The organism is Paenibacillus oryzisoli (genome assembly GCF_050467285.1).
Taxonomy (GTDB): Bacteria; Bacillota; Bacilli; order Paenibacillales; family NBRC-103111; genus Paenibacillus_E; species Paenibacillus_E oryzisoli_A.
The window spans coordinates 230687-288357 of record NZ_JBCMUN010000019.1; the positions used below are offsets into that span (position 1 = coordinate 230687).

Sequence of the window (57671 nt, forward strand, 5' to 3'; positions counted from 1 at the left end):
CGCGGGCAGCCGCGAGATCGCCGCGAACATGGCGAAGCTGAACGCTGCGCTGGGCAGCGTCCGCGACGGTCAGCAGAAGCTGAGCGACGGCTTGTCGGGGCTGGGTGACGGGATGACCCAGCTCAAGGACGGCCTTGGCAAGAGCGGCGGCGGTCTGGGTGACGTGTCCGACGGCCTTGGCAAAACGAGCGCGTTCCTCACGCAGCTCAGCGGCACGAAGACGTTCTTCCTGCCGAAGGAAGCGCTGGAGAGCGCGGATTTTGCGAAGTCCATGGACAATTTCATGTCCAAGGATCGCAAGATGACGAAGATGATCGTCATTCTGAAGGATGATCCGTATTCTTCGGAGGCGATGGATACGATTGAGGCCATTAACACCGAGCTTGCGGCTAGCGTAAAAGGCACGGTGCTGGAAAAAGCGACGGTTGGCGCGGCAGGCCCAAGCTCGACAACGTATGATACGAATAAAGAGCAGCTGAAGTCGTTCAACTCGACGGCGGTCATCGTCATCATCGGCGTGTTCATCGTCCTGCTGTTCGTGATTCGCTCGTTCTGGCCGTCGATTTTCATTATCGGCTCACTGTTAATCTCGTACTATGTCGCAATGACATCGACGAACGTATTCACGAAGTATGTAATTGGAGCGGATGGTGTTTCCTCGTTCGTGCCGTTTTTCTCCTTCATTATTATCATCGCGGTCGGCGTGGACTACAGCATCTTCTTGATGATGCGGTACAAGGAACTCGGCCACCTGTCGCCGGGCGCGGCGATTGTCGAAGCCGCGAAGCATATCGGCGGCGTAGTCATCTCCGCGATGCTGATCCTGGGCGGCACGTTTGCAACGCTGATGCCGTCAGGGTTAGTCTTGCTCATCGAGCTGGCGATCGCTTGTATTGTCGGGCTCGTGGTCTTGTGCTTCATCCTGCTGCCGATGCTGCTGCCGGCGCTGCTGGCTTTGCCGGAGTCGCTGCGCGCACGCAAGCAGGCAGCGAAAGGGCATGTGAAGGCGGAAAGCCAAACGGTGTAAGAATAAATCAAAAGAACCCCCTCAACGATGAGGGGGTTTTATATATTTGTATGACTTAGCGCAGCGTTTTCAATGCTCCACTCCATGCGATCACTTGATCCAGCATGGCGTTGACATTCGTAAGATGAAGCTCAGCCGGCTTGAACGTGGAGTAGTTTTCAAAATCGGTAAACAACGACAAGGTTGGGTGCACGCGTACATCGGCAATCAGCAGCTCGCCCAGAATGCCGCGCAAGTGTTCTGCTGCCCGTGCGCCGCCCGTTGAGCCGTAGCTCACGATGCCTGCGGCTTTGTTGTTCCAAGCTTCGCGCGCGGAATCCAGCGCGTTTTTCAATGAGCCCGTAATGCTGTGATTGTATTCGGCTACGATGAAAACAAAGCCGTCCAAGGAGCCAATTTTTTCATTCCATGCAGCAAGTCCAGGCTCTTGTCCGGAGCCTTCTCCTAAAAAAGGCAGCTTGAATTCCACGATGTCAACGATTTCGTAGTCGGCATCTTGTCTTTGATCTGCGATTTGTTTTACCCATTCGCCTACCTGCGGACTTACGCGTCCTTGGCGAGAACTGCCTAGAATAATACCGATTTTTAGCGCGTTGTTTGCCATCTGAACCCTACCTCCATATAAAAAATAAGTAAATAGAAGAAAATTTGTTTCTTGTATAATTATAGTTTTTTCACTGCGGGATGGGAAGAGGGCACTTTTTATATACCTGACCTAAAAAAAACACAAGTCCCCAAAAAGACATTCCATTGTTGCAAGCGGTACCAACGGGTACCATAGAACTATAACATCGACGATTTCAAGTGAGGGGGGCCAGAGGATGGCGATGAACGCGGAAGCGGTTGAGAAGATGAATCAGCGCGCGCAGGCGAAGAAGGGTAACGAATTCCTGCGGGCGTTTTGGAAGTATAGGGCGCTCTATTTGATCTCGCTGCCGGGGATTTTATATTTTATCGTGTTTAAATACGTACCGTTGGTAGGATCTGTGATCGCGTTTCAGGATTACAACATTTTTGACGGGATTACGGGCAGCAAGTGGATCGGGTTCGACAACTTTACCCGGATGTTCGCGCATTACGATTTTCTTAAAATATTAAAAAACACGGTGCTCATCGGGCTCTACGATCTCGTGTTTGCGTTCCCGGCGCCGATCATCCTCGCGCTCTTGCTCAATGAGCTCCGCGTGGTGCTGTACAAGCGTGTGCTGCAGACGATCGTATACATGCCGCACTTCTTGTCCTGGGTTATCGTAGGCGGGATCGCGGTCGGCATTCTCTCCCCCTCCTCAGGCGCGGTGAATCAATTGCTGACATGGCTTGGTTTCGAGCCGATTTACTTCCTTGGCGAAGAATCGTGGATTCGCACGGTGCTGATTTCGTCAGGCATTTGGCGGGATTCCGGGTACGGTACGATCATTTACTTGGCGGCGCTGGCGGGCATTAACCCCGATCTATACGAGGCGGCCGAGGTGGATGGCGCGAACCGCTGGAGACAGACGATCTCCATTACGCTGCCTTCCTTGCTGCCGACGATTATGATTTTGTTCCTGCTGCATATCGGCAAGTTCCTGGATTTCGGCTTCGAGCGCGTGTTCGTTTTCCTGAATCCGCTTAATATAGAAAGCGGCGAAATTTTAGATACGTACATTTACACGGCCGGTTTGCTCGGTCAGCAGTTCAGCTATACGACGGCGATTGGCCTCTTTAAAGCGCTTGTCGGCGTAATCTTTATTGTCATTGGCAACGTGTTCAGTAAGAAAACGACGGGTGAAAGCTTGTACTAAACAGAAACGGAGGTGGATGCATTATGAATCGCAGGCCGACAGCCGGTTGGCAAGTGTTCAACGGCTTCAATGTCATTTTTCTCACGGTTTTATCGCTGGCGATGCTCCTGCCGTTCTTAAACGTGCTGGCCCAGTCGTTCAGCTCTTCGGAATCGATTGTGAACGGGAAGGTTCTGTTCCTTCCGGTCGAATTTACGTCAATTAACTATCAATATGTGTTCAGCGACGCTTCGATTTGGCGTTCCTTCGGGGTCACGGTGTATATTACGGTAGTCGGGACGCTGATTAACTTAATCGCGACGGCATCGCTGGCATACCCGATTTCGCGGCAGGAGTACAAAGGCAGCAAAATCATCGTTGTGATGGTTCTGATTACAATGGTCTTTACGGCGCCGCTGATTCCGAACTTTATTTTGATGAAAACCCTGCATCTGACGAACTCCCTCTGGGCGCTTATGCTGCCAGGCGCAATCAGTGCCTTCAATTTTTTCGTGATGCGTTCGTTCTTCCTGCAAATTCCGAGCGAGCTTATTGACTCCGGCCGCATCGACGGCTGTTCGGAGCTGCGCATGATCTGGAGCATCATTCTCCCGCTGTCCAAGCCGGTAATGGCGTCTCTGGGGATTTTCTACGCGGTGAGTCACTGGAATACGTACCAAAGCGCCTTGTACTATATCTCCAAGCCGACGCTTTGGCCGCTGCAAGTGAAGCTGCGCCAACTCATCCAGACGGACGACATTTCCATTGATCCGAACGCTGCGCAATTCAGCGGTCTGGCTCATATGGATCCGGAAGGTATCAAAATGGCAACAATTATTATTGCAACGGTGCCGATTATTCTCATTTACCCGTTCTTGCAGCGTCATTTCGTCAAAGGGATGATGGTCGGATCGGTGAAATCCTAAAAAAATGACAATTCGAACTAAAGACTATCCATAGTACGTAGATGTAAACGCTTTTACAATGAAGTCATGAAAGCGCACGACACTCTAGCGACAAGAAAAGAGGGGTAGCAATGAAAAAGTGGATTCCGACAACGATGGCTGTTGTGATGATGGCCGGCATGCTGGCTGCTTGCGGTGAGAAAACCGAACAACCGGCTGCCAGCAGCGCGGCAGGTACGGCGGGCGCGGCAAGCGCAAAGCCGGCAGAGAAAACGAAGTTCTCCATTTCCTTGCGTACATTGGCATTTAACTACGTAGAGAAATCGCCTGACATCAACCAGGATAAATGGGTGAAAAAGCTCGAAGACATGACCAACACCGATATGAATATCGTGCTGGTTCCGCACAAAGAATATGAGCAGAAAATGATCCAAATGTTCGCAACGAACGACATTCCTGACGTGGTTCAGGGCAGCGGCGGCGTGAATGGGAAAGAAATGGCCGGTTCCGTGAAAGCAGGCGTTTTCCAACCGCTGGATGAGCTGCTGCAAAAATACGGTCAAAACCTGCTGAAGAAAGTGCCGAAGGAAGCTTGGGACAACGTTACGTACAACGGCAAAATCTATGCAATTCCGGAGTACTTGTCGAACCCGTCCCGCCGCGCGGTGTTTATCCGTAAAGATTTGCTGGACAAAGCGGGCTTAGGCGTACCGAAAACGATAGATGAGTACCTTGCGGTGCTCCGCAAGTTCAAAGAAATGGGCGTCGAGAACCCTTACATGGGCCGTGAGAACTTCAAGTATTCCGATACCTTCTTTGGTGCCTATGACGTGTTCCCTTATCTCTCCATGTTCGAGAAGCAAGGCGATCAAATCGTGCCTAAATTCTTCGATACCGAGAATATGACAAAAGCGCTGCAAACGTACAAAACGATGTTTGACGAAGGCTTGATCAACAAAGAGTTTGCAACGATCAACCCGACGGTGTTCAAGAACACGATCCTCGCGGGTAAAGCGGGCATGTGGTCGATGAATGCGAACGAAGTGCTGCAATGGGAAGCTCAGCTGAAAGCGACTGTACCTACTGGCGACATCGAGATTATCCCTGCTCCGACAGGTCCGGACGGCAAAGGCGGTCACTACTTGTATGGACCGGTTACCCGGGCGTACTTCATTAACAAAAGCGTGAAAGATCCTGCCGGCATCATTAAATTCTTCGACTGGATGATGTCCGATGAAGCCGAGAAATTCTTCACTTTCGGTATCGAAGGTGACACGTATAAGACTGTAGACGGCAAAATCGACTACAAAGCGCCGACAGAAGTGGCGGCGGTCGATGAAGAGCGCTACCGTCAAGCTTTCTTGTGGCTTGTTCAAGACACGACGTATAATAAAGGTTCACTCAGCTTGACCGAAGACGGCAAGAAACTGATGAATATTTATGATACAACGCTCAAAAACGAAGGCCGTGACGGTATCCAATTTGAGCCTCGCCTTGATGCACTCGTGAAAAACCCGGATATTGCTCCGCTTTCCGACCAAGCGCCTCCTGTGATTTTGCAGCATATGGTGAAAATGGTCTATGGCAAAGAGCCGATCTCCGATTGGCCGAAAGTTCTGGAAGAGTGGAAATCCAAGGGCGGCAATGACGTGATCAAGGAAGCCACTGAGAAATTCAATAGCAAAGACGGCGGCACAACCGTGTCGATGCCTCGTAAATAAGCTCAGGAACTGAGCAATGCACACTCCTCACGTACTGGTGTACGTGGGGAGCATGCTTTTCATCACCTGTCAGAAAGTCTACTCGCGAAGGAGAGAGCTCCTCATGTACCGCATACTCATTGTTGACGATGAACCGATGATACGCCGAGGCTTGCAGAAATTAGTGGAACAATCGGAACTGCCCATTGAAAGCCTTCGAACGGCTGATAATGGCGCTCAGGCAATGGAGCGGATTCAAGAGGAGCGTCCGGACTTTCTGTTTACCGACATTCGCATGCCCAAAATGGACGGTCTCGCGCTCTGCGAGCGGATCGCGGAGATGGATGCCGACATTCAGGTGGTCGTCATTTCCGGGTACGGCGATTTTGAATATGCGCAGAAGTGCCTGTCCTACGGGGTCAAGGAGTATCTCCTTAAACCTGTTAACATCAAAGCGTTTCAGCAAGTGCTTACGAAGCTGATTCAGAATAAAAGCAAGATCAGCTCTGAGTCGTTCGTGGCAGTCACGATGCTGGAATCTTGGGCGACCCAGCTGGAGCAAGCTGTCTGGCTGCTTCAGGAAGAGGGGCTGGATGAACTGGTCAGGAGCATGAGTGCGGAGCTGAGCGGATACAAGCTCAAGCTTAACCGTTTCAGCGAGGTGTTGCAGGAGTTGCACATGCTCGTGCAGCAGCGCCTCAAGGCGCGCGACGTGTTCGGGGTGCAGGATGAGCTTGACCTGCAGGGCGCGGTGAGCGAGGAGGAGCTGCTCGCGCGCTTCGAAGCGGCGGTGAGCGGCATTTTGCAAGAACTGCGCGCGAAGCGTAAAGGCAAGCAGAAGGACCCCATCGAAGAAGCGAAGCAGTATATGGAGAAGCGGCTGGCTGAGGACGTTTCCCTGGAAGAGGTGGCCGAGTATGTCGGGCTGAACCCTTCTTATTTTAGTCAGCTGTTCAAGCAAAGCACTAACGAGACGTTCGTTCAGTACCGGACGCGGCGGCGGATGGAGAAGGCGAAGAAGCTGCTGGAGCAGCCGCAGTGGCGGATTACCGACATTTCCGGCGAGGTCGGGTACGCGGATCATCCGCATTTTACGAAGACGTTCAAGAAATATGAGGGCTGCCTGCCCTCGGAATACCGGCACAAGATGGGGATTCGCTAGATGAAACGCAGAACGCTTTCGCGGCAAATTTATGCGTATTTTCTCATTGTGATCGTGCTGTCGCTCGTATCGGTGGGCGCGTTCTCTTACTTCCAGTCGTCCCGCAAGCTGGATGATCAGGCGAAGTTGTATATGGAGCAGATGGTGGACAGCGCGAATTATCAGACGGACAGCTATCTGCAGTCGTATGAGCTGCTGAGCAATGCGTTTTCGTCCAATTCGGACGTCAGGGCGTTCATGGAACTGAATCCGGATGATCCGTATGCGTATTATGATTTTTCGCGGCGGATCAAGGATTTTGCGCAAACATCGGTGACTTCGATTGTGACGTTGTATAAGCAGCTGAATATGATCTATGTCACGGGCGAGCACGGTCGTTCTATCATTTATGAAAATCAGAATGTGCTCAATCTCGATCCGGTGCTGGTGAAGGAGAAATTCGATAAACTGATGACTTCTACACCCTCGGACGGCAAGATTGCCCTGCTCAACATGAGCATCCGTCCCGTCGATGAGGGCTCCGTCGTCACGATGTCTGTCAAGGTGCGCGGGCCATCCTACGGGCCGAACCGGGGCGTCGTTGCTATTGAAATTAAGCTCGACGAGCTTGCAAAGACATGGGATCGTGTAAGCTTGGGCAATGACGGATTCTTTTTTATCATTGATGATACCGGCAAGTATATTTACCCTCCTGCGATGGGGGAACGGGCGCCCATGGATGAGCTGGCTTCTGAAGTGCTGAGGAGCGGCAGCCAAACGTTCATTACCAAATACAACGGTGAAGATCGGATGTTTGTCTCTCGTAAATCAGCTTACTCCGACTGGAATCTCGTCGCCTCTATGCCGGTGGCGGAACTACGCAAGCCGGCGGAGACGATTCGCACGACGACACTCATTGTAGGCTTGGTGACGCTGGTTGTGGCGCTCGGGCTGGCGATCCGCTTCGGGCGTTCCATTATCGCGCCGATTCGTTGGCTCAAAGACAGTATGCGCGAGACGGAGAAGGGGAACTGGCAGTACATCGAGGAGAGCGGTCGCGCCGATGAGATCGGCGGACTCATCCACAGTTACAATCTCATGGTCACCCGTTTGCAGGGCATGATTGAGCGGGTGTATGAGGCTGAGCTGGAGCAGCGGAAAAATCTGCTCGAGCTCGGCGAGACGAAGCTGGAGCGGCAGCGGGCGGAGTTTCAGGCTCTGCAGCTGCAGATTAACCCGCATTTTCTGTACAACACGCTGGAGACGATCAATATGTATGCCATCGTGCAAAATTCCGGCGAGATTACGGAGATGGTCGAGGCGATGGCCTTTATGCTGCGCTACTCGGTGCAGACGAATCTCGAAGAGATCACGGTGGCGAATGAGCTGAATCATGTGCGGAATTACATGATTATTTTGCAGCATCGCACGGACCGGGAATTTGAAATTGATGTGGCCGTTCCGCCGGGGCTGCTGCTGGAGAAGATGGTTCGGCTTACGCTGCAGCCGCTGATCGAGAATATTTTCCAACATGCGTTCCCTGACGGTATTGAAGACCATCATACGATTCGGATCGATGCCAGGAAAGAGGATGGCTTGTTCCAGGTATTCGTTGAGGATAATGGCGTTGGCATGACGCCGGAGCGGCTGGCGGAGCTGCGGAAGAAGCTCAAGGAGAACCGGCTCGCAGAGCCTGAGGAGAGCGGCGCGAAGCGGGGCGGCGGCATCGGCCTCATGAACGTGCACCGCCGCATTCAGATGGTGTTCGGCGAGGCCTACGGCTTGTCCGTAGACAGCGAGCAAGGGCGCGGCACCCGCATGACGATGACGATGCCGGAAACGGATCGGCCGCGGATGCGAGGGTAGATGGAAACAATAACAGCACAACAAACACATGGGAGGAACTACAATGAACATCAACTTAACGGGGAAAATTGCACTTGTCACAGGATCGAATGCAGGGATTGGCCGCGGTATTGCCTTGGCGCTCGCTGAGCAGGGGGCGAAGGTTGGCGTGAACTGCCTGAGCAATGTGGCGCAGGGCCAAGAAGTGGTGGAGACGATTCGTGCAGCAGGCGGGGAAGCGGTGCTCGTTCAGGCGGATGTGACCAATGTGGAACAAATCGATCGCTTGGTTCGCGAAGTGGAAGAAGCACTTGGCGGGACGATTGATATTCTGGTCAACAATGCAGGCCACCTGATTCAGCGTGTGCCGAACGTCGACATGACGGAAGAGCTGTATGACCGCATTATGAATGTGAATTTTAAAAGCACGGTGTTCGTCTCCAAGCGTGTTTTGCCGGGGATGAAGGAAAAAGGCTTTGGCCGCATCATTAATCTGACGTCCGTGGCGGCGCATAACGGCGGCGGTCCTGGCGCGAGCATCTACGCGGCGAGCAAAGGTGCGGTGCTGACGTTCACGAAAGGTCTGGCGAAGGAAGTAGCGGGAAGCGGCATTACCGTCAACAACGTATCGCCGGGCTTCATTGGCAGCACGATGTTCCACGCGACGTTCACCTCGGACGCAGCGCGTCAAGCGACGATTCAAGGCATTCCGCTCGGCCGCGAGGGCAATCCGGACGATGTGGCGGGTGCGGTTCTGTATTTTGCCTCTGAGCTGGGTGCTTATATTACAGGTGAAACGATTGAAGTTAACGGCGGGATGATGATGCGATGAGTACGCTCAGAGAGAACGCCGCACATGTTGCAGGGGGAGCAGGAGCGTCGGAGACGGCGGCCCTGCTCCGTCAAGATCTCGACAGGCTGCTGGCAGCCGGCAGTCTGGTCATTCCGCAGGAACCCGGGGGCTGGTGGCACCAGTACGTCTGTCCGCACCATCATACCGAACTGGTGTTCCATGATGACGTCATTTTGGAGACAGTCTTTGCCTGTCCGCACGGCTGCCGCATAGAAGGTGAAGCCTACCGCGGCGCGTGGCTGGTGTTCAAGCATCAGAGCTTGGCGCGGGCGGCTTTGCAGGCGGCTGCGGTGTATGCCGCGGGTGCGGATGCGCGGTATGCTGCGGTGGCGAAGGAGTTGATCGTTGGCTACGCGCGCCAATTCCCGCTGTATCCGGTGCATCCGGACGCGCAGGGTTGGATGCTGAAAGGGCGGGCTTTTCACCAGGCGCTGACTGAGGCGATCTGGTCGACGACGTTGATTCGCGCCTATTTGCTGCTGCGCGACCAGGGGGTGGGGTTCGACGCCGAGGAGCAGGCGGCGCTGGACGTATTCTTCGAGCTGCTCGCGACGAGTATGGCGGAATACCGCCATATCCTGATTCACGAGCGGAACAATGCGGAGAGCAACTACACGGCGTGGCTCAATGCTTCGCTGTCCTGCGTGCATGCGGCACGCGGGGAGCGGGAGGCGTTGCAGTCCCTGATCGACGGGCAGGGCGGCTTCCGTCATCACTTGTCCATCGGCGTGAAGCCGGACCAGCTGGAATTTGAGGGCAGCACGTATTACCACGTGTTTGTGCTGCGAGCGTATTTGATCGCGGCGGAGATGGCGCAGCGCTTCGGCCTTGATCTCTACGCGGCTGCTGGCGCGGAGGGGCAGTCCTTGCGCGGCATGCTGGAGGCGGTCGCGGATCTCGCGGACGACCAGGGCGCGCTGCCCGCCCTGCATGACGGGCCGCTGGCGCGGGGGCCGTACGCCCGCGAAATCGCCGAGATCGCCGAACAGGGGCTGACGATCTACGGCATCGCCGGGCTCGCGCCCGTGCGGCGCGAGGCGTACCGGCAGCTGGCCGCTGCCGGTGAGGGCGAGGCGCAGCTCGAAGCGCTGCTCTACGGCAAAGGCACGGCCGGCGCGGAGGCCTCGTCGCAGCCGCGCAGCGCAAGGCTGTGGCCGCAGTCCGGGTTCGTCCTCGGCCGGGTGGCCGGCAGCCCGCTGTCGTTCCTCGCCGATTTCGGCGAGCACGGCGGGTCGCACGGCCATTACGACAAGCTGCATCTGACGCTGATGCATCCTGCCGGGACGCTCACACCAGACTTCGGCATGGTGCCTTACGGCTCCACGATGCGCCGGACGTGGTTCGCGGAAACCGCCAGCCACAACACGGTGTCGCTGGGCGGGTACTCGCAGGCGCAGCACGAAGGCCGCTGCCTGCGCTATGAAGCGACGGATGCCACCGTGTCGGTCTGGCTGCAGTCGACGGACGCTTATGCCGGCTGCACGCTGAACCGGCATCTGCTGCTCACCGGCGATTGGCTGCTGGACTGGTTCCAGGTGGAACTGACCGGGGAAGCGCAGTCCATTGAATGGTGGCTGCATCCGGTCGTACCGCCTGTCGCCGCCAGCGAGCCGGCGGAGGGCCAGGTGTTCCCGCTGCAGATTGCGGGAGCGAAGCATGCGGACGGTGAGGCGACGAGCTTCACCGTCGTGGAACTGCCTGTGACGGCACGCTATGTGCCGGCTACTGAAGTAGATGCGCTGGGCGCAGCGCAGTTGAAGCTGGCGTACCCGGCAGGCGCGGGTGCGATTGCGCACACGGCGCTTGTGCAGCCGGGCGACGAGGTCGTCGCCGTGCAAACGCCGGGCGACAGCGTCAATCCGAGCCGCGCCTTGACGGCGGTGCTGCATCGCCGAATGGGGACGCGCGCGGATTTCATCCATGTCTACCGCGCTGGGGACCCGGTAGCGGTGAAGCGGGTTTCCGCCGACACAGTCAGCTTGACGGTACCGGGCGCGGAGGAAAAATTTGTGCAACTGACGCAGGAAAACGGACTTCTTTTCAAGTAATTAAGAGGTAGTTCAAAAAGTCGTCTTTTGATCACCAAGCAAGTCAGGAAGCGGATTCGACATCGAATCTAGCGTTCAGCTTTGAAGTGCGGTGCTCATGTAGTTTTGCCTACACTCCGCTCCTCCTTCTTCAGCTGATAAGACTTGATAAGGTGTGTAACTTATCGCTTCGCATCAACCTTGGTAAACGGGTACCGTCTTTTATAAGACGGCAAGGCCGTTTATCCTGGGCTTCTCGCAACCTTCTCGGTGCTGAAAACCCGACTTTTTGAACTCTCACTAATATGTAAGAGAGTTGTTTGATTACAACCAGGGGGGAAATGGAAAATGACGTTGTCGCCTTTATATGAGCCGCAGAGCGGTGTGTTAACTGTGCAATACGAACCGAATGAACAAACGGTTTTGCTGGAGAATCCGCCGAGGTTCACCTGGATTCCGGCCAAGCTGGAGCATGATCGCTACGTATTGCAAATCGCGCGCTCCGCTGCCTTCGAAGAAGCGGACACACGGACGATCCAGCCGATCCTGTATAACCTATACACCCCGGACGAGGCATTGGAACCGGGCACGTATCACTGGCGGTATGCCCTGCTGGAGGAAGACGGCGGGCACACGGCTTGGAGCAAGGTCCGCCGCTTCGACGTAGCGGCCGGCTTGCCCGAGACGCCGCTGCCAAGCCGGGCTCGGCGCTATGCGGAGACGTCTGTGCAGCATCCGCGGCTCTGGCTGCAAGACGCAGAGGTTGAAACGTTCCGCGCACAGCTCGAAGCCGATCCTTCCTATTGCGGTTTCGACGTTTTCTACGAGAAATCCGTGAAGCCATGGACTGAGCGCGATGTGGTCGCTGAACCGCTGCCATATCCGGGCAATAAGCGCGTTGCGAATCTCTGGCGCCAGATGTACATGGACACGCAGGAGGCGCTCTACGGTGTGCGCCATCTCGCCGTTGCGGGCAGGTTGCTCGGCGACGAGGCCCTGCTGGACCGTGCGAAGGCGTGGCTGCTGCACGTGAGCTCCTGGAACCCGGACGGCACAACAAGCCGGGATTACAATGATGAGGCGTCCTTCCGGACGGCGGGCGCCATCGCTTGGGGCTATGATTGGCTCTACGACCGCCTGAGCGAGGAGGAGCGCCGTGAGGTGCGCCGCGTCCTGCTGGCCCGGACGCGCCAAATCGCACAGCATTGTATCGATCATTCGAAGATTCATCATGTGCCTTTTGACAGTCATGCTGTGCGCTCGTTGTCCAGCGTCCTGGTGCCATGCTGCATCGTGCTGCTCCATGAGGAGCCGGAGGTGCAGGAATGGCTGGATTACACATTGGAGTACTATGCGTGCCTGTATTCCCCTTGGGGCGGAGCTGACGGCGGCTGGGCCGAGGGGCCGATGTACTGGACGACGGGCATGGCGTTTGTGACTGAAGCGATGAATCTGCTGAAGAAGTACACGGGCATCAACTTCTATCAGCGGCCGTTTTTTACGAAAACCGGCGATTTCCCGCTCTATACCTTTAGCCCGGACACGTTGCGCTGCTCCTTTGGCGATCAATCGACGCTCGGCGATCCGGTCAGCTTGAAGACCGGCTTCAATATTCGCCAGTTTGCCGGATTAACGGGCAACGGCTTGTATCAATGGTATTTTGAGCGTGTGCGCGAAATCGATACCGATTCGGAAATGAAATTTTACAATTACGGCTGGTGGGATTTCCGTTTCGATGAGATGGTGTACCGCCATGACTATCCGCAGGTTGAAGCGGTCGCGCCGACGGATGCGAATATCGAGGGAGTCAAATGGTTCCGCGATATCGGCTGGGTCGCGTTCCATTCCAATATGGCCGATCCGGAGCGCCACATTATGCTGCTGACGAAGAGTTCATCTTACGGCTCGGTGAGCCACAGTCACGGGGATCAGAACGGGTTCCTGCTGCATGCCTACGGCGAACCGCTGGCGATTGAGAGCGGGTATTACGTGGCGTTCAACTCCACGATGCATATGAAATGGCGAAGACAGACGCGGTCGACGAACAACATTTTGATTGATGGCTTGGGGCAGTACGCCGAGAAAGATAAAGTGCTGAATATGGCGGCGAGCGGTACGGTGGAGGTTGCAGAGCAGCGCAAAGGCTACGCTTACTCGCGCAGCAACGCGACGGCGGCGTATCAGGAGCATGTGCCTTATTTGGAGCGCTATGTGCGTGAGCTGTACTTCTTCGGTACCTACGTCGTTGTCGTGGATCACATCGACTTGGCGCAGGCGGGAACGGTGGACTGGCTGTTCCAGACGCTATACGAGATGAAGGTGAACGGACAAACGTTCACGGTGCAAGGGCGCAAGGCCGACATGGACGGCCGGTTCGTGTACTGCTCGTCCGGCGAGCTGTCGCTGTCGCAGCATCAGAGTTTTACGGACGTCGATCCGTCCGAGATTGAAGGATTGCCGCCGCATTGGCATCTCAAGGCGACAACGAAATCTGCGCGGAATCACCGCATCGCCACATTGCTCGTTCCGATCAAGCATGGCGAACCGAAGTATGTGTCTTATTTTATGGACGATCAGGGCTTTGATGTGCATATCTACTTTACGGAAGATGGCGTCACGCATCGCGTGGAAGTGCCGAAGGCGTATTAATAGAGACCTCTCTGCGTGCAAGCGTGGGGAGGTTTTTTTGGTAGTTCGGAAAGTGTGTGCCAGCAGTAAACACGTCCGTCTATGAAAGGACGGCAGAGCTGGAGAAAATATGTAGCGGTTGCCACAGTGCTTATTTAGCTTCCAATCCGTCATTTCAAATTGTAACGGTTACTGCGAGACTGTCGATTAATTGTTTATACTTTGGGATTCTGCGAGAGAACACAAAGTGTATACGAATAATCATATATAATGCGCTGCATTCACATAAAATCAATCAATTCTATTCGAAATATCATACACATTTCGTGATTTGAGGCCTGATTTTGAATATGTATTCGAAAAATCATATACATTCTCTGCGTGTGTCCGTTCACGGATAAAGTCTCACTGTAACTGTTAGCCTTGGAAAAGTGGCGTTTGGCACCAAATAGGCACCAGGGCAACCGTTAGCGATGAACTGTATCCCAAAGCCCCTTCACATGAATCGTTGTGGGGCAAGTTTTGACATGCACGTCTGTAAGGCAACTGCGACACTCTGGGATGAGCCCTGGTGCGCCACTTGTTCCCTCATCCCTCCCCACATTCCTTCATAAAACCCTCCTCCATCGGGCAACTTATCCCTGTCTGCCAATCTTAAAAAATCAAACATGATACCTAAAGTTCCTGCATTGTAAGAGGTATCCATCTGCAGGCATAATAAGAGCATAAAGAACATCACTCATTTGAGGGGGATATGACTTGTGAAAAAGTTCAAAGTACTTCCAGTCGTAGCGGCAGGCGTTCTTGCCGTCAGTTTGACAGCTTGCGGTTCCAGCAAAACCGACACTTCCAGCTCGGCTGCGCCTAGCGCATCGGCTAGCACAAGCGGCAGCACCACAGAGAAAAAAGAAAACATTACGATTACATTCCAGAACATATATCCGGATCCAACAGACCCGAAAAACGGGATGTTGAAAAAAATCGTGAATGACTACCAATCCAAAAATCCGAACATCAAGATTGAGCTTGACTCCTTGAACACGGACCAACAAAAGCTGAAGTTGAAAACGCAAGCTGCGTCCAAAGAAGTTCCGGACATTACGGTGGTGAACCCGGCCGCACAAATGAAGCCTTTCGTTGACGCAGGTCTGTTTGCACCGCTGAACGACATGCTCGACCAAAATGGTTTGAAAGCAACGTTCCAAGAAGGCCTTCTGGACTGGTACACGTTCAACAACAACGTCTACGCGCTGCCTGACGGCAACAACATCGGCGTTGTGTACTACAACAAAGATCTGTTCAAGCAAGCGGGCATCGCCGATGTGCCAAAAACGTTTGAAGAAATGATCGAAGATGTGAAAACACTCAAAGCTAAAGGCATTCAGCCAATGGCGATCGGTGAAAAAGATACATGGACCGGTTCGTTCTTGTTCATGAACATCCTGCTTCGTACAAACGGCGGCCCAGGCTTCCTGCAAGCGGTTGTGGATGGCAAGAAAACATTCAATGACCCGGCATTTACAGACGCAGTAGGCTCCCTGGAGGATTTGATCCAAGCAGGCGCGTTCCAGGAAGGGGTAACATCTTTCGACTACAACGCAGGCGAGAACTTGTTCAAAACAGGCAAAGCCGCGATGTACTACATGGGAAGCTGGGCAACTGGCGGTATCGAAACTTCCTCTGTTAACGGCAAAGTGGGCGTATTCAAATTCCCTACCGTTAAAGGAAAAGGCAACCCTGACGAGTTCATGCTGGCGCCTGGATCTGCTTTCGCCGTATCCGCGAACAGCAAACACTTGAAAGAAACAAAAGATTTCTTGAACTACTTCATGACGAACTTCCCGAAAGAAGCTTTCGCGGTTAAAGGCGCGGTTGGTTTGGCTCAAAAAGTAGACGGCGACTTCAAAGCTGCCGGTTACTCCGACATGGCGATGGACGTTCTGAACCTGTTCAAAGTGGTGAAAGGCGGCGACATCTCCTTCGATAACACGATGAACCCTGGTACGTCGCAAGGTCACTTGACTTCCATTCAAAACCTCTTCGTTGCGAAGAAAGATCCAGCTGAAGTTGCGAAAGAACACCAAGCAGCTTACGACGCAAATAACAAAAAATAATTTCGCATGAACACCTGCAGGAGATTTACCTGGGACGCCCCCGCGGCGCCCCGGGTAAGTTCCCGTTAGGTAATGCCATGAAGGAGGCAACCCAAGTGAATGTATTAAGAGTCTCCAAGTGGACGATTGCCGCTTTTGTTCTGCCCTGTCTGATCATCTATGTCTGCCTTGTCTTCGTTCCGATTCTGGTTTCGATGTACAGCGGATTGCTGGACTGGAACGGAATTGGCGAATCGAAATTCATCGGACTGGAAAACTTCCGGACGATGCTGTTCCACGACCCTGTATTTTGGCCGTCTGTCAAACGGACGCTGATGTTCGCTGTATTTTCCATGGTGGAAATTCCGGTTGCGCTGGCTGTGGCTATGCTGCTGAACCGATTTGTTAAAAAACCGAACTTTCTTGTCTCGGCTTATTTCATGCCCGTTATTCTATCCGTAGTTATCATTGGTCAATTATGGAAGACGATTTACAACCCTGCCGCGATGGGCGGGATGCTCAATCAAGTGCTCGAATTGCTCCATCTTAACAGCTGGGCGCATTCCTGGCTGACAGAACCGAAGATTGCCATGTACTCGCTGTATTTTGTAGCCCTGTGGCAGTACCTGGGTTACCACACGCTGATCCAGTTTACCGGTATCCAGAACATTCCCGCCGAGGTCTATGAAGCTGCGAGAATTGACGGTGCCGAAGGTCTCAAGGCCGACTGGTATATCACATTCCCTATGAATATTCCGATTTTCAAAATATCGATTGTCCTGGCCTTTATTGGCTCCTTGCAAGCGTTCGACATGATCATGGTGATGACGGGCGGCGGACCTGCGCATGCCACGGACGTGATCTCGACGTTGATGTACAACAACTCGTTCCTGTCCATGAAATACGGGTACGGAAGTGCGATGGCGGCATTCCTGGTTATCCTGTGTCTAGTGGCTACGATCATTATTAATGCTATCTTTAACCGGCTTGAGAGAAGATTTTCGTGAGGGAAGGAAGTGTCACCATGTTAAACGCAAGGGAAGCGGCTTCGGCCAAACCTGCTATCATACGGAGACGCAAAAGCTTCTCGATCGTTAAGACGCTCGTCCTTCTGCTGCTATCCGTGCTCGTCGTTACGCAACTATATCCGCTGGTGTGGCTGGCGATTTACTCGCTCAAAACGAATGAAGAAATTTTGTCGGGCCGATTCTTCGCCCTGCCGCATGTGCTGCAGTGGAAGAACTTTACCGATGCCATCGATGCGGGACATTATTTTCAATACTTGAAAAACTCAGTGTTCGTCACCGTTGTCACGATGGTATGCGTGCTGTTCCTCAGCTCGCTGGCGGCCTACGCCATTACGCGGTTTAAATGGAAGTATGGCAACGTCGTCATGGTGATTTTCCTGATCGGGATGATGATTCCGATGCAAGCGACCCTGCTGCCGCTCATGATCATTTTCAAGCACATGCACATTCTCAACACGCATCTGGCGCTCATTCTGCCATACATCGCGTTCCAGACGCCGGTGGCCGTCTTCATTCTAAGTGGCTTCATGCGATCGATTCCGGCGGAAATTGAAGAATCTGCGGTTGTCGACGGGGCGGGCGTGTTCAAAATTTTCACAGGCATTATGCTGCCGATCTCGGTGCCGCCGATGATGACCGTCTGCATTCTGACCTTCATCAACATCTGGAACGAGTACATTCTCGCGGCGACGTTCATTTCGTCGGAGAGGCTCAAGACGCTGCCTTTCGGGGTCAATTCCTTCGTCAGCCAGTACTCGGTCAACTACGGCGCGATTGGCGCGTTCCTCGTCCTAGGGGCTCTGCCGGTCATCATCATTTACTTCTTATTAGCTGATAAAATTACCAAAGGCATGGTCGCGGGAGCGGTGAAGGGTTAACTTTCACCCCTCTCTTTTTTGCGTTTCTGCCTGTGTGATACAATTAACGTGTACGGCCTCTAGGAAAGGGGAGCACGATTCATCTTGAGACGCGGAATGAATTCCATCCATAACCGGCTGTTCATCCTTTTTATGTCCGGTATGTTAGTGCTGGTTGGTATTGTAAGCGTTCTTTATTACCAGCGGACGACTCAAATTATTCATAACAAGATCAGCGATCTGGCACAGAAAAATATTTCCCAAACCGTCGGCCTGTTCGATCTCCTTCTGCAAGGGTATGACAGCATTACCAAGTCGCTGAACTCCAACTATGAAATGCTCCGTTTAATTGAAGAGCGTGACGCAAGCACCGAAATGACGGTCAATATTTTCAATGAGCGGCAGATTACGAACATTTTAGGCGCAATCTACTATTCGCGGGATGACATCGTCGGCATTCATGTGATTTCGAGCGGCGGTAAAAACTACAACTATGCCCGCAACTTCGACAGCGTGATCGATGCCAACTTTTCCACAACGGAGTGGTATCAAAAGCTGCAGGATTCCTCAGGGGAGATGGTGTGGCTCGGCCTCTTGCAAGGCTCGGTCATCAATCAGTTCCAGAAGGAGTCGATGTTCGTCTTCGGGCGCAAGCTGTTTGATTTGTCCGATCATCGCGTCATCGGCGTCATGCTCATTGAGACGAATCCGCAGCCGATTCTGGCCGCGCTGTCCAACGTGACGATTTCCCCGAACTCCAAGGTCTATATTGTGGATCAAAATGATCGGCTCATCGCCACGACGGCGGAGGACAAACAGAACATCCCGTCCTTTTCGGGTGTGAAGCGGCCGGATGTCAATAATATCATCGTGGATGACCGCACCGATCAGCTGATCGTAGCAGCGAGAGCGAAAATGTCCGATTGGACGGTCGTAGGTTTGACCCCGAAAGGGGATATTAACGCGGAGGTTGTGAAGACCCGTGAGTATTTATACTACGTCCTGGTCATTCTCATCTTCCTGGCGACCGCGCTGGCCGGGTTGGTGTCGCGCACGATTGCGTCGCCGCTCAAGCTGCTGATCCGCGAGATGAAGCAGGTGGAGATGGGGAACTTCACGGGCTCCGTGAATGTGAATTCATTCGAAGAGATCAACTCGCTTGTATCCTCTTTTAATCGAATGGTATACAGGATGGAGGAGCTAATTGAGCGGATTACGCTCGCTTCCATGAGCGAGAAAAACGCCGAGCTGCAGGCGCTGCAGTCGCAGGTGAACCCGCATTTTTTGTATAACACATTGGATATGATCTACTGGATGCTCGATGAGCAAGAGAACGACCGGCTGGGGAAGGTTATTCTGTCGCTATCGCAAATGTTTCGCTATAGCAGCGACTGGCAGGAGGCTTCGCAAACGACGCTTCGCCAAGAGCTGGAGCAGATGCGGCACTATTTGACGATTATCGAGAACCGGTTGGAAGGCCGCGTGCAGACGGTTGTAGACATTGAACCTGAATGGCTGGAGGTCGTGATGCCGAAGATGACCTTGCAGCCGATTATTGAGAACGCGGTCAAATACGGCCTGGAGCCCCTGCAGAAGCAGGGCGTGCTGCGCGTGTGGACGGAAGTACACGATGGAGAACTGCATGTCGTCGTTGCGGATAACGGCGTCGGCATTGAGGAGAGTCTGCTGCAGCGGATGCAGTCCCAACTCATGGGGGATTTTGCTGTTGGCGACGGCTTGCGGAACGCCCGGGCCTCTCAGCAGTTGGAAGAAGGAAGCATGCGCCCTCGGCGGGGCATCGGCCTGACGAACGTGCATAGACGCATCGTGCTGATGTTTGGCGATAGCTACGGTCTGCGCATCACAAGTAAACTTGAGGAAGGCACAACGGTGACCATTGTGATGCCGCTTCCTCGTAAAGGGGATCAACTAGCATGAATATTTTGATCGTAGACGATGAAACGGTCATCCGGGAAGGGATTCAACGGACGCTGCATAACCGTTTTCCCGAGCATGCCATCCATTTGGCGGCAAACGCGGAGCAGGCAGTGGCTTTGCTGCGCAGCGAGGAGATCGATATTGTCATGACCGACATTCTGATGCCGGGGATGAACGGGCTTGAACTCATGAAAATGTCGCGAAGCCGTCATCCCCATGTCAAATGGGTGGTCATCTCGGCCTATTCGGAATTTTCTTATGCCCAGGAGGCGGTGCGGCTCGGCGCCAAGGATTATTTGCTTAAGCCGATCGGCAAGGACGTGCTCACGGATATGATCCGCAAGCTTGGCGAGGAGATTGCGAGAGAGAATGAGCTTATGGAAGAGGCGGAGCTGCTGAAAGTCAACCGCAAGTACTTGCAGGAGGCGGTGTTCCAGCGCTGGGTGCAGGGACTTGATACAGGGCGTATCGATATGGCGCCGTTTATGGAGCAGTATCCGTATTTTTACCTCATCATGGTGAAAATGGAGACCGATAAGCCCGTCAATCTCGAGAATTTCATTATCGAGAATGTGCTGCTGGAGCTTATCGAGCGCGACGGGAAGGGCTTTGTCACCGTGCACGACAGCAAGAGCCTGCTCGGCTTGGTGACGCCAAACGAAGGGACGCCTGTCGCGGGCCTTGTGGAGGAGCTGCGCAGCCATCTCGTCAACTATTTGAAGGTGCCGTTCCAGATCATGAGCACGGTGCGCATCGAGCACGTCCAGGACGTGCCGACCGAGGTGCAGCGCATGCGCCAAGCGTCCACGACGCAGGTGTATGAGCATCACGCGAGCGGCAGCGACCGTTCGGTGGAGGTAGCCCTCCAGTACATCCGCACGCATTACCACGACGATCTCTCCCTGGAGAAGGTCGCGTCGATTGTGTATTTGAACCCGGTCTATTTCAGCCAGCTCTTCAAGCAGAAGACGGGCCACGGGTTCAAGGAGTTCGTCATCAACCTGCGCCTCGAGCAGGCGAAGCAGCTGCTGCTGAATCCGAAGCTGAAGCTGGCGGACGTCGCGGAACGTATCGGCTACCAGGACATGCGCCATTTCTCGCAGGTGTTTCGCAAGAAGTTCGGTTTCACGCCATCGGAGTTCAGGCAGGAGCAAACTGGCAATAAAGCGGATACATTGCTGTCAAGGGAATAGCTCTCATGGAATTCTCAGACAATTCTAAGAATGCCCGGTAATCGTTGGTGGGGCGGGGACTGCACCCTCCTTTGCTAAATTTTAGGATAGGCAGATTATGCTATGGTAAATAGGCATAGGACGCAATCCTATTATTTCTGCTACTGGAGGAGGCCATGATCATGAAACTGATGAGCAGTAACCGCCTTGGTGCAACTTTTGTAGGCGTTAGTCTAAGTTTATCTCTGATGGTGGGTACCGCCTGGGTACAGCCGCATACGGCTTCGGCCGCGACGGCTGCATCTGTTACGGCGGATGCGACGACGCTTAGCGCCGCAGCGACAAGTACGACACGTGCAGACCGCATAGTCGCGACAGCGAAGTCCTACCTCGGCAAAGTCAAATACCGGTACGGCACGCGCGACACGAAGCGCCTGATTCTGGACTGTTCGGCGTTTACGCAGCTTGTTTTTAGCAAGAACGGCATTTCGATTCCATGGGGTTCCAAAGCCCAGACTTCTGTCGGGACGAAGGTATCGTCCAAGTCGAAGCTGGTGAAGGGGGATCTGGTTATGTTCAGCACATCTACCCCGGGCAAAATCAATCACGTCGGCATCTATATCGGAAGCGGTAAGTTTATCAGCAACACGACCAGCTCCGGTGTCGCGATCAATTCCATCTATACGGGCTATTGGGGCAGCCGGTTTATCCAAGGACGTCATCTGAAATAAGGTGGCTAGCGGCCGATTGCATTGACCAAGCTTCCTTGAACGTGGTATATAAAAGGAAACCATTTTTGGGGAGTTGAACGACCGTATGCCGTTAAATAAAGCCTATGAAGCCGTTAAACAATTTCATGAAACGTTCGAGCATCCGATCGGCCGCTCACCGCAGCGGCTGACGGACGAACGCAAAGCCGCCCGCCTGGCGTGGATGCAAGAGGAGCTCGACGAGTTCAAAGAAGCGGCGACGCTTGAGGATGAAGTCGACGCGATGATCGACGAGCTGTATTTTGTTCTGGGGACACTGGTGGAGATGGGCGTGGAGCCTGGGCCGATTTTTGACATCGTGCAGCATGCGAACATGTCCAAGGTGTGGCCGGACGGTCTCGTTCACAAGAACGAACTGGGCAAAACCATCAAGCCGCCGGATTGGGAAGACCCATTCGACAAAATTAGAGCGGAAATTCATAGACAACAAATGAAGAAAGATTGAGGTGAGGCCTCCGTGGCTTTTCATATCCGACTAAAAGAGCTGCGGGAGCAGCAAAATCTCACCATTCGCAAGCTCAGTGAGAAGGCCGGGGTTTCGTATTCCGTCTTGAACGCAATCGAAAACGGTCGAACGCTGCCGTCGAAAGATGTCGCTTTAGCGCTGGCGATTGCCCTTCGTTTGGAGGATCGCAATGCCTTGATAGACCTAGTAAAAAATCCCTCCGAGGGTTAATTGCATTATGCAATTTTGTGTGATACAGTAGGTATAGACTTGGAGGCTTAACCTGGAATTGCATATTGCAAAGGGTTATCTTTTTAAGCAGACGGTACCCTTTTCAATATGTAATTTTTTTTGTACGAAAACTACGAAAAAGAACATGTTAATTTAATTTTGGAGGTAATATCCCCATGGCAGTAGGAACAGTAAAATGGTTTAACGCAGAAAAAGGTTTTGGTTTCATCGAAGTTGAAGGCGGCAACGATGTATTCGTACACTTCTCCGCAATTCAAGGCGAAGGCTTCAAAACACTTGACGAAGGTCAACAAGTTGAATTCAACGTTGTTCAAGGCAACCGCGGACCACAAGCTGAGAACGTTGTAAAACTGTAAGCTTGTTCATAAGACAGCCCCTAACTTTGGTTAGGGGCTGTTTTTTTTGTGCACGCCGGAACGTATATCCTCGAAGTGACGCCAGCGTGTGACGGGACACCGTTTGGCCTACGCTGCATGCCGTACTGAGGGAAATAAGCGTAGCTAACCGCTCTTATTCTGAGGTTTTGACATAGGAGCGGACAAATAGAAGCGGTAAACCACGCTTATCGTAACCGTTCCCCGCAGAAAATGATGCCTTGCCGCGAAATAGGAGTGGTTTACCACGCTTATTGCCTAGTCAAACGGGGCAATTCCCAAAATAAGAGAGGTCTACCTCTCTTATGTCAGCGTTGGGCAGTGGCATAGCTGGCGCCGTTGGCACCTCGGAAGCCCGGAAACCCATGTAGTCAGGTTAAGAAGCTAGAGGATAGGCTAGTAGGTGAAGGGCAACAAATGTTGACGCACATAAGAAGGTCTTTGTAGATAATTAAGGGTGGCTAACCCCTCTTAGCTGAGCGAAAACAGCTAATTTCCGCAAGTTAGAAGGGGCTAGGCCCTTTTAATTCCGGTTCATTTAAGGAAAATGGCCAGGAGTGCATCCACTAAGAGTGGCTAGCTCCTCTTAGCTGAGCGAAAATGGCCAAATTTCACAAATTAGCAGGAGGTAGGCCCTCTTAGTTCTAGTTTGTTTAGGTAACCGGCCGCCCCACACTCCCGGAACCTCCAGAAGAATCTGGCCCACGAAACCCCACTCTCCTCGTCAGTCCTGCACGACAGTAATCAGATTCTCACTGCCGACGAACACCTGATTCGTCCGCGGGTTGAGCGCGAGGCTGCCGCCGCGGTTGCGCACTGGCAGCAGGGCAAGCCTGGCGTGGCTGCGGCCGCTGTAGACGGCCAGCGCTTTTCCTTCGCTGTTCCCGACGAAGATGTGGTGCGTCGACGGGTTCACCAGCAGCGAGGCGAACGTGGGCGCCGGGAGCGACTTCACCACGCGGCGGGTGGCTCCGCTTACGACGTAGAGCTTGCCGCTGCCGCTCACTTGCGCAGAGGCGTAGTAGACGCGGTTCAAGCGGGGATTGACCGCGACCGCGTGCTGCCTGCGCCCGAGCCGGATCGGCTTGCTGGGCGCGAGGGAGCCGCCTTGCAGCTCGGAGCCGTACGTGCTGAGGTTGTTCCCCAAGTAAATCCGGTTCGTCACCGGATTGAGCGCCGGCGCAATGAGCGGATTGCGGCCGACTTTGCGCGTGGCGATCAGCGTAAGCGTATCCCCATTCAAGATGTGAACGGAATCGCTGCCGGTATTTGTCACGTAGATGCGATTCGTACGTTCGTTAACGGCCAGCAGCGAAGGTGCCCCCCCGACATGCCAAACATGCAGGATGGCGGCGGTATAGCCGTCAATGGCGTAGATCGCACCGCTCGTACAAGCGACATAGATGCGGCCCGAGCCTTGATGCACAGCGATACCGTACGGATGCTCATCCACCTCCAGCGTGGCGATGATCTGATGGATATTCCCATCGATAAAGGTGACTTTCCCCTCGCGAAAGCTCGTCGCGTAAATGCGGTTCGAAGCCTCATGAACAGCGAGAAAAAACGTCCCCTCCCCGACCTGGATATACCCTTCAATCTGCCGTGTATCCCCATTCAGCACCCCGATGCGCGTATCCTGATTGGCAAAATAAAGCCGATTGATCAGGCTGTTGACCTGCATCTCCCCGACCGAGCCGTTCACCTTGACGGCGGTGATGACTTTTGGCTTGCGAAGCATGGCACTGCTCCTTTCCCTTAAAATTCCATCTATGGTTTACCCTATGCCATAAAGGAGGGAGAGGTGCCCACGGTTTTGCGAGGGGGCGCCGGGTCCAAAAAAACAACCTCCGCTTCTTAGCGGAGGTTGGCGCGCTTCAAGAGCCGCTGAATGGCGCGGTTCGCTTCGGGCAGGACGATCGCCTTGTCAATCGTCTTCATGATGCGGTTCTCCATGACGATCCGGCCGCCGATGATCGTCGTCTCCACATCGGCGCGCGTCGCGGAGTACACGATGCGCGAGATCGGGTCCACGTCAAACGACGGGTAGACGTGGAAGTTGTTGAGATCGAGGATCGCCAGGTCGGCCTTCTTGCCGACTTCGAGCGAACCGATCTCGTGTTCCATGCCCACGGCGCGGGCGCCGCCGATCGTCGCCATGCGGAACACCGCATGAGCGTTCATCGTCGTCGGACCGTGGGCCGGCTTTTGAATCAGCGCGGCCAGCCGCATCTCGTTGAACATATCGAGATTGTTGTTGCACGGCGCGCCGTCCGCCCCTAAGCTGACCGAGATGCCCTTCCCGAGCAAGTCGGGCGTTTCGGCAATCCCGGAGGCGAGCTTCAGATTCGAGCCGGGGCAATGGCTCACATGCACGCCGCGCTCGTGGATGATGCGTTTTTCCTCCTCGTCGAGCCAGATGCAGTGCGCCAGGATGAGCCGCTCATTGGCCAGGCCCAGATGGTCGAGGTACACGATGTTGCGCATCCCCGTCTCGGCTTGCACAATCTCGATCTCGCCGCGGTTCTCGGAGGCGTGAGTGTGTACTTTGACGTTGTACCGTTGGGACAACTGCTGAACCTCGCGCAGCAGCTCCTCCGTACACGAGATGACAAAACGCGGCGAGAACGCGTACTGAATGCGCCCGCCGTCGTGGCCGTGCCATTTTTCCAGCAGATCGACGCTTTGTTGAAGAGACTCCGACGTCTTCTCTTGCAGCGGAAACGGCACCTCGTCGCCTTTATCCATCATCACCTTGCCGGACAAAGCCCGGATACCGCTCTCGGCAATGGCCTGAAAGGCATAATCCGTATGATGAACCGTCTCCATATCGACGATGGTGGTGGTGCCGCTTTGGATGAGCTCGCCGATGCCGAGCATGGCGGAATAATAGAGCGATTCCTCGTCATGGGACGCCTCCAGCGGCCAAATGCGCTGTTTAAGCCAATCCATCAGCTCCAGGTCGTCGCCTTTGCCGCGAAAGAGGGTCTGACAGAGGTGAATGTGTGTTTGGATGAAACCGGGGATGACCGTGCGGTGCGCAGCGTCAATGACGTACTCGCCCGGCGTGGCAATCAGCTCCGAGCCCATGGCGGTGATGCGGTCGCCTTCAATCCGCAGGTCGCCGGTAAAGATGTCGCCGCCCGGATTCATCGTGATGATTTCGGCGTTTTTAATGAGAATGGTGGACATGGTCGCTACCTCCTACCTTCATTTTATGGCAATGAAGCATAAAAAAAACTAGCCCAGAAAAATATGCAGGCAGGGCCGGGGCACATTTTTCGTAGCTAGAAATTTACGGTTTCCAGTAGAGACCCTTAATCCAATTATTAAGGTTATACGAAAAGTTACTCTTAGGGTAAACCGGGAGAGGCGATTTTGTCAATGCACATGTCATTAAACCTGACATGCCCTCCCCCTTTTTTGAAAATGAAGCTCTTTTCATTCCGGATGATTGCCGGTTGCGCTGCCCATGACGTACGGCGTTGTGACGCCCTCATACATCAGGTGCATGCTCATTCCCACGGATGCATGCTGCAAGTTGTGGCAGTGATCCATCCACAGACCGGGATTGTCCGCGAGGAAGGCGACCTCGTACACATCGCCCGGCGCCACATTCAGCGTATCTACCCACCAGGGGCTGCCTGTCGACGGCTGACCGTTCCGGCTCAACACCAGCATGTGATGACCGTGCAAATGCATGGGATGATTCGCCGTGCTGTGGTTGACGAACGTCGTTTTCACCACATCTCCCTCCCGCACCATCAACATGGGCGTATCCGGAAACAGCTTGCCGTTAATCGTCATCGAGAACGCGAATTTCCCGTTATAGAAGCCCAATCGTTTATCTAATATCAGCGTAAACTGCCGATCGTAGCTGCCGGTTAACTTGGCAACCGCCGCCGGATCCGGGCGCCCGTAAGCTAACGGATCAAAGACCGGGAGCTTTTTCAGCGACGGCTTCACCGCCGTCTCGTCACGCCCGCTCGTGGAGAAAACGAGCGCAGTACGCGTGCCCTCCTTGGGCTCGTGCCGCGAACGCGGAAGCAGTTGAACCGCCTGCTCCGGCATCGTAAACGTCACATCGTACCGCCCGCCGGTGGCCACTTGCAGCTCCTGATCGCGAAGTTCTGTCGGCTCTTTCAAGTCCGTACCATCGATAGCGCTGACCCGAAACGGCGTCCCTTGCAGCTGAAAAGCGATCGGATCGTTATCGGTATTAATCAGCCTCAGCCTGACCGGCGTACCGGGCGCCGCTTCTTGTATGCGGATGCCGTCCGAAGTGCCAAACGACACGGCGTTATCCGTCCCCTGCCAGGTATGCGCGACAATCGGTATATCCAGCACGGTAGGCCCGATCGCCTCTGTTCCTGCCGGCTTCGGGTCGACAATAAGCGCCCCGAACAGCCCTTTCCCTTCTCCGATGTACGATTCTTGATGCGAGTGGTACCAATACGTGCCGGCATCGGCCGCAACGAAGCGGTACACGTGGGTCTGTCCTAGCATGACGGCATTTTGCGTGACACCGGCGACGCCGTCCTCGGCATTCGGTACATCTAGCCCGTGCCAATGCAAGGTAACGCCATCGGTGATATCCGAATTGATCAGTGTCACTTCGATCAAGTCCCCCTGCTGCACCCGCAGCTCGGGGCCGGGCAGCTGCCCGTTGAACGTCCAGGCCTCCACCTGCGCGCCGGAGCTGAGCGAGACCGTCTGCCGCTTCGCCGTCAGCGTAAAGCGCTTGTCCGGCTCGCCCTGCCGAGGCCCGTTCAGCGAGGCCACACTGATCCCGCCCATCGCATCGTGGGCGTGCCCGCCCGCCGGCGCTGCGCCGCCGGTGTCCATCACGCCTGCCGCCATCGACAGCGTCGGCGGCAGCACACTCATCTGGCTGGCTGCGCTCAGCCAGAGCCACAGCGCGGCCGCCACCGCCACGAGGCTGGCGGCCGCGCGCAGGAGCCGCAGCCCGAGGCGGGGCTTCGCCCACGCCGGGCTGCGCAGCTTCGCGGTTCGGCGCTGCAGCCGAACCGCCTGCAGGGCGGTGCCCGCCGTGACGAGCAACGGCGGCACCGCGATCATCTTCACGGGTAAGGGCACCGCCGTGAAGAAGGTGTAAACCAAAACGGCCACCGCGCCCAGCATGGCCGCCTGCACCGGCAGCACCAGCGCGATCCGCGCGGTGCCGGCTCTTTCGTCCGCAGCGAGCGGCCTGCGCTGCGCACGCGATCGCCGCGCCAAGCGCAGCAGGCGCGGCAGCGACACGCCTAGCGCCGCGAGCGTCGGCGCGCCGAACAGCCCCAGCTCCAGCGCGAGCTTGAGCTGCATGGCGGGCCAGCCGACCGGCCAGACGGCGGCGATGAGCACGGCCTTGGCGATGGCAAGGGCCGCGCCAAGGCACAGCAGAAGAACGACGCCGATCGCTCGGCGTCGCAAATGAACCGTCGACGCGCTGTACGGCAGCCGACTGCTCCAGTAGGCGGCGGCGGACCACAGGACGACGAGTCCCAGGGCGGTAAAGCCCGCCGCGCCGAAAATATTTTCAACCATGCAAAGTCCCCCTCAGTCAGCTACTCCGGATGGTTATTCGTTGCGCTGCCCACCGAGTAAGGCGTCGTAATCCCCTCGTACATGAGGTGCATCGACATGCCTGCTGCGGCATGGGTCAGGTTGTGGCAGTGGTCCATCCATAGCCCCGGGTTGTTTGCGACAAAAGCGATTTCATACGTATCGCCAGGCTGGACATCGAGGGTATCGGACCACCACGGGCTGCCCGTGGAAGGTTTACCGTTGCGGGACAGCACGAGCACGTGATGACCGTGCAGATGCATCGGATGCTCGACATTGCCGCGATTCGAGATCGTCGTTTTGACGAGATCGCCCTCTTTGACCATGAACATTGGCGCATTCGGGAATACTTCCCCGTTCAGCGTATACAAGAAATTGAAGGTGCGATTATAAAAGCCCAATTTGTTATCCAGCACGAGGTTGAATTCCCGATCAAACTTGCTGTTCGCATCGAATGGCGTAGCCGCAGGTCTGCCGTAGTTCAGCATATCAAAAGCGACCGTTTGCGGGATGGCCGGCACTTCGGCTTGATCGCTAGCGGAGAGCAGCAGGCCGATTTTATTGTTGTTGCCAACAGCTAGATATACGGGATGATCCGGCATTGTAAACGTTAAGTCGTAACGTCCGCCCGTAGTCACCACGACATGCGTATTGGTCAGCAAATCGGGCTTATTCAGCTCCGTGCCGTCAATCGCCGCAACTTGAAAAGGCGCACCTACCAGGGTATACGTCTGATCTACCCAGTCATCCGTATTGATCAGGCGCAGACGGACTGGGGTGCCAGGCTCGACTTTTTCGTGGATGAGCTGATCGGACGCGCCGATGGCAAACGTGTTCTTCCACAGGTGCGTCAGCACGGTGATGTCTTTGACCGCCTGTGCCGGCACTTCCTTCGGCTCGACGATCAGCGTGCCGAACAGCCCTTTGCTGACGGCTTCCTGGGAATCCTGATGCGAGTGATACCAGAACGTGCCTACCTGCTCGGCGCGAAAACGATACGTATACGTCTCGCCGGGCATGACCGCGTTCTGCGTGGCGCCTGCGACGCCGTCTTCCGCGTTGGGGACGTCCAGCCCGTGCCAGTGCGCGGTGACGCCCTCTTCAATATCTTGATTGGTCAGCGTCACTTCGACCAGATCCCCTTCGCGGACGCGCAGTTCAGGGCCTGGAATCTGCCCGTTAAACGTCCAGGCGTCGACGGTTTTGCCGGAGCTGAGGGTAACGGTTTTCTTTTGCGCAACGAGGGTAAAATGCTTGTCGGCCACGCCGTCCTGCGGGCCTTTGAGGTCCGCTACGGACACCATGCCCGGCGCCATGGCGGCGGTACTTCCGCTGTGTTGGTGCAGGCTCGCGTCAGACGGCGTCTGACCGCCGTAATCGGCAGCTCCGCTGGCCATATCGATCTGCGGCGGCAGCTCGCTCGCCTTGAGTGCGAAGTTGATGCCCAGGATGATCAAGCCCGCCGCGACGGCTAACACGCCAAACATGGTACTGACGCGTTTCCAGATGTTCGGCGCCGTATACGTCTCCAAGCCGATCGTTTGCTGATAGCGGAACTGGTGACGTCCCCACAGCACCGCAGTGAGTAGCAGCAGAACGCCCAGCGGAATCGCGACATCCAACCATTTGAACGGCACCGGCGGCACCAGGGAAAAATAAAACGCGGTCAGCGCCCCAAGCGCGGCCAGCTGGTATGGAACGATCAGACCAGGCTGCGCCGCACGCCCGAAAATCGCCGGTTCCAGGGTCATCTGCTCCTCGGCGATCGCCTTTTTCAGTAAGGAGCGAAGCTTCATCACTTTCGGTACAGAGACGAACCAGATCAGGATGACCGGCAGCGCGACGAGCGGCGTTTCTACATAAAGCCGATCCTGCCAAAAGGCTGTGTCCATCGTGCGCTGCAAGTAAACCGCACCGGCCGTAATGGCGGCGGCGAGAAGCGCCGGGAACCAGGCCCAGAACAGCAGCTTGCGCGTTTTCCTGTTCATTTGCTCAAGACTGCCGCTGTACAGCAGCCGGCCGGCTTTGACGCCGCCGATCCAGGTGAAAATCACATAAAATAAACAAATGGATAACATACTTTGACTGATGATTAAATACACATGAAGCCCTCCTACGTTCTCTATAAGGGTAGTATAGATTTTGTGCCCCTTTGCGAGTAACCGTCCGGAGACTAAACCGTACCTAGACCAAAGTAGGGGATACGCTCCAACCCCTGCTATTCCGCAGATGGAAGCGCAAACAAGAAAACACTGGAAATCGTTTGCGTTTTCAAAATGGCTGTGATATGATGAATCCAATCGACAAAAAGAACCTGAATTCATACATTGTAAAGGGTTTTCATTTTTGTTTGTGAACCTTATCCAATGTGTGAATTTTTTCTCTTTGCAGAATAAAAAAACATGTTAATAATTTGTTGGAGGTATTTCCCCATGGCAGTAGGAACAGTAAAATGGTTTAACGCAGAAAAAGGTTTTGGTTTCATCGAAGTTGAAGGTGGCAACGATGTATTCGTTCACTTCTCCGCTATTCAAGGCGAAGGCTTCAAAACACTTGACGAAGGTCAACAAGTTGAGTTCAACGTTGTTCAAGGCAACCGCGGACCACAAGCTGAGAACGTTGTAAAACTGTAATTTCAGCGAATTAGAGGGTATCCCGCCAGTCATGCAAATGGCTGAGGGGATACCCTTTTTTGATTTACCAGGTCCGGGTTTGTCGAGCGGCCCCCCCATGATGGTACGCTCGGAAGAGAATGGATGTAGGCGGGGCGGCGAGTGATTGTAAACGGTTGCCACAGCGCTTATTCTGCCGTAAAGAAGTCATTCCAGCACGTAACGGTTGCAGCAGCGGCTATTTATGTGATTTTGACAAGATTTCACTGGATTTATGGCAAATAGGCGCTATGGCAACCGTTAGATCTTTAAAAGGGGCCATTATAGTCAACTAGGCGCTAGGATAACCGTTAGATATGTTTACGAGGTCTATATTAGACTATGGATGACTCGAAAATGGGACGTTGCTATAGGAATAAAAAACTGGAAGCAGTCCCTAGTTTGAAAAATACAATCGGAACTCCTTAACAAGCAAGGAGTCCGACCGGCCGAGATCCAGCTTATTCAATACATATCCCAGAGGTCTTACCCTCGATCTCCACTGTCTCCATGCCGTCCCGGCTGCCGAAAGCGAGACTCGCCAACAGCACATGCTCCTGCAAAACATGCTCAAAGCACGTGATAGCCTCTTTCAACTCATCATCGACGTCCAGGACGAGGTTCACACGCTGCTCAATCGGCAGATCGAGCTTCTTGCGATAGTCTTGCACCGCGCGGATCACTTCGCGGACAAGCCCCTCTTTTTGCAAATCGTCCGTTATTGTCGTGTTCAAAGCTACACTTAGCCCATACCCGGAAGCCGATGCGAACCCGGCTCTGGCTTGCTTGTCGACCAGCAGCTCATCCAGTGTGACCTGAAGCGTTTCGCCTTCAAGCTGAAGCTCCAGATAGCCGTTAGTGACAATGTCGCGGGCTTCTTGCGCGGTAAGCTCTTTCAGAACATTTTGCAGTGGGCCGACGAATTTGCCGTATTTCTTCCCGGCAGTCTTCAAGTTCAGCTTCAATTTAAAATCCACAAACCCGCTATCCTGCCGCTCCATCCGGATCATCTTCACATTGATCTCTTCCGCAATCATTCCCTCGAATTTGGCCAAGTGAACATCGCCGCTTCCCACCACGATCAGTTCTAGCAATGGCTGCCGCGTTTTGATGCCGGTTTCGTTACGGACGCTGCGTGCCAGCTCGACAATCCGCTTCACGGTTTCCATATCCGCTTCCAGCGCTGGGTCGATGAGGTCCTCCCTCACCTGAGGGAAATCAGCCAGATGCACACTTTGCGTACCGCCGAGATTCCCGTAAATGTCATCTGAAAGGAACGGCGTATACGGCGCCATCATTTGGGCGATCGTCTGCAGGGCTTCTTCCAGCGTTTGATAGGCGGCGATTTTGTCTTCCGTCATGCCGCTTCCCCAGAAGCGATCGCGCGATCGACGGACATACCAGTTGCTGAGATCGTCCACAAGTACTTCGATTTCTTTCGCAGGATTGAGGAAGTCGTAGCCTTCCAGCCCTTTCGTCACACGCTGCAGCGTGCTGTGTACCCGCGACAGCATCCAGCGATCCAATTCGTTGGGGGAAGTCTTTTTCGGATAGGCAACACCATCATAATTGTCGATCGTCGCGTAGAGCGCGTAGAATGAATGGACGTTGACTAGCGTGTCGATGACCTTCGATTTGGCTTCGGACACGATGCCCTTTGAAAACTTCTTGCTGCTCCATGGGGCGCTGTCGGAGAGCAATGCCCAGCGAAAAGCGTCCGTTCCGTAAGCCTCAATGATTTCCCAAGGATCGATGACATTGCCTTTGCTTTTGGACATTTTTTGCCCGCTCTCGTCCAGCACATGCCCCGTTGAAATCACCCCTTTATACGGCGCTTGCCCGTTATAAAGCGTGGAGACGGCTAGCAGACTGAAGAACCAGCCTCTCGTCTGATCAATGCCCTCGCAGATGAGATCAGCCGGATACTGCTCATGGAACAGCTGCTCATTGCCGAACGGATGGTGATACTGGGCAAAAGGCATCGAGCCGCTGTCAAACCACACGTCAATCACCTCTGGCGTTCGTGACATGACGCCTCCACAGGTGCATCGCAGCTTCACGTCATCGACGTAAGGCTTGTGCAGCTCCAGATGCTCGTCAAGCGGCTGAACGGACCTGGCCCGCAGATCCTTCATGCTGCCAGGCGCGTGCTCCACCCCGCAATCCTCGCAAACCCACAGATTGAGCGGCGTGCCCCAGTAGCGGTTGCGGCTGATATTCCAATCAACAAGATCTTCCAGAAATTTTCCAAAACGACCTTCCTGAAGATGAGCGGGATGCCAGTTGATTTTCTGATTATTGGCGATGAGCTGGTCTTTGACCGCAGTGGTCTTGATAAACCAGCTCTCCGTCGCGTAGTACAACAGCGGAGATTTGCAGCGCCAACAGAACGGATAGCTGTGCTCATAGCGTTCTTTGGCAAATAATAACCCCCGGTCGGCCAAACTGCGGACGATGTCAACGTCGCAGTCTTTGACGAAGCGCCCGGCAAAATCAACGATCTGGTCATTGTACCGTCCGTCCAACTTGACGACGTTCACGAAATCAAGCCCATGCTGCTTGACGGTCCGGTAGTCGTCCTCGCCGTGCGCCGGCGCCAGGTGGACGATGCCGGTTCCGCTCGCGTCGCTGACATAGTCGGCGTCGACGACGACGTGTCCTTTGCCGAGCTGCAAATAGCCGAACGGGGGTTCATACGAGAGGCCGACCAGCTCCGAGCCTTGGTGCCTGGATAAGACTTCGTAGTCATCTTTCATCACTTTGGCGGCAAGCTTTTCAGCGACAATGTAGACCTCGCCGCCACGTCTCACTTTGACGTAAGTCACGTCCTTGTTGACCGCTAAAGCCACATTGGCCGGAAGTGTCCAAGGCGTCGTCGTCCAAGCCAGTAAAAATTCCCCGCCCCGCTTGCTTCGAAATTTGACCGTCGCGCTTAAATCTTTGACATCTTCATACCCTTGCGCAACTTCATGCGAGCTGAGCGTCGTTTGGCAGTCCGGGCAATAGGGGCTTACCCGGTGGCCTTTGTACAACAGCCCTTTGCCATGAATCACGGATAAAATATGCCACACACTCTCGATATACCCGTTCGTTAAGGTGATGTACGGATCGTCCATGTCTGTCCAATAGGCGATGGCTTCGGTGAGCTCCCGCCACTGCTTCTCATACTCGAAAACACTGCTTTTGCACTTCTCCACGAATTCCGCAATCCCGTATTTCTCAATTTCAGGCTTGCCGGAGATGCCAAGCTGCTTCTCGACGCCGAGTTCAACGGGCAGCCCGTGGGTGTCCCAGCCGGCTTTTCGCACGACCCGATAGCCGGACATCGTTTTATAGCGGCCGATAAAATCTTTGATGACGCGGCCGAGCACATGCCCAATGTGCGGTTTTCCGTTAGCGGTCGGCGGGCCCTCATAAAAGACGAAATTCGGCTTCCCCTCCCGGTTTCGGATGGATTTCGGGAAGGTCTCCTCTTGCTTCCACTGGGCGAGAATGCGCAGTTCACGGGCTCTTGCTTTCTCTTTTACATCAACTTTTTTCATGGAGATTCATCCCTTTCTTTTTTATGAAAAAACAAAAAAATCCCGCCCCGTAAGGGACGAGATTGAACTCGCGATACCACCCTTGTTCCGTCGTGATCGTAATCATTACAATCCTCCGGCAACTCCACTACGTACTATCATACGCGTCCTTGGTAACGGCAGGATTCCGGGTCGGCTTACTTCGTATGCTTCAGCCTTCCTTCTCGGAGAGGATTTTCGGTTAACGCTTGAACATTGGCTTTCAGCTCTAGGCCAACTCTCTGGGGATCAAGGGGGCTAACGTACTCTTTCTCGTCAACGAATTTGAAATGGGTATTGAATTATATTTATTTATACGCCAGAGGGGAGGGAATGTCAACTGTCATTCGTGCAGCGGGCAAGACATCGTGCCCAATTTTCTGGTACAATAAAAAGAACATATGATCGAATCTTGATGACGGGAGAGGGACATCCGTGAAAAATAAAATGGCCTCCAAACTCGCGCTCGCCGGCATTGCCGTTCTTGCTGCCGCTGCTGTCGTGGTCTTCGGCTTATCGCCGTGGGACAAGGCGACTTCGGTGCCGTCGCCCGCCGTGGCGACGCCGGCGCCAACCCCGCCGCCGCGCGAGGCGCTGGCGTTTCGCATGCAGGACTGGGAACGCGGCTGGGTGAAATACGCCGACGGCCTGGTGCAAACCAAGGACGGCGGCGCCACGTGGACAGAGGTGCCGGCAGAGGAGGCCGCGCTCGTGGAAGCGGGCGGCGCCGAGGCAGCCCCTGCGGCAGGCGCGCAGGGGGCGGAGATTGCGCCGGCTGCGATCCCGGCGCTGCTCAGTCTCGAGACCGGCGCGGAGCCGACCTCACTCACGCTGCCGCAGCCGCCGACGGCGCTGCTGCGCGGGACGGAACTGCCGGTGAAACAGGCGCAGTTCCTGACCCCGCAGATCGGCTGGGCGATGCCGCCGAGCGTGAAGGTGAATGACCGTCCGCTGCTCGTGACGGTCGATGGGGGGGCGTCATGGAGCGATACCATGACGGAGGACGTAAAGGCGGCGATCCTCGGCGCCAAGACGCACCTGCTCCAGCTGCAAGCGGAAGCGGGCGTCTATGCGTCGGAGCAAGGCGCCAAGGCGGTGATGAGCGCGGATTGGAAGCTCATCCCGGACAAGGCCGCACCGGGCGACGCGGTGCTGGTGCGACATAAGGAGCCCGGCACGGTGACGTGGCAGGGCAAGACGTATACGCTGCAGCCGTACGGAGCCGGCTACTTCACGTATTTGCCGATCGGCATGAGCGCGAAGCCGGGCACGTATCCGATCGGCGACCAGACGTTGACCGTCGTCGCCAAGAAGTTTGAGACGCAGTACTTGCAGGTCACGCAGGAAATGGAAAGCATGAAGCAGGATACGGCGCGGATCAACGCGGATCAGAAGCTGATTGACGAGGCGCGGAGTAAATCGGAGCCGACGTTTCTTTTTCAGGGGCCGTTTGTGAAGCCCATTGAGGGGATTCTGACGACGCCGTACGGCTACACCCGCTATGTGAACGGCAAATTCGACAGCTCGCACATGGCGCTGGACTTGGCTGCGAAGCAGGGGACGCCGATCAAGGCGACGAACGATGGCATTGTCGTGCTTGCCGACATGCTGTATTTGACCGGCAATTCCATTTATATCGATCATGGGATGGGGCTTTTTTCGCAGTATGCGCACCTGTCGGAGTTACGGGTGAAAGCCGGCGATCACGTGAAGCAGGGGGATATTATCGGGTTAGTCGGGACGACGGGCTTTTCGACGGGGCCGCATTTGCATTTTACGTTTTGGGCGCATAATGTGCAGGTCAATCCGGACCTGTTTTTCAATACAACGCCGTTCCGGTGGATGAAGGTTGGGAAGTAGCATGACGGTGGCGATTCAAATTTCGGTGCGTTCGCTCGTGGAGTATGTGTTCAGTGCCGGGAGCATTGAGACAGGTTTTCGGAGTGCCAAGGCGCTGACGGATGGGACGAAGGCGCACCAGAAGCTGCAAAAGGAATACGGGCCGGGCGATGAGCATGAGGTCTATGTGTCGGCGGAAATTGAGCATGAGGGGCTGGTTTTCACCGTTGATGGCCGATGTGATGGCCTGCTGCTGGATGAAGACGGTGAGACGCTGATCGTGGATGAGATTAAGTCGACCTCTCTCGGGTTTGATACGATTCCGGAGGACGGCTATCTCGTCCACTGGGCGCAAGCCAAATGCTATGCTTACATGATTGCGAAGGATCGAGGGCTGTCACGGATGGCGATTCGGCTCACCTATTTTCAGGTAGAGTCGGAAGAGGTTCGGCGCATGACAGTTTACGCGGCGGTCGAGGAGCTGGAGAAGTTCGTCTATGACTGCGTGGCGGGTTATTTTCCGTACGCCCAATTGCAGACGGCGAATCGGGAGCAGCGGGACGGGAGCGCGGGGGAGCTTGCTTTTCCGTTCCCGAACTATCGGGAAGGGCAGCGGAAGCTGGCGGGCGCGGTGTACCAGACGATCAAGGAGGGGCACAAGCTGTTCGCCAAAGCGCCGACGGGCATCGGCAAAACGATGTCGACGCTGTTTCCGGCTGTGAAATCATTCGGCGCCGGCGGGGTGCAGCGGATTTTTTATCTAACGGCGAAGACGATTACCCGTACGGCGGCGGAGGAAGCGCTGGCGCTGCTGGAGACGCGGGGGCTGAAGCTCCGCGCGGTGACGCTGACGGCAAAGGAGAAGGTGTGCCTGAAGGACGAGGTGCGCTGCACGCCGGAGTACTGCGAGTTTGCGGACGGCTACTACGACCGGGTGAACGAGGCGGTACTGGATCTGCTAGGGCATGAAACACTGATGACCCGAGAGGTGATTACGGCGTATGCGCGGAAGCATCGGGTGTGCCCGTTTGAGTTCTCGTTGGATGTGGCGTATGCAGCGGACGCGGTCATTTGCGATTATAACTATATTTTTGACCCACGGGTGAATTTGAAACGTTTGTTCGATGAGCATAAAAAGGGGACCGTGCTGCTGGTTGACGAGGCCCACAACCTAATTGACCGCGCGCGGGAAATGTATTCGGCCGAGCTGGTGAAGTCACCCTTTCTTGCGCTGCAGCGGGCGTATAAAGGCGTGCGCCCGGAGCTGGCGGATGCGGCGAAAGGGCTGAACAACTATTTCATCGCTCTGCGTAAGCGGTGCGGAGAGGAAAGCCGGGTCGACGTGGAGCTGCCGACGGACCTGATTGCGCTGCTGGAGGTGTTCCTGGCGGCCGCGGAACAGGAAATGGCGCTCGGCGCCGCGGGGGCGGCGTTGGATGAGGCGGCTGCGGAGAATGCTGCGGCGCTGCGCGAGGCGTTTTTTGCTGCGCACAACTTCGTGCGCATCGCGGGGTTGTACGACGAGCGCTATATGACGCTGTCGTGGGTAGATCGCAGCGAGGTGAGCGTGAAGCTGCTCTGCTTGGACCCGTCCCATCTGCTGGGCGTGATGGGGAAGGGGTACCGGTCGCAGATACTGTTCTCTGCGACACTCTCCCCGCTGTCCTATTACATGGACATGCTGGGGGCGGGCGAGAACGGCTACTCGATCACGGTGCCGTCGCCGTTTAGCCGGGAGCAGCTGGACGTGAAGGTCCAGCCGCTGTCGACCCGCTATCAGGATCGCGAGCGGAGCAGCGGAAAAATTGCACAGACAATCGTGAAGCTGGTCACGGAGCGGGGGGGCAATTATCTTGTTTTTCTACCGTCCTATGCGTATATGAGCGTGGTGTATGAGGCGTTTACGGATGAGCTGATGGCGTGGCAGAACGCGCAAGCGGAGACCGGCAAGCCGGGTGAACAGCCGGAGCTCGACGTCTGGGTGCAGCAGGCGAGAATGTCCGAGGAGGAGCGGGAGCAGTTCCTCGCCGCGTTCCAGGCGGGTTCGGAGAAGACGACGGTGGGCTTTGCCGTCATGGGCGGCATTTTCTCGGAGGGCATCGACCTTGTCGGCGATCGGCTGACCGGTGTCGTCATTGTCGGCGTAGGTATGCCTCAGCTTGGGCCGGAACGGAACTTGATCAAGGACTACATGGACACCGAAGGCAAAAACGGTTTCGACTACGCCTACGTGTATCCCGGCATGAACAAAGTGCTGCAAGCCGGCGGCCGGCTCATCCGCTCCGAAACGGATCACGGCGTGCTGCTGCTGATCGACGACCGGTACGTGCAGCCGCGGTATCGTTCGCTGCTGCCGGAAGAGTGGCGCGATTACGAGCTGCTGCCCGCGCGGGGGTAGCGGGTGGAACAGAGGAACCGGGGGCGGAGGCTTCCGGTCTCGGAATGCGAGTGGTGCCCGGGAGAAGGCAGTTGGCTTTGCATGAGGATGGCGGGCAGAAGGAAGTAGCTAGTTAGGTAATCGAGTGGCAGGCAGGTAGAGCAGCAAGTCTGGTGTAAGGGTGAGCGGTCAGGTTGGAGTAGCTAGTTTAGGGTGAGAGTGGCAGCCTAGAGGAGGTAACTAGTTTTCCATAAGAGTAGCAGGCAGGTAGAGTACGAGTTGGTGTGAGGGGAACGGTCAGGTTGGAGCAGCTAATTAAGGGTAGAGTGGCAGGCTAGAGGAGGTAACTAGTTTTTCGTAAGAGTAGCAGGCAGGTAGAGTAGCTAGTTTGGCAGGACGCAGCAGTTCCTCGAGCTGCGATCTTCCGCCGTAGAAAATGTAAGCGCATGCAACCCCTCTTATTTTTGGCCAAAGCGAGTTTTGCTATCAATTAGAAGGGGCAAACCCCTCTTATTTACTCGGATCGCATGGAAATTGCCCAACCAAGCGTAGGTTAGCAGTGGTTTGCCCCCCTTATTTCGCTCCAATCCGCCGCTGAACGCAGAATAAGAGGGGCGAGCCCCTCTTAAACCTGCCCTCATAGTCGATGCCGTCCGCTGACTGCGATCCTACAGCGACATCTCATAAATTTTTAACACATCGTCCCGCGTCAATTTGCGGAAGTTGCCGAAATCGCCGTAGATCATGGCTTTATCGGCCATGGACTCGAACGTCGCGTTGTCGATGTCGTAGTCCGCCAAACGACCCGGTGCGCCGATGCGGTTGAAGAACGCCCGCAGTGCGGCGATACCTTCCTCTGCGACTTGACGATCACTTTTGCCCGCGGCGTCGATGTCGAACACGCGATGCGCGAACTGCTTGAACCGCGCGACGTTTGCGTCCAGGTTGTGCGTCATCCAGTTCGGGAACAGGATGGCGAGCCCGCCGCCATGCGGAATATCGTGCACCGCGGACACCGCATGCTCTAGGTTGTGGGTTGCCCAGTCGCCGCGCACGCCCATGCTGAGTACGCCGTTCAGCGCCATCGTGCCGCAGTACAGGATGGTGCCGCGGTGCTCGAGGTTCGTCAGATCCTCCAGCAGGCGAGGCGCTGTATCGATCACGGTGCGAAGAATCGTTTCGCAGAAGCCGTCCTGCACCGGAGAGCTCTCGTCATGGTGAAAATATTGCTCAAACACGTGTGACATAATATCTACGATGCCGTACACGGTTTGGTTGGCCGGCAGAGAAACGGTGAACGCCGGATCGAGGATCGAAAATTTCGGGAACGCATGCGGGCTGCCCCAGCCGAGCTTCTCTTTCGTTTCCCAGTTCGTGATGACGGAACCGGAGTTCATTTCCGAGCCAGTCGCCGCGATCGTCAGGATCGTGCCGAGCGGCAACGCGCCGGTTGCAACCGCTTTGCGGCGCACGATGTCCCAGAAGTCGCCGTCATACTTGGCGCCGACGGCAATCGCTTTGGCGCAGTCGATGACGCTGCCGCCGCCGACCGCAAGCACCAAATCGATGCTGTTGCTGCGGCATAGCTCGACCCCGCGGTGCACGGTCGTCAGCCGCGGATTTGGCTCGACACCGGCCAGTTCGGTGATCGTGGCGCCGAGCCCTTTTAACAGCTCAGTCACCTGGGTGTATAGGCCGTTCGCCTTAATGCTGCCGCCGCCGTATACCAGCAAAACATGGTTGCCGTATTTCGGTACCTCGACAGACAGCTTCTGTAATTGATTTTGACCAAAATGCAAGGTAGTTGGATTATGGAACGTAAATGCGTGCATGGGAGTCCTCCTTGAAAATGGTAGGCAGCTATTGAAAGATAGCGCCCTTATTAATTATTGTATAGAAGTGTGCAGCAAAAAACAAAATGTCGCCTTTTGAGCGCGAGAGGATGGGTACGATGGCTAAACTAGCTCCTTACATTTACAGCCACAACGCCAGAGAGCAGGCGGAATTTTATGCTTCTGCACTGGGCGGCGAAATTACGCGCTTGCAGACGTATGCCGAGGTGCCGGGCACCCCGGACGCTATGAAAGACCGCATTATGCATTTGGAGCTGGAGGCGCTGGGCTTAAAAGTGTTTATGGCCGACGCTAAAGTGGCTCCTGCGGATCGTGGGGCTGGCATGGATTTGGCGCTTGTATTCCAGGATGAGGCCGAGGCAGCGCGGATTTACGAGGGGCTGGCGGAGGGCGGCGAAATCATCATGCCGCTCGAGCGGATGTTCTGGGGCACGATGCTAGGCCGACTCAAAGATGCCTACGGCGTCATCTGGCAAATCGCCACAGAGCCCGAATAGAAGTTGGGACCGTCAGGGATGGCGGTTCTTTTTTCATATTTTGTCCACGATTCTCCGTCCCGAGCCCCCTCCTCTTACGCCTGTCGACCGATTCGAAGCTGTTTATATTCCGTTTAAAATAGGGGAGTAAGATGCTCTTATCGGCAAGCCACCCGCGAGGGAGCTGCACAGAGTCGAAGGTGAAGGAGTGGAGATACATGGAGAGAAACGCAGGAAAAAAAGAAAAACCGAAGACCGATTGGCGGGGGTTCTTCCGCTTATTGATGGGAGCAAAGCCGCCTAAGATGCTGCTGGCGATTGCCTTGTCGCTTAGTGTGATTTCAACATTGGTGGGGCTGGTCATCCCGATGTTCACCAAAAACGTCGTCGACAGCTTCTCGCTGTCCTCGCTGAACTGGATGGAGATCGCGGGCATGGCGCTCGCTTTTGTCGGGTCCGCTGTCGCGGCGGGCGTGTCCACGTATTTGCTGAACTACGCTGGGCAAAAAGTCGTCGCAGGCATCCGCGACCGCCTCTGGAAAAAGCTGCTCGTCCTTCCGGTGCGCTACTACGATAACAACCAGACCGGGGATACGATCTCCCGGATGACGAACGACACCGGCATCATCAAAGGGCTGATCGCCGAGCATATGGCCGGTTTTGTCACTGGCCTGATCTCCATTATTGGCTCAATCGTCGTGCTGCTCTATATGGATTGGAAAATGACGCTGATCATGTTCAGCATTTTCCCGATTGCTTTTCTGATCTTGTTCCCGCTGGGGATGCAAATGTATAAAGTGTCCAAAGGCCTCCAGGCCGAGACCGCGGGTTTCACCTCAATTCTGAGCCGTGTGCTGTCGGAGATCCGCTTGGTGAAAGCGGCAGGCGCTGAGCCTGTTGAATATCGCGAGGGCAGCGAGGGCATTCAGAAGCTGTTCAAATTCGGCTTAAAAGAAGGCCGCATCCAGGCACTCATGTCGCCGCTGATCACGTTCGTCATGCTCATGCTGTTTGTTGTGCTGTTCGGCTATGGCGGTGCGCGTGTCGCGTCCGGTGCGATCTCGGCGGGCCAACTGGTAGCCTTCATGCTGTATCTGTTCCAGATCGTGATGCCGATTACGCAGCTTACCCAATTTTTTACGCAAATGCAAAAAGCCATGGGCGCGACCGAGACGATTCTCAAAGTACTGGATCACGAAGAAGAGGATCCGCATGTCGGCCTGCCGGTGACGAATGCTGCACAGCCGCTGCATTTTGATCATGTGACGTATGGCTACAAGGATGAGGAAGCGGTGCTGAAAGACGTCAGCTTTACAATGGATGCAGGCAAGGTCACGGCGATTGTTGGACCAAGCGGAAGCGGGAAAACGACGATGTTCTCCCTGCTGGAGCGATTCTACACCGGTCAAAAGGGTACGATCTCGCTGGGCGCTAACCGAATCGACGACTTCTCTCTCGTCTCCTGGCGCAGCCAGATCGGGTACGTGTCGCAGGAGAGCCCGCTGATCGTGGGGACGATCCGCGACAACATCTGCTACGGCCTCCAGCGGGAAGTGACGCAGGAGCAGCTCGAGCGGGCCGCGGAGATGGCGTACGCGGATATCTTTATCAACGAGCTGCCGGAGAAGTATGACACCGAGGTCGGCGAGCGCGGCATCAAGCTGTCCGGCGGACAGCGGCAGCGGATTGCGATTGCGCGGGCCCTGCTGCGCGATCCGAAGATTCTCATGCTGGACGAAGCGACGTCCAGTCTGGACAGCAAGTCCGAGGTTGTCGTGCAGCAGGCGCTGCAGAACCTCATGCAAGGACGCACGACGCTCGTCATTGCGCATCGTTTGTCCACGGTCGTGGACGCCGACCAGATTGTCTTCCTCGATAAAGGTGTCGTGACCGGCATCGGCACGCACCAGGAGCTGCTGGAATCGCACGAGATGTATCGCGAGTTCGCCACCCAGCAGCTGCAAATTCAAGAGCAGCTGATCGCGGAGCATGCGCCTTCTCCATTGCTTTCCTAAAGTGAAGAAGCCCCGAGGGTTGGGAGGCCCTTGGGGCTTTTGCGTGCTTGCTAAGCTTGCGTCATCCTTCCTGCCTTGCGTGCATCTTCCCATAGCGGGCCGATGTAGGCGTCCAACGACTTCAAAACATGGTCTCTCCGGTTCTCATCGACGTTCACCGTATCATGCAAAATCGCATATCGAACTTGAATGAGGGCAAATAGTGGGGGCAGCTCAGCACTTCGCAGCGCTTTAATCATGCTTTCTTCCTGTGGTGTGATGTCCATCACGTATTCGCTTCCTTTCGAGGGGGATGGACTCATTATAAACACTCACATTAGTGTAAGGGTCAAGCGAAATGATGTGGAGTTCTAAGGGAAAGAGGACCGTGACCAAATTCCCCGGGGGATCGCTCCAACCTGGCGTTTCCATTAATTTCCCCTCCCGACAAAGGAGCACGCCCCGCAGCGTCGAATAGGGAAGATAACGATATTATCAAAGGAGCTGCGGCAAATGGACAAAGTGCGTTGGGGAATTATCGGGTGCGGCGACGTGACCGAGGTAAAAAGCGGGCCTGCCCTGCAAAAGGCAGAGGGCTCGGAGCTTGTGGCTGTCATGCGCCGTAACGGCGCATTGGCGGAGGATTACGCACGCCGGCATGGTGTGCCGAAGTGGTACGATGACGCGGAGGCGCTTATCAGCGATCCCGACGTCAATGCGGTTTACGTGGCGACCCCGCCAGGATTCCACCACGAATACACACTGCTGGCGGCCAAGGCCGGCAAGCCAGTGTATGTGGAGAAGCCGATGGCGCGGAACCATCGGGAGTGCCTCGAAATGATCGCTGCCTGCCAGGCGGCGGGCGTTCCGTTATTCGTCGCCTATTACCGCAGGGGGCTCGAGAAGTTCAATGAAATTAAGCGCCTGCTGGATAGCGGCGCGATCGGCGATGTGCGGTTCGTGCACAGCAGCTACCTGCAGCAGCAGCGAGCCTACGAAGTCGAACCGTGGCGCGTGCAGCCGGAGCTGTCCGGCGGCGGCTTGTTTGTGGATCTGGCGAGCCACACGCTGGATGTGCTCGATTATCTGCTGGGGCCGATCGGCGAGGTGAAGGGCTTTGCCCGCAACCAGGCCGGGAAGGGCCAGGTCGAAGACATTGTGACGACAAGCTACGCGTTTGAGTCCGGCGTCATGGGCATGGGCGTGTGGAGCTTCAGCGCCCATAAGCATGAGGACCGCAACACGATTGTCGGTGATCGCGGCGCGATTATCTTTTCCACGTTCAGCGGAGATCTTCAAGTGGAAGACGCGGAGGGCAATGTGCACAGCTTAAACATTCCGAATCCGCCCCATGTGCAGCAGCCGCTCATTCAGACGGTGGTGGACGAGCTGCGCGGCGTCGGTTCATGCCCGAGCACGGGCGTCAGCGGCGCGCGGACGAATCGCGTGATGGATGAGCTGCTCAGAGATTTTTACCGGTCGCAAGCCTAGGCCGTGTCTGAAAACCCACTCAGGGGCATCTTTCACCGCCTTTTCGCCCCCTGCATCGTCACTTTTGCTTGACGTACCCCCGGTACACCTTCACAAAAGTTCCTTGCATGGAACGAAAATTCGGCCAAATCTGCGACCCTCAGAGTATTCAGACACGGCCGACGCCTGATCAACAAATACCCTCTGGCAGACCTGTTAGGGTGCTCAGAGGGTATTTGTGCAGTATATCAATCCTAACCGCCGTTTTCCTGGATGACGTTCTGGATTTTCTGCAGCCGAATGTATTCGGACTTGGCGATTTGCGGGCGGAAATATGCGTACAAATACGCGGCATCGTGGAACGCCAGTCCGGGGTAGCAGACGACTTCCTGCACGGCGTGCGGGTTATCCATGATCACTTGCCACTCGCCGGTGCGGTCGGAGGGAGCGATGACGGTATAGACGTGCTTTTTGGCGGCGACGGTGGCTTCGAGCTCATCCCAAATGCGCTCCCACGAGGGGCTGAAGGCGACAGGCTCGGGAAAAAGCCTTTTCGCTTTGGCGATGGATTGCTCCAGATTCACGATATCCTCATCTTTCGCCTGCTTGATGGCTTCGGTCAGGCTGTCCAGCAGTCTCCTGAATCCGGCGTACCCTTCGGCTGTGACTTCCTGTTTGAAGGCTTCTTCCGCTTCCGCGGTGGTCAATTGCGTGAAATCCGTTACTAGGCTGTTGCGCATGCTCGGCACCCCTCCATACGGCTTCTTTTCCAAAATGTATCATAAAATTTTTCCCGAAGAAAGCACCTCTATGCACGCCATGCAAGAAAATGCGCGCGGTTTAAATTGAGTTCATAATTTTCGTGTAAGCTAAGGCTATCGAAAAGGTAAAGCGAGGCTGAGGAACATGGCACCCATTATGGTTGTGGATGACGATCCGTATATTCGCGAGTTGATCCGCGTTTTTATGATGAAAGAGGGCTTCGAAGTGGTCGAAGCGGAGGACGGCGTTCAGGCGCTGGAGAAGCTGCAGACCGTCCAGGTCGATCTGATCATTATGGATATTATGATGCCCAATATGGATGGCTGGGCGCTCTGCAAGGAGCTGCGCGAGCATTACGATATTCCGCTGCTGATGCTGACAGCCAAAGGGGAAATGTCGCAAAAAGTCAAAGGCTTCGAGCTCGGCACCGACGATTATCTGGTGAAGCCGTTCGAGCCGATGGAGCTGGCGATGCGGGTCAAGGCGCTGCTGAAGCGCTACAAAATCGCGTCTTCCCAAACGATTCAGGTCGGCGATCTGACCATGAATCGCAAAACGTACGAGCTGACGGTCGGCGAAGAGAACATCACGCTTCCGCTGAAGGAATTTGAGCTGCTCTACAAGCTGGCGAGCTATCCGGGTAAAACCTTCTCCCGCGATCAGCTCATCGAGCAGATCTGGGGGTTCGATTATGAGGGCAACGAGCGCACGGTCGACGTGCACATTAATCGGCTGCGCGAGCGGTTCCCGGAGGATCGGCACGGGTTCCGCATCGCGACGATTCGCGGGCTGGGCTACCGGATGGAGGTCGCGAAGTCATGAGCGGACGGGATGTGGAGGCGCAGCGGCAGCGCCGTGCGGAGCGCGAGCGGAAGCGGGAAGAGCAGCTTGCGCGGAAGGAAGAGCTTCGGCTGGCCCGGCAGCGCAGCGCTGGCAGGCGTGGCGATGGATCTCAAGGCGGCCACAACAAACTGACGCCAGTGCAGATTATGCAGTCAATCGGCTTTGCGCTGGTCATTTTCCTATTGATTACGTTTTACTGGATTTGTGTCTTCTATCTGACAGACTGGTTGTATACGTACTGGCAGAAGCGGCCTACGGAGGTAGTCGCGCAGCTGATCAATTCCGTCGGCGGGATGATTCTCTGGGGCGTGACGATGTCGATTTTGGGACGTTTCTTCCGGAATAAGCAGATGGAGTTCTATAAAACTTTGATTGAAGCGATGCGGCGGATGGCGCGGGGAGATTTCAATGTGAACGTGGAATTGAGCCCGCCGAATGGAGCTTTTAACGAAATCGTGCACTCGATCAATTACATGGCGACGGAGCTGGGGCAGCTCGAGCAAATGCGGCAGGAGTTCATCTCCAACGTCTCGCATGAGATCCAGTCGCCGCTGACGTCGATCAGCGGGTTTTCTCGCGCACTGCAGAACGAGCAGCTCTCTCCGTCTGAGCGCCAGCATTATTTGACGATCATCGAGACGGAATCGATGCGGCTTTCGAAGCTGAGTGACAACCTGCTGAAGCTGTCGTCCCTGGAGTCGAAGCACCATCCGTTTGAACTGCGGACGTATCGACTCGATAAGCAGCTGCGCAATCATATTTTAGCCTGCGAGCCGCAGTGGGTGGAAAAAGACATCGAGATGGACGTGGAGCTGGACGAGGTAAGCGTCACGGCCGATGAAGACCTCCTGAGTCAGGTGTGGACGAATTTGATCCATAACGCGATCAAGTTCGCGCCGCAGGGGGGCGTCGTTGGCGTGAAGCTGAACAGCGGAGAGAATGAAACGGTCATCCGCATTTCGAATAACGGCGAGCCGATCGCGGAGGAGGATTTGCCGCATATTTTTGAACGGTTCTATAAAGGGGATAAGTCGCGCAGCCGTACCCAAGGCGGCAACGGTTTAGGGTTATCGATTGTCAAAAAAATTATCGATATGCACCACGGCGCCGTGAGCGCCCAAAGCGCTGCGCAGAAGGAAACGTGCTTCATCGTGAAACTGCCGCATGTGGAGCAGGGGATGAAAGTCTAAACACATAAACAGAGGCCACCGCTTATCCAAGATAACCGGTGGCCTCTACATTTCGCTATACATATTCAATTGACCCTGCACACGCTCCCATCAGCTGTTGCTAACAACTTCGACATGAACCAGTGACGTTTCCTTTCCTCAGAAGTGGGTGGATATGATGACTTTGGATTCCCACATGCCGATTGAACGCGACTCGCGGTTCAGCGCAATTCCTTCTGTCGATTGAAGGAAGGCGGGCATGCTTCGCTAACGTGGTCCATTGGACTATCCCCTTTCAGCGGTTAGAGATATTCCGGGCTCATGAGGAGCAGCTTTGCGTTCCGTACAGCTTGTCCATCCCTGAGCTCATATATAGGATAGCCCATTATTAAAATTTTGTAAATATTCAGATTATTCGGATAAACGCGAAAAACGGCCGCATCCTGCTTGTTTTTGGGGATATGCGACCGTTTTCTTTGTTTTTAGCAAGCATTCGACAGGAAGTAAGGATTGTGAAGTAACAGAAGAGGAACTACATGACGCTAATTGCACGAATTTAGCTTTTTTGCGTGTCAGAGGGATTGAGGAGGCCTTATTTGCGTCGCTTTGGATGAAATGGGCGGCTGGGAGGCCGAATAAGGTCGTCTCGCTCCGCTTCCTTGCCGAATTCAGCGAAATTCACAGAGATAACGGCGTATCGTTCCGCAAGCCGGGGGGCCGTATGGAAAAGTTACTTACGCAATAAAACTGCGGCGAATGACAAATTGTTTGCATAAGGAGTCTTTAAAAAGAAGAGTGCCCTGGTCGCCTTCCCTCAGTCGGAGAAATAAGGGCTTATCGATCCAGAATTCCTGCCGGCTGCCGTCGATGAATTGAAACGTCGCATAGTACGTCGTCCCGATTCGCGGTTCGTTCGGCGTGCTGACCTGCATGCGTTTGCTGACGAACTTGCAGGAGCAGTGATGGATGCCGGGCTCAGGGTACGGGTGGGAGGTCCAAGCCAGGAGCGACTTGATGACGGTGAATAGAAAGACACCTGCCGCAACGAGAAGCACGACCAGAAAAATGCTTAAAAACAGAACACTGTGGGTACCACTTGGCAAACTGTCATCACGGAAGCCATCCAACAACATAGAAGTCACTCCTTTGCTAAGATTGTGGTGGAAATCGACGAATTACAAAAACTGTTTCACAAAGCGGTAGCCGCTCTCTTGGGAACCGATCAGCGCATTGTCTGTATGACGAGGATTCGCAGTTAACGCGTCCGGTTCGGACGGCAGGCCGGAAAGCCACCACATGCCGGAGCACCCGTGCTCGCTCGCCAATTGTTCAGCAAAGTCGGCCAGTTGCTGCCGGGGCGCAGCTTCGGCCAGCAGGGATGCTTCGCCAAACGTGACCGCCGTCCCTTCGCTGCGACGGATGCGAAAGCCCAACGTGCCTAGCAGGCGGCCGTGCTCTTCATAGACGTAGAGCCTCTCGTCGGGAAGGTCCAACATATTGAGCATTCGGCTTGCTACGTGAATGGGGGAGATGGTTTTGCCGGTTAGGTTGATGATGAATTCAGTAATCATTTGCGTGTCTTGGGAAGTTGCTTCGCGAATGGTGTGCGTCATAATGGTCCTTTCTTTAATCGGAGTCAGCCTGATCATAGTTCTCGGTTAACATAACGGACGTGTCGGAATCGTTGAGGCTCTATTTAATTATACCATATATTGGAACATAAGTTCTATATTTATCTAAAAAAGGAATTTATTATTAGCGTACACAAATAGACTGTAAGCCGCGCTGCAGTAGCCCGGCTTACGGATGTGACGCTCTGATTTATGCCCGCTCGAGAATGGTGTTCAGCGTCGTGCGGTCGCTTGCCTGCACAAGCTTCACGAGCAGCTCTTTCGCGGCGGCGTAGTCGTCGACATGCAAAATCGACGTCGACGTATGGATGTACCGCGCGCATACGCCGATGACCGCGGATGGGATGCCGCGCCCCATCGTGTGCACCTGCCCGGCGTCCGTGCCGCCGCCGGAGATGAAGACCTGGTACGGGATCTTATGCGTCTCCGCCATATCCTGAATGAACTCGACCATCCCGCGATGCGTAATCATCGTGGGATCGAAGATGCGCAGCAGGGCGCCGCGGCCCAGCTGCCCGAAGGCGCTGCGGTCGCCGGTCATATCGCCGGCGGCACTGCAATCGAGCGCGTAGAACAGGTCCGGCTGAATCATCGTCGCAGCCGTCCTGCCGCCGCGCACGCCGACTTCCTCCTGTACGGTCGCACCGGCGTACAGGACGTTCGGGAGCTTCGGCCCGACGTGAAGCTCCTTGAGCAGTTCAATCGCGAGGCCGACGCCGTAGCGATTGTCCCAAGCTTTGGCCATAATCCGTTTCGGATTGGCCAGCGGGGTGAACGGGCAGATCGGCACGATCTGCTGCCCGAGCTTGACGCCGAAGCGGAGCGCTTCGGCTTTGTCTTCGGCGCCGATGTCGATGTACATCGTCTTGATGTCGGCCGGCTTGCTGCGCGCAGCTTCGTCCAGCAAATGCACGGGCACGGAGCCGATCACCCCGATGATCGGTCCCTGCTCCGTCATGATCTGCACGCGCTGCGCGGGCAGCACCTGGCTGAACCAGCCGCCGAGCGGCTGGAATTTCACCGTGCCGTGCTCGGTGATGCCGGTGACGAGGAAGCCGACTTCATCGAAGTGGCCGGCTACCATAATGCGCGGCCCGCTCTCGTCGCCGCGGACGACGCCGAACAGGCTGCCGAGGCCGTCCTGGACGAACTCGTCGGTATATTTGGCTAACTCGCCGCGGACAAAAGCGCGGATTTCCCGCTCAAAGCCGGGCGCCGCCTGCATTTCGGTCAATGTTTTAAAAAGCGCTAACGTTTCCGCATTCATAGAAAAACCTCGCTTACTTGGAATAGAACAGACGAGACTTATTTTACCACATTGGGCTTCGGAACACTCGGTAAGGAAAATGCCTATTTACAAAACTAATATCATTAGTCATTATACTAATATAAATAGTTAACGGGAGGCGTTTCGTATGAAGGTGACCAAACATGGGTATTTGTATCAAGTAGCGTTTATGCCAAGATTTTTTCCAGTGAATTGTTACCTGGTGGAGGAAGAAGCGGAGTTGGCCTTGGTGGATGCGGCATTGCCATTCAGCGTCAAGGGCATTCTGCAAGCAGCGGAGAAGATCGGAAAGCCGATCACCCGGATTGTGTTGACGCATGCGCATGGTGATCATGTTGGGGCGTTGGATGGGCTCAAGGAGGCTTTGCCAGGCGTACAGGTGTACATCTCGCGTCGGGATGCGAAGCTGCTGGCCGGTAATAAGGAGCTCGAGGCGGGAGAGCCGCAGCTGCCGATCAAGGGTGATGTGCCGAAAAGTTTAAAGACACGCGCCGACGTGCTTTTGTCTGAAGGGGATCTTATCGGTTCCTTGCAAGCTTGGGCAGCGCCAGGGCATACACCGGGTTCAATGGCGTTTCTGGATATGCGTAGCCGTGCGCTGATCGCCGGAGATGCCTTCCAGGTGCGGGGCGGTATGGCGGTTGCCGGCGTCGTGAAGCCGTGGTTTCCGTTCCCGGCTTTTGGGACGTGGAGCAAGGAAGTTGCGCTGGAAAGCGCACGCAAGCTGAGAGCGTTGGAGCCGAGCTTGCTCGCCGTCGGCCATGGGCGGATGCTCGAGAAGCCTGCAGCGCTGATGGATGCGGCGATCAAGGAAGCGACGGCCAAGGTTGACGGAGCATCAGCCACGGCATAGAGAAAGGAGTTCGATGACACATGGCAGCAAGACCGGGATTAGATCCGGAAGCGGTATTACAGGCGGCGATCGCCTTGGCGGACCGTGAGGGGCTGGCGCAGCTTTCACTGGCTTCGCTGGCCGCCGCATTGAACGTGAAGACGCCCTCTCTCTACAATCACATTAAAGGCCTGCCCGATCTGAAAAGACAGCTGTCTCGCCGAGGGCTCATCCTCGTGAAGGACGCGATGGTCGAGACCGTCATCGGCAAGTCCGAGGATGCAGCGCTGCTGGCGGCGGGGCTGGCCTACGTCGGCTTCGCGCGAAAGCAGCCGGGGCTGTACGAAGCCGTCACGGCACCGCTGACGGATTACGAAGATCCGGAACTGCAGGATGCTGGCGCGCAAGTTGTCAGCTTCCTGCTGAAGCTGCTCGCGCCGTACGGCCTGAGCGAAGAGGATGCGCTGCACGTGGTGCGGGGGTTCCGCAGCCTCGTGCACGGCTTCGCTTCGTTGGAAGGGCAGAACGGCTTCCGCATGGGACTTGACCGGGACGAGAGCTTGCGTCGGCTTTTGCAGACGTATTTGCTGGGATTGCGGGCGGGGAGCGGGAAGTGAGCTGCGGGCTAAGCGTAGGTGTGGGGGGTGACCGCCGCCATGAGCCGGCGGAGCAACGCGCGCCGAGGATTTGCGGACGGTAAGGAAAGGGATTGTCCAGTTAAGCGCCGAAGGGGTGGCTGGTTGAAGGGTTATGGAGGCTTGACGCAGCAAAGTCAGGTGTGGATGAGCAAGCCGGACGTTTGAGTACAAGGAATGATCAGTTAAGCAGCTGGTGTTGTACCCTGGACTGGAAATGTTCCAGTTCATTTCGGGGGAAAAAGCAGAAACGAGCGCATGAACTGGAATTTCTCCAGTTTGTTGGCGTACTTTCGAGCATTTTCGGCGGAGTGGGCGGAATGAGCTGGAGGTTTTCCAGCTCAGCGGCCGACCAGGGCACGTTGGCGCCAAATGAACGGGAGGTTTTCCAGTTGAGCGATGGGGAGTCCCCCGCCTACGCCTCCCGCACCGGCGGCGCGCAAGCCTCCACCGGCAGGCCGGTATCGACCAATCCTGTGTCGATCGCCCGCCATAGGTACAGCGAGGCGTAGCTGCGGTAGGGCGCCCAGCCCGCCGCCTCTGCGGCGACGGCGAGGTAGTTGCGATCCGTGCGCTCCGGCAGCGCATGGAGCCAGCGGGCGGCGCGCTGCAGCCCGGCGTCGCCGATGGACAGGACATCGGGGCGGCCCAGCGTGAAGATGAGAAACATCTCCGCCGTCCAGACGCCGATGCCTTTGACAGCCGTCAGCTGCTTCAGCAGCTCGGCGGAGTCCAGCGCTTCCAGTTGATCCAGCGCGACGTCTCCGCTCAGCACTTTGGCGCTGAGGTCGCGGATGTAGCGGATCTTGGGGTAGGAGACGCCGCACTGGCGGATGGCTTCCTCATCGGAAGCAAGCACGTGCTCGGGGGAGATCTCCGGGATGAGCGCTTTGACGCGGTTTTTGATCGTCAGGGCGGCTTTGGCCGAGAGCTGCTGAGAAATAATCGACAGCACGAGCGATTCATATGGACGGAAGCTGGGCGTTAGTGTAATGTCGCCGATCAGCTCGATCAGCCGTCCTAGCTTGGGATCTGCCTGCGACAGCGCGAGAATAGCGGGATGCTGGGCGTGCAGATGAATAGAAGCGGTTTGGGACGCGGTTATGGCGATTCCTCCTTCAGAGTCAGTTTCGTGCGCCTCGATAAGCAGCATACCGTCGAAAATGTCGGCGCTTACATAGATCTGGATAGCAATATCTTATCATCTATGCCTAACGGCTTCCAAGTTTACTAGTTTCCTTTCATCGGTTCGTTAAGCGCAAAAAAGCCTGATTGCTCAAGCTTTTTCCGCTTATCTATCTGAACCTTGCGCTAAAGCGTTTCTGTCAATCGCTTCCGGTTGCTTTTCCAGCCACCCATGTTTAACCATAATGTGATAACAATCAATGCCTGCCTGCATCGCGTGGTTCATTACATTTTTGTAGTTTGCGATCATATCCGATCGTAAGCTGGAGCCTACTGCTGCCGCATAATACGAAAGAGCCGCGTTGACTAAAAATGCTGCGTGAAACATCATCAGCTTGTCCGAAAACGGGCTAATCGTAGAATCCGTGATCTCGGCATCCCATCTTGCAGGCACGGGCAAATTATCCTGCATCAGCAATTCGTTGAAACTATCCGTGTCTTTTCCCGCTAATTTCACGTTTTTCAGCATAAATTTACGGACTTCTTCCCGTTCGGCCACTTGGCTGAAAGCTAAACTTAATGAGCTGACAAATCCGGTTTTTTTCGAATTAAAGAACAAGTTGGTGAGTTCGGAGATATTGAGCGGCCGCTTGCTCCCGAATAAATTTTCGATGATGCCCATGGAATCAACGAACGCTACCCCATGCGGCGAAGGAATCGAAGGGACACCTGTGTACTCGGTTTGTGTTTTAGCCAAACTGGTAATTTTCTGGAACAAGTCTTTGGTCGTGGCGATGCAGTCAAAAAAGTAATTTTGAATATCTTCCCGCTCGGAGCTGGTCACGGCTAGGCTATAAGCGGTCAACCCGTGAATGGTCATGATATTGGAGTAAAAAAGCAAAAATGAGTCGGAAAACAGCCGCGGAGCGCTCAGATTCACATCGCTATCCGTAAATCCAATCGGAATTTGGAAATTTGCGCTTTTCAAGAATTGTCTAATTTGCGTGATATGGCTTTCAGCCAATTGCAAAGCAAGTTCTAGAATAGGTTTTATTTGTGCATCTTCAACAATATTCAGGAAATACTTGTACACGCATACAGACATGCTGTCGCCCATGTACTGGAGCCAGAGTGCGGAGATCTCCGCGGCGGTTAGCGCTTTTTTTTCGACGAATCCCTGCTGATTTTTTTCCATGGCGCCAACGATCTGGCTCAGTAAAGCTGTGATTTCGGGATGAGAGGTGCCGGCGCTTTCCTTGTCTTGGATAATTTCCGCTAAAATCTCTGCTAACAGATGCTGGTTTTTCTTCGTTGCGCTCACAATTTGATTTAAAAGTTCTGCTAATCCGGAGTCCGTTTGATTGTGCGTTGCGTTGCTCAAAGGCATTACCCCCAATTGTGGTTAATATTGGTCTTATATATAAGATTATTGTGTGGTATTTGCTAGGAAGTATGCATTTCCCCCGAAGCCAATGAAAGTGGGGTCATTGACACATTGCCTCTACGTTCAGTACAATACAAATAAGTTAATAACTGTGACGGAGATCGGGAGACTCACTTTGGATTGCCTTTAAAGAGACGGCATATCTTGAGTGAGTCTTTTTGTCTGCGGGTGAGGGGGGAGAAGCATGGAGCTGCAGGATCAGCGCATTTTGCCGGCTATTCGGAAAATGAAAGATTTGGAAAAACTGATGAAATCCCGATACACCTACATCGTGCTCCTAGACAGTCACATTGGGCAGCTCAAAAGCATCGTCGATCTCAGCCGCGCCCACGGCAAAAAGCTGCTGCTTCACGCCGATCTCATCGAAGGGCTGAAAAACGACGAGTACGCGGCGGAGTTTCTCTGCCAGAGCATTCGGCCAGCGGGGATCATTTCCACGCGGGGCAGTGTCATCACGAAGACGAGGCAGAACGGTCTGCTCGCGATTCAGCGGCTTTTTCTGCTGGACAGCTCCGCGCTTGAGAAGAGCTACACCCTGCTCGAGCGCACGCAGCCTGATTATATCGAGGTCATGCCGGGCGTTATTCCGCACATCATCCGCGAGGTGAAGGAGCGGTCAGGCATTCCGATTTTTGCAGGAGGCTTAATCCGTTCGGTGGACGATGTGGAGCAGGCTCTGGGCGCAGGCGCGACGGCGGTGACGACGTCGAATAAAGAGCTGTGGCAGTATTACGAAAGGAGGCCCTACTAACCATGACAATGGGTTCCAAGCCCTCGTATATCTTATCTCTGGATCAGGGGACGACGAGCTCCCGGGCGATTTTATTCGATCATCAGGGCAGCATCGCACATATCGCGCAGCAGGAGTTTACGCAGTATTTTCCGCAGTCGGGTTGGGTGGAGCATGACGCCAACGAAATTTGGCTGTCCATTCAGGGTGTGATCGCCAAATTGCTGGCGGAGTCCGGCGTGCAGCCTGCGGAGATCGCGGGCATCGGCATCACGAATCAGCGGGAGACGGCGGTCGTCTGGGATCGGCATACGGGTATGCCGGTGTACCATGCGATCGTGTGGCAGTCGCGGCAGACGGCGGACATTTGCGAGGAGCTGAAGGCGCAGGGGCTGAATGATCTTTTCCGCGAGCGGACGGGGCTCTTGATTGATGCGTACTTCTCGGCGACCAAAATCAAATGGATCCTCGACCACGTCGAAGGCGCGCGCCAGCGTGCGGAGCAAGGGGACCTGCTGTTCGGCACGATGGACACGTGGCTCATCTGGAAGCTGACCGGCGGCAAAGCGCACGTCACCGATTATTCCAATGCGTCACGGACGCTGATCTATAACATTCACGAGCTGCGCTGGGATGATGAGCTGATGGGACATCTGGGCATTCCCGCGGCGATGCTGCCTGAGGTGCGTTCCTCGTCCGAGGTCTACGGGCACACGGAGGCAAGCCTTTTCTACGGCGCGTCTATCCCGATTGCAGGTGCGGCGGGTGATCAACAGGCGGCGTTGTTCGGGCAGGCGTGTTTTGAAAAAGGCATGGCCAAAAACACCTACGGCACCGGCTGTTTCATGCTCATGAACACCGGCAACTACGCGATTCCGTCGCGCAGCGGTCTGCTGACGACCATCGCCTGGGGCTTGAACGGGAAGGTGGAGTATGCGCTCGAGGGCAGCATCTTCGTGGCGGGCTCGGCGATTCAATGGCTGCGGGACGGCCTGCGGATGATCAAATCCGCGCCGGACACGGAAGCTTACGCGAAGCGGGTCGACTCGACTGACGGCGTGTATGTTGTGCCGGCTTTTGTCGGGCTGGGAACGCCCTACTGGGACAGCGATGTCCGTGGCGCGGTGTTTGGGTTGACGCGGGGGACGTCGAAGGAGCATTTTATCCGGGCGACGCTGGAGTCGCTGGCCTACCAGACCAAAGACGTGCTGCAAGCGATGGAGGACGACTCGGGCATCGAGCTGACGAAGCTGCGCGTGGACGGCGGTGCGGTGCGCAACGATTTTCTCATGCAGTTCCAGAGCGATATGCTCGGCGTGACGGTGGAGCGTCCGGTCGTGAACGAGACGACGGCGCTGGGAGCGGCGTATTTGGCAGGCTTGGCCGTAGGCTTTTGGCAGGATAAAGCGGAAATTGCCGCGCAGTGGCAGGTGGACCGGGCGTTTGATCGTGAGATGGAAGCGGCGCAGCAGGAGAAGCTGTACGGCGGCTGGAAAAAAGCGGTGCAGGCAGCTATCGCTTTTAAATAACGAGGACTCATGCTATACTGAAGTTAACAAGTTCATATTCGGTTGGAGACTAGGAGAAACCACAGCGGACCTACACGTGCAGACGTGCTAGGGAAGTTGTGGTTTTTTATTTTATCGGACAAAGGGAGAGGTAGACATGATACACACATTTAGCGGGTTCAAAAGAAAAGAAATGCTGGCGGCGATGACCGCACAGAAGTTCGATGTTATCGTCATCGGCGGGGGGATTACAGGGGCCGGGATCGCGCTGGACGCGCAAAGCCGGGGACTCAAGACGGCGCTGATTGAGATGCAGGATTTTGCTTCAGGCACGTCGAGCCGTTCGACGAAGCTGGTGCACGGCGGGCTGCGCTACCTCAAGCAGCTGGACGTCAAGGTCGTGGCGGAAGTGGGCAAGGAGCGCGCCATCGTGTACGAAAACGGGCCGCATGTGACGACGCCGGAGTGGATGCTGCTGCCTTTTTATAAGGGCGGTACGTTCGGCAAGTTGTCGACGTCGCTGGGGCTGCGCGTGTACGATTTCCTCGCGGGTGTGAAGCGCTCGGAGCGCCGTCGGATGTTTAGCCCGGCCGGGACGTTGGAGCTGGAGCCGCTGTTGAAGCGGAATGATCTGCGGGGCGGCGGGTACTACGTTGAATACCGCACGGATGATGCGCGGCTGACGATTGAAGTGATGAAAAAAGCGGTGGAGCTCGGCGCGATGGCGGTGAATTATGCCAAGGTGGAGGAGCTTGTGATGCAGGACGGCAAGCTGGTCGGGGTGAGGGTTGTGGATTTGCTGGACCGGGATCAAGGGCAAGGTGGCCAAGGTCCAGGGAGTGAAGGCCGCGTACAAGTGGGGGAAAGCGTGAAGTCAGGGGGCGAAGGCCAAGAGCAGGAGCACGGTCAGTCTGGCGGCACCTACACGCTCTATGCCTCCAAAATCGTCAATGCGACCGGCCCTTGGGTCGATACGCTGCGGGAGATGGACCGCTCGAAGCAGGGCAAAACGCTGCACCTGACCAAAGGCGTGCACCTCGTGTTCGATCAGCGCCGGTTTCCGCTGCGGCAGGCGATTTATTTTGATACGCCGGACGGGCGCAT

General features: G+C 55.3%; 45 protein-coding genes, 1 riboswitch and 1 other annotated feature (2 of these 47 running past the window's edge). Of the genes, 31 read left to right on the forward strand and 14 right to left on the reverse strand.

Annotated features, from left to right (window positions below; all coding sequences use genetic code 11):
• Positions 1-1027, forward strand: the end of a protein-coding gene (locus tag ABE504_RS27360) for an MMPL family transporter (RefSeq protein WP_430094979.1). The gene continues 2084 nt to the left of window position 1, outside the view; 1027 of the gene's 3111 nt are visible here — the last part of the coding sequence; its start codon lies off the left edge, out of view; its stop codon occupies positions 1025-1027.
• 55 nt (positions 1028-1082) lie between these two features.
• Here ABE504_RS27360 and ABE504_RS27365 read toward each other — a convergent pair whose 3' ends face one another.
• Positions 1083-1631 (reverse strand): NADPH-dependent FMN reductase, encoded by a 549-nt coding sequence (locus tag ABE504_RS27365; protein ID WP_430094981.1) that lies wholly within the window; start codon positions 1629-1631, stop codon positions 1083-1085.
• A 247-nt stretch (positions 1632-1878) separates the two neighbouring features.
• On the opposite strand from ABE504_RS27365, the gene ABE504_RS27370 reads away from it, so the two are divergent.
• From ABE504_RS27370 to ABE504_RS27450, 17 genes are all read left to right on the forward strand, one after another.
• Positions 1879-2811 carry an ABC transporter permease gene (locus ABE504_RS27370; RefSeq protein WP_430095092.1) on the forward strand — a complete coding sequence of 311 codons (933 nt, stop codon included), beginning with the start codon at positions 1879-1881 and terminating at the stop codon, positions 2809-2811.
• Between the two features lie 23 nt (positions 2812-2834).
• Positions 2835-3716, forward strand: coding sequence for a carbohydrate ABC transporter permease (locus tag ABE504_RS27375; RefSeq protein ID WP_430094983.1), 882 nt, complete (start codon positions 2835-2837; stop codon positions 3714-3716).
• A gap of 110 nt (positions 3717-3826) precedes the next feature.
• Entirely contained in the window at positions 3827-5416 is a 1590-nt protein-coding gene (locus tag ABE504_RS27380) for an extracellular solute-binding protein (RefSeq protein ID WP_430094985.1), read from the forward strand.
• A gap of 103 nt (positions 5417-5519) precedes the next feature.
• Positions 5520-6557: a response regulator gene (locus ABE504_RS27385; protein WP_430094987.1), complete on the forward strand. Its 1038-nt coding sequence runs from the start codon at positions 5520-5522 to the stop codon at positions 6555-6557.
• On the forward strand, positions 6558-8402 hold the full coding sequence (locus ABE504_RS27390; RefSeq protein WP_430094989.1) for a cache domain-containing sensor histidine kinase: 1845 nt from the start codon (positions 6558-6560) through the stop codon (positions 8400-8402).
• 43 nt (positions 8403-8445) lie between these two features.
• The gene (locus ABE504_RS27395) at positions 8446-9213 is read left to right on the forward strand and encodes an SDR family NAD(P)-dependent oxidoreductase (protein ID WP_430094991.1); all 768 of its coding nucleotides are present in this window, start codon (positions 8446-8448) and stop codon (positions 9211-9213) included.
• Complete coding sequence (locus tag ABE504_RS27400; protein WP_430094992.1) at positions 9210-11282, forward strand: heparinase II/III domain-containing protein; 2073 nt, start codon at positions 9210-9212, stop codon at positions 11280-11282. Before ABE504_RS27395 ends, ABE504_RS27400 begins: the two co-directional genes overlap by 4 nt.
• A 327-nt stretch (positions 11283-11609) precedes the next feature.
• Positions 11610-13910, forward strand: a complete 2301-nt coding sequence (locus tag ABE504_RS27405; protein ID WP_430094994.1) for a DUF4962 domain-containing protein — start codon at positions 11610-11612, stop codon at positions 13908-13910.
• 740 nt (positions 13911-14650) lie between these two features.
• Complete coding sequence (locus ABE504_RS27410; protein WP_430094996.1) at positions 14651-16003, forward strand: extracellular solute-binding protein; 1353 nt, start codon at positions 14651-14653, stop codon at positions 16001-16003.
• Between the two features lie 95 nt (positions 16004-16098).
• Complete coding sequence (locus tag ABE504_RS27415; protein ID WP_430094998.1) at positions 16099-16989, forward strand: carbohydrate ABC transporter permease; 891 nt, start codon at positions 16099-16101, stop codon at positions 16987-16989.
• Positions 16990-17006: 17 nt separating this feature from the next.
• A complete protein-coding gene (locus ABE504_RS27420) occupies positions 17007-17888 on the forward strand; it encodes a carbohydrate ABC transporter permease (protein WP_430094999.1) in 882 nt (293 codons plus the stop codon).
• A gap of 84 nt (positions 17889-17972) precedes the next feature.
• On the forward strand, positions 17973-19805 hold the full coding sequence (locus ABE504_RS27425; protein ID WP_430095001.1) for a sensor histidine kinase: 1833 nt from the start codon (positions 17973-17975) through the stop codon (positions 19803-19805).
• The gene (locus ABE504_RS27430) at positions 19802-20998 is read left to right on the forward strand and encodes a response regulator transcription factor (RefSeq protein ID WP_430095003.1); all 1197 of its coding nucleotides are present in this window, start codon (positions 19802-19804) and stop codon (positions 20996-20998) included. Before ABE504_RS27425 ends, ABE504_RS27430 begins: the two co-directional genes overlap by 4 nt.
• Before the next feature lie 161 nt (positions 20999-21159).
• Positions 21160-21708, forward strand: a complete 549-nt coding sequence (locus ABE504_RS27435) for a C40 family peptidase (protein WP_430095005.1) — start codon at positions 21160-21162, stop codon at positions 21706-21708.
• An 85-nt stretch (positions 21709-21793) separates the two neighbouring features.
• The gene (locus ABE504_RS27440) at positions 21794-22192 is read left to right on the forward strand and encodes an HAD family hydrolase (protein WP_430095007.1); all 399 of its coding nucleotides are present in this window, start codon (positions 21794-21796) and stop codon (positions 22190-22192) included.
• A gap of 12 nt (positions 22193-22204) precedes the next feature.
• Entirely contained in the window at positions 22205-22423 is a 219-nt protein-coding gene (locus ABE504_RS27445) for a helix-turn-helix domain-containing protein (RefSeq protein WP_430095009.1), read from the forward strand.
• Positions 22424-22599: 176 nt separating this feature from the next.
• Positions 22600-22800, forward strand: coding sequence for a cold-shock protein (locus ABE504_RS27450; protein ID WP_126140957.1), 201 nt, complete (start codon positions 22600-22602; stop codon positions 22798-22800).
• A 742-nt stretch (positions 22801-23542) separates the two neighbouring features.
• Here the strand turns inward: ABE504_RS27450 and ABE504_RS27455 are convergent.
• The 4 genes from ABE504_RS27455 to ABE504_RS27470 all read right to left on the reverse strand — a co-directional run bounded on the left by ABE504_RS27455 (position 23543) and on the right by ABE504_RS27470 (position 30482).
• Complete coding sequence (locus ABE504_RS27455) at positions 23543-24556, reverse strand: YncE family protein (RefSeq protein WP_430095012.1); 1014 nt, start codon at positions 24554-24556, stop codon at positions 23543-23545.
• Positions 24557-24672: 116 nt separating this feature from the next.
• Positions 24673-26007 (reverse strand): 5'-deoxyadenosine deaminase, encoded by a 1335-nt coding sequence (locus tag ABE504_RS27460; RefSeq protein ID WP_430095014.1) that lies wholly within the window; start codon positions 26005-26007, stop codon positions 24673-24675.
• 72 nt (positions 26008-26079) lie between these two features.
• A riboswitch (purine riboswitch) is annotated at positions 26080-26178 on the reverse strand.
• 78 nt (positions 26179-26256) lie between these two features.
• Complete coding sequence (locus ABE504_RS27465; protein WP_430095016.1) at positions 26257-28362, reverse strand: multicopper oxidase family protein; 2106 nt, start codon at positions 28360-28362, stop codon at positions 26257-26259.
• A 20-nt stretch (positions 28363-28382) separates the two neighbouring features.
• Positions 28383-30482 carry a multicopper oxidase domain-containing protein gene (locus tag ABE504_RS27470; RefSeq protein ID WP_430095017.1) on the reverse strand — a complete coding sequence of 700 codons (2100 nt, stop codon included), beginning with the start codon at positions 30480-30482 and terminating at the stop codon, positions 28383-28385.
• 330 nt (positions 30483-30812) lie between these two features.
• Here ABE504_RS27470 and ABE504_RS27475 point away from each other — a divergent pair, with 330 nt between their 5' ends.
• Positions 30813-31013: a cold-shock protein gene (locus tag ABE504_RS27475; protein WP_126140957.1), complete on the forward strand. Its 201-nt coding sequence runs from the start codon at positions 30813-30815 to the stop codon at positions 31011-31013.
• A 479-nt stretch (positions 31014-31492) separates the two neighbouring features.
• Here the strand turns inward: ABE504_RS27475 and ileS are convergent, their stop codons facing one another.
• Entirely contained in the window at positions 31493-34573 is a 3081-nt protein-coding gene (gene ileS, locus ABE504_RS27480; RefSeq protein ID WP_430095019.1) for an isoleucine--tRNA ligase, read from the reverse strand.
• Between the two features lie 49 nt (positions 34574-34622).
• Positions 34623-34880: a binding site (T-box leader), on the reverse strand.
• Between the two features lie 146 nt (positions 34881-35026).
• Here ileS and ABE504_RS27485 point away from each other — a divergent pair.
• Together ABE504_RS27485 and ABE504_RS27490 are read left to right on the forward strand one after the other, a co-directional pair.
• Entirely contained in the window at positions 35027-36451 is a 1425-nt protein-coding gene (locus ABE504_RS27485) for a M23 family metallopeptidase (RefSeq protein ID WP_430095021.1), read from the forward strand.
• A gap of 1 nt (position 36452) precedes the next feature.
• Positions 36453-38828: an ATP-dependent DNA helicase gene (locus ABE504_RS27490; RefSeq protein ID WP_430095094.1), complete on the forward strand. Its 2376-nt coding sequence runs from the start codon at positions 36453-36455 to the stop codon at positions 38826-38828.
• A gap of 647 nt (positions 38829-39475) precedes the next feature.
• On the opposite strand, the gene ABE504_RS27495 is transcribed toward ABE504_RS27490, so the two are convergent.
• Positions 39476-40639: an iron-containing alcohol dehydrogenase gene (locus ABE504_RS27495; RefSeq protein WP_430095023.1), complete on the reverse strand. Its 1164-nt coding sequence runs from the start codon at positions 40637-40639 to the stop codon at positions 39476-39478.
• A gap of 119 nt (positions 40640-40758) precedes the next feature.
• On the opposite strand from ABE504_RS27495, the gene ABE504_RS27500 reads away from it, so the two are divergent.
• Complete coding sequence (locus tag ABE504_RS27500; RefSeq protein ID WP_430095025.1) at positions 40759-41157, forward strand: VOC family protein; 399 nt, start codon at positions 40759-40761, stop codon at positions 41155-41157.
• 197 nt (positions 41158-41354) lie between these two features.
• Entirely contained in the window at positions 41355-43151 is a 1797-nt protein-coding gene (locus ABE504_RS27505; RefSeq protein WP_430095027.1) for an ABC transporter ATP-binding protein, read from the forward strand.
• Between the two features lie 50 nt (positions 43152-43201).
• Here ABE504_RS27505 and ABE504_RS27510 read toward each other — a convergent pair whose 3' ends face one another.
• On the reverse strand, positions 43202-43417 hold the full coding sequence (locus tag ABE504_RS27510) for a hypothetical protein (RefSeq protein WP_430095029.1): 216 nt from the start codon (positions 43415-43417) through the stop codon (positions 43202-43204).
• 226 nt (positions 43418-43643) lie between these two features.
• Here ABE504_RS27510 and ABE504_RS27515 point away from each other — a divergent pair, with 226 nt between their 5' ends.
• The gene (locus ABE504_RS27515; RefSeq protein ID WP_430095031.1) at positions 43644-44621 is read left to right on the forward strand and encodes a Gfo/Idh/MocA family protein; all 978 of its coding nucleotides are present in this window, start codon (positions 43644-43646) and stop codon (positions 44619-44621) included.
• 233 nt (positions 44622-44854) lie between these two features.
• Here the strand turns inward: ABE504_RS27515 and ABE504_RS27520 are convergent, their stop codons facing one another.
• Complete coding sequence (locus tag ABE504_RS27520; RefSeq protein ID WP_430095032.1) at positions 44855-45340, reverse strand: hypothetical protein; 486 nt, start codon at positions 45338-45340, stop codon at positions 44855-44857.
• Between the two features lie 166 nt (positions 45341-45506).
• Between ABE504_RS27520 and ABE504_RS27525 the strand changes: the two genes are divergently transcribed.
• Both ABE504_RS27525 and ABE504_RS27530 read left to right on the forward strand, forming a co-directional pair.
• Complete coding sequence (locus tag ABE504_RS27525) at positions 45507-46184, forward strand: response regulator transcription factor (RefSeq protein ID WP_430095033.1); 678 nt, start codon at positions 45507-45509, stop codon at positions 46182-46184.
• Positions 46181-47395 (forward strand): HAMP domain-containing sensor histidine kinase, encoded by a 1215-nt coding sequence (locus ABE504_RS27530; RefSeq protein WP_430095035.1) that lies wholly within the window; start codon positions 46181-46183, stop codon positions 47393-47395. Before ABE504_RS27525 ends, ABE504_RS27530 begins: the two co-directional genes overlap by 4 nt.
• A 713-nt stretch (positions 47396-48108) precedes the next feature.
• Here the strand turns inward: ABE504_RS27530 and ABE504_RS27535 are convergent.
• The 3 genes from ABE504_RS27535 to ABE504_RS27545 all read right to left on the reverse strand — a co-directional run bounded on the left by ABE504_RS27535 (position 48109) and on the right by ABE504_RS27545 (position 50272).
• On the reverse strand, positions 48109-48507 hold the full coding sequence (locus ABE504_RS27535; RefSeq protein ID WP_430095036.1) for a DUF2500 family protein: 399 nt from the start codon (positions 48505-48507) through the stop codon (positions 48109-48111).
• Positions 48508-48549: 42 nt separating this feature from the next.
• Positions 48550-49023 (reverse strand): hypothetical protein, encoded by a 474-nt coding sequence (locus tag ABE504_RS27540; protein WP_430095038.1) that lies wholly within the window; start codon positions 49021-49023, stop codon positions 48550-48552.
• 172 nt (positions 49024-49195) lie between these two features.
• Positions 49196-50272 (reverse strand): M42 family metallopeptidase, encoded by a 1077-nt coding sequence (locus ABE504_RS27545; RefSeq protein ID WP_430095039.1) that lies wholly within the window; start codon positions 50270-50272, stop codon positions 49196-49198.
• Positions 50273-50420: 148 nt separating this feature from the next.
• On the opposite strand from ABE504_RS27545, the gene ABE504_RS27550 reads away from it, so the two are divergent.
• On the forward strand, positions 50421-51146 hold the full coding sequence (locus ABE504_RS27550; RefSeq protein WP_430095040.1) for an MBL fold metallo-hydrolase: 726 nt from the start codon (positions 50421-50423) through the stop codon (positions 51144-51146).
• A 20-nt stretch (positions 51147-51166) separates the two neighbouring features.
• Complete coding sequence (locus ABE504_RS27555) at positions 51167-51742, forward strand: WHG domain-containing protein (RefSeq protein WP_430095041.1); 576 nt, start codon at positions 51167-51169, stop codon at positions 51740-51742.
• A 433-nt stretch (positions 51743-52175) separates the two neighbouring features.
• Here ABE504_RS27555 and ABE504_RS27560 read toward each other — a convergent pair whose 3' ends face one another.
• Positions 52176-52913, reverse strand: coding sequence for a DNA-3-methyladenine glycosylase family protein (locus tag ABE504_RS27560; protein ID WP_430095042.1), 738 nt, complete (start codon positions 52911-52913; stop codon positions 52176-52178).
• A 138-nt stretch (positions 52914-53051) separates the two neighbouring features.
• On the reverse strand, positions 53052-54266 hold the full coding sequence (locus ABE504_RS27565) for a DUF3231 family protein (protein WP_430095043.1): 1215 nt from the start codon (positions 54264-54266) through the stop codon (positions 53052-53054).
• Between the two features lie 247 nt (positions 54267-54513).
• Between ABE504_RS27565 and ABE504_RS27570 the strand changes: the two genes are divergently transcribed.
• The 3 genes from ABE504_RS27570 to ABE504_RS27580 form a co-directional block, all read left to right on the forward strand.
• Positions 54514-55080, forward strand: a complete 567-nt coding sequence (locus tag ABE504_RS27570) for a glycerol-3-phosphate responsive antiterminator (RefSeq protein WP_430095045.1) — start codon at positions 54514-54516, stop codon at positions 55078-55080.
• Positions 55081-55088: 8 nt separating this feature from the next.
• Positions 55089-56588 carry a glycerol kinase GlpK gene (glpK, locus tag ABE504_RS27575; protein ID WP_430095096.1) on the forward strand — a complete coding sequence of 500 codons (1500 nt, stop codon included), beginning with the start codon at positions 55089-55091 and terminating at the stop codon, positions 56586-56588.
• A 136-nt stretch (positions 56589-56724) separates the two neighbouring features.
• A protein-coding gene (locus ABE504_RS27580) for a glycerol-3-phosphate dehydrogenase/oxidase (RefSeq protein ID WP_430095046.1) crosses the window boundary here: on the forward strand, positions 56725-57671 show its 5' portion. 829 nt of this gene lie beyond the right edge of the window; 947 of the gene's 1776 nt are visible here — the first part of the coding sequence; it begins with the start codon at positions 56725-56727; the stop codon falls past the right edge of the window.

Coding starts and splice junctions, on each gene's coding strand:
- ABE504_RS27365 (WP_430094981.1), bottom strand. CDS start 1,631: ATGGCAAACAACGCGCTAAAAATCGGTATTATTCTAGGCAGTTCTCGC.
- ABE504_RS27370 (WP_430095092.1), top strand. CDS start 1,879: ATGAATCAGCGCGCGCAGGCGAAGAAGGGTAACGAATTCCTGCGGGCG.
- ABE504_RS27375 (WP_430094983.1), top strand. CDS start 2,835: ATGAATCGCAGGCCGACAGCCGGTTGGCAAGTGTTCAACGGCTTCAAT.
- ABE504_RS27380 (WP_430094985.1), top strand. CDS start 3,827: ATGAAAAAGTGGATTCCGACAACGATGGCTGTTGTGATGATGGCCGGC.
- ABE504_RS27385 (WP_430094987.1), top strand. CDS start 5,520: ATGTACCGCATACTCATTGTTGACGATGAACCGATGATACGCCGAGGC.
- ABE504_RS27390 (WP_430094989.1), top strand. CDS start 6,558: ATGAAACGCAGAACGCTTTCGCGGCAAATTTATGCGTATTTTCTCATT.
- ABE504_RS27395 (WP_430094991.1), top strand. CDS start 8,446: ATGAACATCAACTTAACGGGGAAAATTGCACTTGTCACAGGATCGAAT.
- ABE504_RS27400 (WP_430094992.1), top strand. CDS start 9,210: ATGAGTACGCTCAGAGAGAACGCCGCACATGTTGCAGGGGGAGCAGGA.
- ABE504_RS27405 (WP_430094994.1), top strand. CDS start 11,610: ATGACGTTGTCGCCTTTATATGAGCCGCAGAGCGGTGTGTTAACTGTG.
- ABE504_RS27420 (WP_430094999.1), top strand. CDS start 17,007: ATGTTAAACGCAAGGGAAGCGGCTTCGGCCAAACCTGCTATCATACGG.
- ABE504_RS27430 (WP_430095003.1), top strand. CDS start 19,802: ATGAATATTTTGATCGTAGACGATGAAACGGTCATCCGGGAAGGGATT.
- ABE504_RS27435 (WP_430095005.1), top strand. CDS start 21,160: ATGAAACTGATGAGCAGTAACCGCCTTGGTGCAACTTTTGTAGGCGTT.
- ABE504_RS27440 (WP_430095007.1), top strand. CDS start 21,794: ATGCCGTTAAATAAAGCCTATGAAGCCGTTAAACAATTTCATGAAACG.
- ABE504_RS27450 (WP_126140957.1), top strand. CDS start 22,600: ATGGCAGTAGGAACAGTAAAATGGTTTAACGCAGAAAAAGGTTTTGGT.
- ABE504_RS27455 (WP_430095012.1), bottom strand. CDS start 24,556: ATGCTTCGCAAGCCAAAAGTCATCACCGCCGTCAAGGTGAACGGCTCG.
- ABE504_RS27460 (WP_430095014.1), bottom strand. CDS start 26,007: ATGTCCACCATTCTCATTAAAAACGCCGAAATCATCACGATGAATCCG.
- ABE504_RS27465 (WP_430095016.1), bottom strand. CDS start 28,362: ATGGTTGAAAATATTTTCGGCGCGGCGGGCTTTACCGCCCTGGGACTC.
- ABE504_RS27475 (WP_126140957.1), top strand. CDS start 30,813: ATGGCAGTAGGAACAGTAAAATGGTTTAACGCAGAAAAAGGTTTTGGT.
- ileS (WP_430095019.1), bottom strand. CDS start 34,573: ATGAAAAAAGTTGATGTAAAAGAGAAAGCAAGAGCCCGTGAACTGCGC.
- ABE504_RS27490 (WP_430095094.1), top strand. CDS start 36,453: ATGACGGTGGCGATTCAAATTTCGGTGCGTTCGCTCGTGGAGTATGTG.
- ABE504_RS27495 (WP_430095023.1), bottom strand. CDS start 40,639: ATGCACGCATTTACGTTCCATAATCCAACTACCTTGCATTTTGGTCAA.
- ABE504_RS27500 (WP_430095025.1), top strand. CDS start 40,759: ATGGCTAAACTAGCTCCTTACATTTACAGCCACAACGCCAGAGAGCAG.
- ABE504_RS27505 (WP_430095027.1), top strand. CDS start 41,355: ATGGAGAGAAACGCAGGAAAAAAAGAAAAACCGAAGACCGATTGGCGG.
- ABE504_RS27510 (WP_430095029.1), bottom strand. CDS start 43,417: ATGGACATCACACCACAGGAAGAAAGCATGATTAAAGCGCTGCGAAGT.
- ABE504_RS27515 (WP_430095031.1), top strand. CDS start 43,644: ATGGACAAAGTGCGTTGGGGAATTATCGGGTGCGGCGACGTGACCGAG.
- ABE504_RS27520 (WP_430095032.1), bottom strand. CDS start 45,340: ATGCGCAACAGCCTAGTAACGGATTTCACGCAATTGACCACCGCGGAA.
- ABE504_RS27525 (WP_430095033.1), top strand. CDS start 45,507: ATGGCACCCATTATGGTTGTGGATGACGATCCGTATATTCGCGAGTTG.
- ABE504_RS27530 (WP_430095035.1), top strand. CDS start 46,181: ATGAGCGGACGGGATGTGGAGGCGCAGCGGCAGCGCCGTGCGGAGCGC.
- ABE504_RS27535 (WP_430095036.1), bottom strand. CDS start 48,507: ATGTTGTTGGATGGCTTCCGTGATGACAGTTTGCCAAGTGGTACCCAC.
- ABE504_RS27540 (WP_430095038.1), bottom strand. CDS start 49,023: ATGATCAGGCTGACTCCGATTAAAGAAAGGACCATTATGACGCACACC.
- ABE504_RS27545 (WP_430095039.1), bottom strand. CDS start 50,272: ATGAATGCGGAAACGTTAGCGCTTTTTAAAACATTGACCGAAATGCAG.
- ABE504_RS27550 (WP_430095040.1), top strand. CDS start 50,421: ATGAAGGTGACCAAACATGGGTATTTGTATCAAGTAGCGTTTATGCCA.
- ABE504_RS27555 (WP_430095041.1), top strand. CDS start 51,167: ATGGCAGCAAGACCGGGATTAGATCCGGAAGCGGTATTACAGGCGGCG.
- ABE504_RS27560 (WP_430095042.1), bottom strand. CDS start 52,913: ATGCTGCTTATCGAGGCGCACGAAACTGACTCTGAAGGAGGAATCGCC.
- ABE504_RS27570 (WP_430095045.1), top strand. CDS start 54,514: ATGGAGCTGCAGGATCAGCGCATTTTGCCGGCTATTCGGAAAATGAAA.
- glpK (WP_430095096.1), top strand. CDS start 55,089: ATGGGTTCCAAGCCCTCGTATATCTTATCTCTGGATCAGGGGACGACG.